Origin of the sequence: Acinetobacter sp. YH18001 (assembly GCF_013416975.1) — a bacterium.
Lineage (GTDB): Bacteria > Pseudomonadota > Gammaproteobacteria > Pseudomonadales > Moraxellaceae > Acinetobacter > Acinetobacter pseudolwoffii.
In genome coordinates, this window is the sequence record NZ_VPEU01000015.1 from 1 (window position 1) to 56,922 (window position 56,922).

Here is a 56,922-nt window from a genome sequence, read left to right on the forward strand (position 1 = left end):
CCCGAACTCAGAAGTGAAACCTCTTTGCGCTGATGGTAGTGTGGGGTTACCCATGTGAGAGTAAGTCATCGCCAGCTCATTATTCGAAACACCCCCCTGCATAAGCAGGGGGGTGTTTTTTTGTGTGCGGGATTTTTAAGAACTTTTAATAAGCAATATTGAAACTACTAGAGCTTCTCAAACTTATTGAAGTGCTTAAATATATTTATATTTCAAAGCTGATCAAAACTTTCTTAGGAGGGTTGTTCTTATAGGAGTGATAGGAGATCTTGAATCTTGGGTTTGCTCTAAAATAATTGATAGGCCGATCTTATAAATCTTGGCAAATAAAAAAACCAGCAAAATGCTGGTTTTTGATTGCAGTTCATTTTAACCAAATACGCGCATTACGGCTGCGATTAATACCCAAAGAATTGCAATGGCGATGATGGGTTCAACAATCTTTGCCCATGTTGGGGTTTCTACAAGAACGACGTCTTCAACATCTTGATGCTGATGATTCTGGCTTACCATTTGATTAAACTCCTTCATTGATGCCTCCAATGATAGCTCTTCTTGTACAATTGGTTTAGAGCCTTTGAGTTCTGTTAGGTTGTTTGTTGTCCAAACCCAATCATCTGCTTGACCGGATAAATGTTCAATCTGGCCGGTGAGCAGTTCTTGAATGCTGTTAAGATTATGATTGCCGGTATCATGTAACTGTTTTAATTCAGTGAGCTGTAAATGGAAAATTTCCGAGGTGCTTTGTTCTAGTTGAGTTCGATCCAGAGCTGACTGGTTTTCCGAATGGGTGGCCAGATGACGCACGACTTCCAGTATATATAATTCATCAGGATGATTAATTTCGTTATAAATTTTTTGTGGATTGTTGCGCCACTCGGTAATCAGTTTGCCTAAAGTTAAGGCATTAATTTCAGTTATATATTTTCGTCTTTCTTCTTTCGTATGGTCTTTTAGAAGCTCAGGCTTTTGAGTTTCTATCTGTTCAACAAAATATTGTACTAAATCAAAAGCCATTCACTTGCTCCATTATTTTTTAATCTAATAACCTTAAAGTTGGTTTTTTCTTTGGCTGTTCAGGTTTTTCTTCAGTGCTTGATTTTAAAGCATCTTCATCGGTTTGTGTATGTTCATATTCACTTGGATCAAAGAATAAACCTTGGCCGTTTTCACGTGCGTAAATACCGAGTACGGCTGCCATAGGGACATAGATATCACGAGAGACACCACCAAAGCGAGCAGAGAAGCTAATTGCATCATTACTCATATGTAGCGCATGTACCGCATGAGGCACAATATTCAGCACAATCTGCCCATCTTTAATAAACTGCTCAGGAACCATGGTATTTGGACGTGTCGCATCGACCAGCAAGTAGGGCGTCATATTGTTATCGCAAACCCACTCATAGATTGCGCGTGCCATATAGGGACGAGTAGGGCTAAGGTTGAATTCTTGTTCGGACATGATGTTTCTCTACAGGTTCTTGATTTGTGCTGAATAACGGTTTTTTTCCTGCAATGTCATAGATTTTGCAAAGGCAGGACGGCTGAAAATTCGCTGGCAATATAAATAAAATGGACGGCATTGCTGCTGCGGTAATTCTATGCCCATCTGTTTCAGGCGGATAAAAATTGGCGCCAACATGCAATCCAGAATACTGAATTGTTCAGACATAAAATAGGGAAAATGCTGGAATAGTGGCATCAATGAGGTCAGGATATCTTGTAACTGCTTCTGTGCCTGGTTTTTGGCTTTTTTATCTAGGGTGTCTGGATGACGTAACATGATATCGGCCAGTTGTAGCCAGTCATTTTCAAAGCGCCAGATGTATTGACGTTGCTCCGCACGCGGCATCGGCGCATCGGCATACAGTTTATTCTGAGGATAGCGATCATCTACATATTCAGAAATAATTGAAGTATTGAATAATTTGAGTTCATTTTCGATCAGCATCGGCAACTGATTATAAGGATTGAGACTGGCCAGATCCTCGTCATCTGTATCTACCAGAATCAGGTTGTATTTAATTTGCTTCTCGGCAAGCACATAGCGAATCCAATGGGAACGGAAGTCATCGGCATGACTATATAAGGTAATTCCTTGAAGAGGCGCGCTTTCGACTGACATAAATCCTGATGAAGTTCTAATGAATAGACTAGGATACTAAAATTCAACCTAAAAAGCACCAAGCATCAAAGATCAATCGGCTTGAGCCAAGGTAGATTATAAGAAAAATATCTGGAGAAAAACAGCATGCTTATTAAACCGCTCATCATCCTGCTATTTATTGTTATTGGTGTGGCAAATTATTATCTGAGTAAATCATTTTGGTGCCATGACGGGGGCTGGGGTAAAGATATACATGAACAATAACCGCAAAAATATCCTTCAATATTGATAATGAATACTTATAAAAAAAGCCTTGGAATAATCCAAGGCTTTTTTGTCCGGTTCGGTAAACGAATTAACGTTTAGAGAACTGAGGACGTTTACGAGCTTTACGTAAACCAAGTTTCTTACGTTCAACTTCACGAGCATCACGAGTAACGAAACCAGCTTGACGAAGAGCAGGTTTTAAAGTCTCGTCAGAAGCGATCAATGCACGAGTAATACCGTGACGGATTGCGCCTGCTTGACCACCGATACCACCACCAGCAACAGTGATGTAAAGGTCATATTTCTCAGTTGCTTCAAGCAGCTCAAGAGGTTGGTTAACCACCATACGAGCAGTTTCACGACCGAAATACTGTTCAAGAGTACGGTTGTTAATTACGAGTTTACCAGTACCAGCTGATAGGAAAACACGTGCAGTTGCGGTCTTACGGCGACCTGTACCATAATTAGTAGCCATGTGCTGTTATCCCTTAGATGTCCAAAACTTGTGGCTGTTGAGCAGCGTGTGGATGCTCAGTACCTGCATACACTTTCATTTTCTTGATCATTGCATAACCAAGAGGACCTTTAGGTAACATACCTTTAACAGCTTTTTCTAGAACTGCTTCTGGTTTGTGAGCGATTAACTTTTCAAAGTTAGTCTCACGGATACCACCAGGGAAACCAGTGTGGCGATAGTATTTCTTATCTTGTGACTTTTTACCAGTCACAGTGATTTCTTCAGCATTGATTACAACGATATAATCGCCAGTGTCAACGTGAGGAGTATAAGAAGTCTTGTGCTTACCGCGTAAACGACGAGCGATTTCAGTCGCAAGGCGACCTAAAGTTTTGCCAGAAGCATCAACAACGTACCAGTCGTGTTGAACCTCAGCTGGCTTAGCGCTGAGAGTTTTCATTAAACCACTACCTATTATAGTTGGTTTGGACTATGGAATCTGTCCAAACTAAAGGAGACGCGATTCTAAACGAATACGTGAAGAATCACAAATGAAAATTGAAATTTCAAGCGCTGTATTTTATCTAATCTCCTGAAATAAGGAAAGGCATAAACCTGAATATCTCGCAAAAACGATGACTATATTTGTAACCATCCTTTCAATCGTATCAAAATATTGATTTATAAGGACGCTTTGCAATGATCGCTGCAGCCTGGATATGATCGGGTTATAATATTTCTCAGCTTTGCCAAATTGAGAAGATGATGCTGCCTTTATATGTCACCAGCGGAGAACCTGCCGGAATTGGTCCTGATATTTGCCTGAGTCTGGCAGAACGTGTGGATGAACGTCCGATTATAGTATTGGCCGATCTGAATATGCTGAAAGCCCGTGCAGATCAATTGAAATTGTCTGTGGCGTTGATTGAATATACCGGACAGGACGCATCTTCAAAAAAAGGTCAGCTGTATGTTGAACATGTGCCACTCAATCGGCCTGTGGTATTAGGTGAATTGAACCCGAACAATGCCGCTTATGTATTAGAACAACTGCGACGATCTGCGGACTATGCCATGTCAGCTAAAAGTGTCGGCGTGGCAACTGCACCGGTGCAAAAGTCTGTGATGAATGAAGCTGGCATCCATTTCAGCGGTCATACCGAATATTATCAAGAATTTGCAGGCGTTGAGCGGGTGGTGATGATGCTGGCGACCAAGACTTTACGTGTGGCTTTGGCAACGACGCATCTTCCTTTACGTGCCGTTGCCGATGCGATTAGCAAAGAGCGTTTGCATCAAGTCATCGATATTCTGATTCACGATCTGAAATCCAAATTTAAGATTGAACATCCACATATTTTGGTCTGCGGTCTCAATCCGCATGCAGGCGAGGGTGGCTATTTGGGTATGGAAGAAATTGAAGTGATTAATCCGGTACTTGAAAGCTACCGTGCTCAAGGCATCAATATGAGTTTAAGCTTGCCCGCAGATACTTTATTTACCCCGGAAAACTTAAAAGATGCCGATGCGGTTCTGGCGATGTATCACGATCAGGGCTTACCTGTGTTAAAATCACAGGGCTTTGGTGAAGCCATTAATATTACCCTCGGCTTACCCTTTATTCGTACATCTGTAGATCATGGCACAGCACTCTCCCTTGCGGGTACGGGACTTGCGAAAAGTTCCAGCCTGCACGTTGCTGTCGATTTAGCCCTCGATCTGGCGCGCCACTGATTATTGTTCATCACTCACGTTGGAAATGTTTTTATGTATCAAATTAATGCCTTAAACCCAAAAGAAGAAGGGCATCAGGCTCGAAAACGATTTGGTCAAAACTTCTTACATGACCAACGTGTCATTGCCAAAATTGTGCGCTCAGTCAATCCACGTCCAGGTCAGAACATTCTGGAAATTGGGCCGGGTCTGGCCGCATTGACCTCACCTTTGATTGGTGAATGTGATGCATTGACTGTGGTCGAACTTGACCGTGATTTGGCTGCGGGCCTGCCGGGTCGTGTACCACATCCAGAACGTTTAACCATTATTGAAGCCGATGCACTGCGCTTTGATTATTCAACATTATTTGAAGAAGGCCGTCCGCTGCGCGTGGTTGGTAACTTGCCCTATAATATTTCTACTCCCCTGCTTTTTCATCTTTTGGAATTTGGTGGCAAAGTGCAGGACATGCACTTCATGCTGCAAAAAGAAGTGGTTGATCGGATTACCGCATTACCAAATACTAAGGAATATGGCCGTTTGTCAGTCATGATCCAGTATTTCTGCAAACCGACTTTCCTGTTTGAAGTACCACCGGGATCTTTCAATCCGCCACCAAAAGTAACCTCGGCGGTATTTCGTTTAGAGCCTTATGCAGACAAGCCGATTGTGGCCAAAAATGAAAAAGCGCTGGCACGTCTGGTATCTCATGTCTTTACCCAGCGTCGTAAAACCTTGCGCAATAGCTTAAAAGGCATGCTGGTTGAAGATGGTTTTGAAAAAGCGGGTGTTGACCCGATGGCACGTCCAGAAACTCTGACCCTTGAACAGTTTGTTGCACTTTCAGATCAAATGGTGGCTTAAATAACGATGAACCGCACTGTTCGATATAATTATGTAATTGGCGATGTGCAAGGCTGTTTTGAGGCCTTGAAAGCTCTGCTCAAAGAAATCCGCTTCGATGCAGATCAGGACTTTATCTGGTTTGCTGGAGACTTGGTGGCACGAGGTGAAAACTCAATTGCTGCACTGCGGTTTATCAAGAAGCTGGCCGAACAGGGATCGGCTGCAACAGTCTTGGGTAATCATGATTTGACTTTATTGGCCTATGCCCGCGGCATCAAGCCGATTAAAGAAAAAGACAATGTTCGTGATGTGATTGATGCCATCGACAGCGATGACCTGATTGACTGGCTGCGTAAACAGCCGCTGTGTCTATTTCCAAATGAGCAGACTATTCTGACCCATGCAGGGATTCCGAATATCTGGAATGCAGAAAAAACTGCTCAATTGGCACAAGAAGTTGAAGCCATCATTTCTAATGATGACTTCGATGTGCTGGATGATTTTTTGAAAGAGATGTTTGGGAAAGAACCCGCACTGTGGTCAGACCAGCTAAAGGGCCATGAGCGTATTCGCTGTATCGTGAATTATTTGACCCGAATGCGTCTCACTGATGCAGAGGGGCGTCTGGAATACAGCTTTAAAGATGCGCTGGATGATCCAATGCCGGAAGGATTTAAACCCTGGTTTGAATTTGAGTCATTAGCAGCGCAAAGCCATCAGATTCTGTTTGGTCACTGGGCCGCCTTGAACGGTAAAACCATTTCAAACAAGATTCAAAATGTAGATGGCGGTTGTGTTTGGGGCAATCAACTGATGGCATTCCGCTTGGAAGATCAGCAGATGTTCGCGGTTGATAATCCGGTGATGTAAGCACATTTCATAAAAAAGCCACGTGATTACGTGGCTTTTTTAGTTTTAAAATTTAGTCTGCACGAATCCAGGTCTGGTTACGGCCTAGAACTGAAACACCTACACTGGCGCGCAGGGTTAAACGTTTGCCAGTGTTGTTTAAACGCATTTTTGCATCATAAATTTTACCTGCTAAAGGATCAATCACTTTACCTTTTTCATAGTTATTGGTGCCTTTAACATGTTTTAAGCCCTTGATAATTGTCATGCCTAAAATAGGTTGATTAGTATAAGGTGCCGGGCAATTATTGCATTTCTCACGTGGGGTATAACCTGGGCGAGGAGTAACTTTGTCAATTTTACCTGAGTAAGTACCATTTGCTTCTTTAGTAATAACGATAATGGTCTTGACTGACCCTGATTTGTCGTCAATTTGTTTCCAGGTCCCAGTAATATCGTCTGCCCAAAGATTGGTCATACATCCTGCTGTAAGCGCAGCAAGTAATATTTTTTTAAACATAGAGAGTCATTCCAAAGAATTTTTATCATCGCCCGCTCATGTTAGAAATCTTACTAAAATAGTCAACACTTATCTGAATACTATAGAGTTAATACACTAAAAAAAGCTGCCAAGTTGGCAGCTTTTATTAATATTGAGAATTGGATACTAATCCTGACGAATCCAGGTCTGGCTACGACCTAAGGCGGACACACCGACATAACCACGCAAGGTTAAACGTTTACCATTAGCATTCAGACGCACTCGAGCATCATAAATTTTACCTGCCAATGGATCAATCACTTTACCTTTTTCATAATTGTTGGTGCCTTCCACATGTTTTAAGCCAGTCAATACATCCATGCCCAGAATAGGTTGATTGGTATAGGGAGCAGGACATTTATTACAGGTTTTCTGTGGGGTATAGCCCGGACGTGGCGTAACTTTGATAATTTTTCCGGCAAAGGTACCGTTATCATTTTGGCGAATTTCAATCACTGCTTTTGGTGAACCGGTTTTGTCATCAATTTGTTGCCAGGTGCCTGTTAAGTCCTGTGCATACGCAGTGCCAGTCATCATGGCAGCGATGAATATTAATCCTAATTTAGATTGTTTCATTATATTTATCCTTTTTTTTATAGATGAAATAAAATATCTCCAACACAAATGTGCTGCTTTATTAATCCTGGCGAATCCAGGTTTGTGTACGGCCGATGGCAGATATCCCAATGTATCCACGTAGAGTCAGTCGTTTCCCATTGGCAGAAATCCGCCCTTTTAAATCATAAATTTTGCCAGTTAAAGGGTCGAGTATTTGACCATGTCCATAGTTATTCTTGCTGGTTGGTTTCAGCCCTTTAATGATCTCTAGTCCTAAAATCGGTTTGTCTGTATATGGGGGTGGGCACTTTATACATTTTTCCCGTGGCGTATAGCCTGGTCGCGGTGTAACTTTGTGAATGTTCCCAGTATAAGAACCATCTGCCTGAGTTTTCATTTCAATCAGTGCTTTAGGTGAGCCGGTTTTATCGTCAATCTGTTGCCAGAAACCCGATAACTCCTGCGCAAATGCCATGGAGCAGGTGACTATAGAGGCTGTAAATACACCTAAAATTGCAATTTTCTGCATACGATATCCTTATGACAACGCATCAAATTCCATTTGATACATATTATGTAAATTCTACTTATTATACTTTCATAATCCATGAGAAAAGCATATGTTCAATATTCATACAACTTAATGTATGAAAATGCAAGCTTCTCTCTGCTAAATTTTAAACTCATCACATTTTATTCAATAGAGTATGAATTAATCCTGTTTAATCCAGGTCTGGCTGCGACCCAGGGCCGAAACGCCTACATAGCCGCGTAAAGTCAGACGTTTACCATTACTGCTTAATTTTGCCTTGGTGCTATACACATTCCCGGATAATGGATCGAGTAGTTTGCCTTGAGCAAAGTTATTATTGCCGGTGTGCTTCAGGCCTGTCAGTACATCCAGTCCAAGAATCGGTTTATTGGTATAAGGTGCAGGACAAGAGACACAATTTTCTTTTGGGGTATAGCCCGGGCGCGGCGTGATTTTGGTAATTTTGGCCGTATAAGTGCCTGTAGCTGTTTCGCGAATTTCCAGGAATGCTTTAGGTGAACCGGTTTTATCATCGATATTGCGCCATGTCCCTGACAGATCCGAAGCTAAGGCCAGATGGCTGAAAGAGGTTAAAAGTAAAGCCGAGAATAATTGAACCTTTTTCATATTTCTGTTCCTTGAATAAAATTGTTTTATGTTTGTATATTAGGAACGATTAAAGCACAAAACAAACAATTAAAATGATTCACTAGTCACATTTTTTGCAAATAAAGTATAAACGTAGGCAGCCAGATGGCAGTAAACACCGCATTGACTGCCATACCGAAAGCGGCATAACGTCCCGCAACACTGCCACGCTGCCAGGCCTGAGCTGTACCAATCGCATGTGCTGCCAATCCTAAGGCCAGTCCGGAAGCACGTTCATCATTGATATGCCGCAGGATAAACGGTGAAAATGCTGCGCCAATCACTCCGGAAAGAATCACAATCAGAATCACCATACTGATTGGAGCATCCAGCAAGGTGGCGATATTAATCGCAATGGGTGTCGTCACCGCCCGAGTCGCGAAAGCCATAATATCTGCGGAAGACATATGCAGCAGATATGCAAGTCCCATTGGTAGGGCGACAGCACTGATACTGGCAAAAACCAAGATACCGATAATCGCTTTTAGTGGTAAGTCATCATAGCGCATTGCAGCCAGTGGAATGGCCAGGGCGACGGTCACATAGCCAAGTAAATGATTGAAGAGCGGATTCACTTGATCCATGTAATTTTGATAAGGAATCCCGAGCACAAATAAAATTGCAAGCACAAAGAACATGCTAAATACGATGACAGGAATTTGCGGGATGATCCGGTTACAGGGTTTGGCAATCAGATAGGCCATCAGCGTGACCGCAAAGCCATATAAAATAGATAACATGCGGTACTCCTATAACCAGCGCTTGGCCATTTTGGCGTAAATCCATAAAGGAATCAGGGTGCTGAAAAACATGATGAACAAAAATGCCGGAATTTTCTGGCCCATATGGACCAGCATCATCAGTGCACCTGCACTGACAGGCAGGAAAGCAAAGGCGCTTTCCTTCATCAGCTTGTTATTGGTGTCTACGAGACGAGCGGGAAGTTTACCGAAATAGCGCCAGGTAAAAAGGGCAATCAATAAGCTGAGTAACCCTACCAGATTGCCCAATTCAGGATGATCCAGCTGGGTCATGAGCCAGACGGATGCTTCCCGAAAGACAATAATAAGTAACAGGGTGCCGATCCATGCTGGCCAGTCTATTCGTTTTATCCAGTTCATTCGTATGATCAATTATTAAGTTTACTTATCAAGTTTTACTCGATCTTTGACCGGATTTCAAACGCTTCCAGTGGACGTTGAAACTGCTGCGCCTGTTTTCCCAAAATTTCATCTAAAGGTAAATGCGCCTGTTTAATCAGCTGCTCCAGTTTTTGTGCTGCAATCCGAATATGTAAATGCAGCTGACCTTCATCATCATAATGTTCTGACTGGATTACATTTAAACCATAAAGCTGGTTGCGCAGCTTGCCGTAGGCGGGTTTCAGAATCAGGTCAAAGGATTGCAATTGTCCCATCAGGGCTTCATGTACCGCTTTACGCAGCAGGTCGATACCTTCGCCACTATGTGCTGAAACATAGACACGTTCTGGCTCGCCCGGGCGTCGATAAATAATTTTGGCCTCATCGCCGCTACAGTCAATTTTATTGTAAACCTGCAGGATCGGAACATCGGCACCAATTTCTTTCAGGACTTTTTCAACTGCTTCAATCTGCTCCAGCATTTCTGGACTACTTGAATCGATGACATGCAGCAACAGGGTAGCTTCTACGGTTTCTTCCAGGGTCGCCTTAAAGGATTCAACCAGCGAGTGGGAAAGATTGCGAACAAAACCCACCGTATCTGCCAGTACCAGATTACCGATGCCATCCCATTCCAGACGTCTTAAAGTCGGGTCCAAGGTGGCAAAAAGCTGATCGGCTGCATAGACATCACTCTTGGCCAGCAGGTTAAACAGGGTCGATTTGCCGGCATTGGTATAACCGACCAAAGACACAGTGGGGACAGCTGCTTTTTGACGGGCAATACGACCTTGCATTCGGGTCTGGCGGACTTTATCAATTTTGGCTTTCAGTTGTCCCATGCGAATACGCAGTAAACGACGGTCAGTTTCAAGCAGGGTTTCACCCGGGCCACGCAAGCCAATGCCGCCTTTTTGGCTGTCGAGATTGCCACGGCTGCGAATTAAGCGGGATGATAAATGTTGCAGTTGTGCCAGTTCGACTTGCAGCTTGCCTTCATAGGTACGGGCACGCTGGGCGAAAATATCTAAAATCAGTTCGGTACGATCGACCACACGGCACTTGATGACCTGTTCCAGATTGCGGGCCTGAGCCGGTGTCAGGGCATGATCAACAATGACCAGATTGGCGTCCAGTTCTTCTACGCGTTCGGCGATTTCTTCTGCTTTGCCTGACCCGATAAAAAATTTGGCATCCGGTTTGACGCGTTGAGCATGAATATGTTCCAGAATTTCGGCATCTGCAGATTGCGCCAGCAGATTAAACTCTTCAGCATCAAGGTCATCCAGCATTTGTACGCTGACACTCACCAGAATGACGCGTTCTTTCCCCCGATGTTGTTCTAAATATTCCACTCAGGCCAATCTCCACTTGAAAGCTTTAGTGTAGTTGAAAAAGAGCGAGGCAGATACTGAATTAGCGCGGCTTTGGTTTAAAGTGCGGTGACAAACAGTTGTGCAAGTGTTACCAGTACAGCGGCATAGATACAGGTACCACCCAAAATATATTTGAGCACTTGTAAAGGCTGAAGCTTTTCATTCGCAGGCTGGGTTTGATCTGGCATGGCAGCGATCCTTTTTGATCCAATATTCCGATGTTTTTATTCTAAATGATTCATTAATCCAATTAAAATTGAAGATATAGATCTTATTGGTCGGTTTTTATTATCAATGCATGTTGCGAATGAACAGTATAGAATGAGTTTAATTCGTGGATATTCCCTGTATCTAGCTTAGGATTTAGTGACGTTTTTATGAACCCAACTGTACAAGATCAAACATCTCACCGACATGGCTTGGCAAAATTCTGGCTTTATATGCGAAAAGTAACAGCTTCACTGGCTGTTATCAGTGAAGGGTTCTATTTGGTTTTCCGTCACGGTTTATACAAAAATCCGAACAATCCAACCAATACCCGTTATGTGCAACATTTTTGTCGACAGTTGTGCAAAGTATTCAATATAGAAGTCCAGGTGCACGGTGAAATTCCGCGCGAACCCGCTTTATGGGTGAGTAACCATGTGTCCTGGCTCGATATTGCAGTTTTAGGTTCAGGGGCACGCGTATTTTTTCTGGCCAAAGCAGAAATTGAAAACTGGCCAATTCTGGGTAAATTGGCCAAAGGTGGCGGCACTTTATTTATCAAACGTGGTTCTGGTGATTCGGTGCGTATCCGCGAACAGATTACCGGATTTTTAAAACAGAATATTCCCGTATTATTTTTTCCTGAAGCCACCACTTCAGATGGGCGAGCCATTAAAAAAGTACACGGCCGGATTTTGGGTGCTGCGATTGAGGCACAGCGTCCTGTGCAAATTTGCCTGATTTGTTATGTGAATCAGCAGGGCGACCTCGATGTGGTTGCGCCGTTTATCAATGACATCAGTTTTGCAGCCCATGTCAAAAAAGTACTGGAAATGCCACAAGTGATTGCACATTTAGTGGCTTTACCTGCAATCGCGACTGAGGGGCACACTGTTGAAAGCCTGACCCGTGTGGTACAGCAAACCATGCAGGCTGGCTTGGTGGAGTTGCAATCGCGTGTACTAGAAAAGACTTAATAAAAAACAACTGGATGAGAAATTTAGGCATTTGATATCTATTCTTGGGAATAGACGTGTATAGCCTCATCTTTGCTTTAAACATTTAAATGGCTTTGTGTTGGCAAAACTCTACTTTTGACAGACCCAAAGTAGGTAAAAGTCTTTATTAGCCATACACGACGTCCTGTCGTGATAGATAATATGTGACATCCTTGCCACACTCGTATCTTTGAAACTTGGGTAAATCCACTAGAAGCAGGCAGCGTTAAAGAAGAGGCTATTTTAAATAGTTCAACTCAAGCTGTTTGTCACTTACATAAACCCTTCGATTGGTAACCATGACACCAGTTTGAGTCCAGCTTTTTGGTACCATTTTATTCCGGGTTCTTTGGTGAAGGTTTTAACCTCTCCATTGGCTTTCTTGATTTTCCAGTTAATATTCTGGTTGGCATCCAGCACCAGTTTATAGGCATATTTACTTAAGTTCTGATCCATGGTTTGGTGCACTGCCTGTGCTAAAGAGGGACTATTCAGTAAGACACCAATTTCAGTGTTGAGATAGGCAGAACGTGGATCAAAGTTAAAAGAACCAATAAACACCTGTTTTTGATCGATTGCCATTAGCTTGGCATGCAGGCTGGAGCGGCTTAAACCTTTCAGGCTGACTTTGGCTTTTTTGGAAATTTCCGCTGTATTGGCATTGAGATGATCGGCATCTGGCGCTGCAAGAAACTCATACAGCTGCACATCATTTTCTAATAAATCCTGACGATATTTGGCATAAAAGGCATGTACCACGGCAACATCATTGGCTTTAAACGAATTGGTCAAGACACGGACCTCGATATTTTCATCCGCCAGTTTTTTTAAACGATCTGCGCCAATTTTTTCCGGAACAAAATAGGCAGAGACAATATCAACACTTTGTTCAGGTTTTTCCAGATGTTGTAATAACTGGAAGTTGAGATGTTCTTCGGCTTTGGCCTTGGCCTTGATTTTGCTTGGAGGATCTTTGACCACTTCGGCTTCGACCCAATCCAGTTGAATGTTTTGTTCCAGCCATTGATCAAATGCTCTGGAACGATTGGCCAGATCCAGATAATTCTGTGTGGCCTGATCCTGACTGTGCTTTTCCAGTTGTTGCTTCAGGCTTGGAAAGCGTAAGCCATGATGGCGCGGATTGACAATCTGTTGCACCGGATAGGCATAATCATCATTCCAGTATTCATCGAAGGAATGGATAATCTCATCTGAGGCGGCACCGACCAGCATCACATCGACATCGGAAAACTGATAAATTTCACTGACATTATAATACTGGTTACTCATATTGCGTCCACCAATCAGGGCAATCTGGTTGTCGGCAATAAAACTTTTATTATGCATGCGGCGATTAATACGCTTTAAATCCAGCACCATGTCCATGGCACGATATTTTCGAAAACGGTAGGGATTATACAGTTTGACATCGATATTCTGATGCTGGTTTAAGGCCAGATAAATGCCTTCCATTTTCTTGGCATTATTGTCATCCATTAGCAGCCGCACTTTTACGCCACGATCTGCCGCCTGAATAATCGCATGCAGGGCAAGGGTGCCAATCCGGTCATTGTCCCAAATATAATATTGTAGATCCAGACTACGCTCGGCCTTGTTAATCAGCTGGATACGCGCACCCAGTGCTTCGAGTGGGTCATAGAGCACACGATAACCGGTCAGGCCGATGTTCTGTTCACGTAAAGGTTCAACAATTTGCGCCAAACTGGTTTGTGAGGTATCTGTTTCAAATGCCATTTGGCTAGGCTGCTCAGTTTGCTTGGGCAAAGTACTGCATGCAGGAAGACCCAAGATCATGCTACAGCTCAGTAAAATCCCAGCTTTATAGCGATAAATTGATGAAAAGCTGGGAGATTTTGAATGAGCTTGAACGTGGGGAGCAGTGGCCATATAAGTCGAAGAATGAAAAATTAGAATTGAGTATAATTGCCAGCTATGAAAAGATAAATATAAAGCCAGTAATCAGCTTCTCGACTCGACAAGGCAAATCTATGTGGGATACCAGTTCCGTACTTTTTTATTTTTATTTAGGCATGGCCATTCTGGCCATCTGGGCTGTGTACCAGGCATGGTCTAGTCAATCTCGTACCGAGACTATTCATCCATTTAAAGCATTTTGTCATTTGTTGGCTTTTTACCTGTCCTATTTACTGGTTCCACTGGTGTTCTTCAGTATTTATGCCGGATGGAGCGGTTATTATTCCTTGCATGAAGCTGTTTTTGTATTTTTGATCAGCGCCGTCTTGAGTTATGCACGCTTTATCGAGCCGCATTTAATTCAAGTGAAAACGACACAATATCAGATCAATGCGGATAAACGCTTAAAGCAACCCGTCCGGATTGCCCTGATTGCAGATTTACATATCGGTCTGTTTTCTGGTCATGAACGGCAGTTGCGACAAATTGTGCATAAGTTAAATCATGTTCAACCCGATTTGGTGGTGGTGGCCGGAGACTGGACTTATGAGCCGGAAAATAAACTGGCACAAGAACTGGCAGTTTTAAAAGAAATTCATGCCCCAGTCTATTCCGTCAATGGCAATCATGACGAGCAATATCCGGGACCACCGATTCAGGAACTGTTGCATTATGCACTGCAAGTCAATCAGGTCATGGATATTGAAGGGCAAATTGTCGAATTTGATGAATTTCGGCTCTTGGGTGTGGGCGATCTCTGGGCGGGTAAAGCCGATATGCGCAGTCTGCCAGATTTACCTCAGGACAAGCCTTGGGTCATTTTGTCGCATAATCCCGATACGGTGGATATGATTCCCAAATTGCCGACACGTCCTCTCATGCTGGCTGGACATACCCATGGCGGACAGGTGGAATTGCCTTGGCTGACCGATTATGTCATGAAAAAAGTATCAATTTTGGGGCACAAGAAGGGCATGTACCGTCATGAACATGCAGATGTGTTTGTCACGGTTGGCACCGGTTTGGTCGGCGTACCTTTTCGTTTTCGAGTACCACCCACCATTGATATTATTGAACTGATCTAAATGGAGATATTGTCCTGTTCAGCTTTAACTGATGATCCAGATCAGGATCAATAACAGCACTGCAATGGCTGCCAGAATCCAGATTTTATTTTCAATTTTTCGGGTTGGGACGTCTTCGCGTAATTGTCGTGCGGTGATTTCAGCTTCTGTGGGGGTATTCAGGCTCGGATGGGTCGGAATTTCAAGGGGAGGCGTTACCAGGTCAATCTCACCCGCATCATCACTAAAGCGCGGTCCTGTGCTTTCAGTTTTCATGACCACATCGTGCTCACGGACAATTTCCTCAATCACTTGCAGCGCCTGGATTTCATCCAAGGTCGTGTGCTCGGTGATATAGCGAACAGCCTCTATTTTTTTATCATCTTCCAGCAAAATAATAATATTGACCAACTGTTCCTGGGTTAGGGATTCAATAAGTTCCTGCATTGCCTTGCCTCATTGTCTGGTTGAGTCCATTTGATTGTTGAGCAAATTTAATGAGATAAGTAGCAGAGTTTTGTTGTGAAATCATAAAAAAGCCAGCATCGAATGCTGGCTTTTAAATCAAACTAAGACTTTAAATTTGATTATTTACATCATCATTCTTGGTTTCACGAATCAACAGAAATGCAATCAGTGACAGGATTGATGCTGCGGTCAGGTAATAACCGACTGCAGACAGACCATAAGTTGTTGCCAGTTTGGTGGCAATCAGCGGAGCAAAGGATGCACCAAAGATGCCTGCCAGGTTAAAGGTCAATGCAGAACCGGTATAACGTACTGAAGTCGGGAATATTTCAGACAATACAGTGCCGATTGGCCCATAGGTTAAGCCCATGATCGCCAGACCAATACACAAGAACAGGAATACCACCAGCGTGCTGCCAGATTCCAGCATATCTGCAAAGAAAATCCCGAAGATGGCAGAGATAACACAGACTGCAATCGAGGTGGTTTTACGGCCAAATTTCTCGGCCAATACTGCAGAAAGTGGGATAAAGGCAGCAAAACATAGGGTTGCAACCAACTGCAATTGCAGGAATTCTTCACGAGAATAACCTAGCTGTTTAGTACCCCATTGCAATGCAAATACTGTGGTGAGGTAGAACACCACGAAGGTACAGATTGCAGCGATGGTGCCGAGTACCAGCATGCGAGAATGTTTTTTGAAGACTTGAACAAATGGAATGTTCACTTCTTTTTGTTTATCTAGCACCTTTTGGAATGCCGGGGTTTCATGCAGTTTTAAACGAATCCATAAACCGACAATCACCAGCAAGGCACTTGAGATAAATGGAATACGCCAGCCCCAAGCCATAAAGTCAGCCTCAGACATGAAAGCGCCCAACGTCAGGAAAGAACCTGTTGCCAGAATAAAGCCGATTGGAGCACCCAGTTGCGGGAACATGCCATACCAGGCACGTTTACCTTCAGGTGCATTCTCGGTGGCAAGAAGTACTGCACCTGACCATTCACCACCCAGCCCCAAGCCCTGACCTAAACGACAGAGTGCAAGCAAGAGTGGTGCAGCAATCCCGATTTGCGCATAAGTGGGCAAGAGGCCAATCGCAACGGTGGAAATACCCATGGTCAGCAAGGCAGCGACCAATGTGGCTTTTCGCCCGATCCGGTCACCCAAATGACCAAAGAGTGCCGCACCAATCGGGCGGGCAATAAAGGCAATGGCGAAAGTGGCAAGCGACTGAATGGTGGCAGTCATCGGATCTGTACTTGCAGGGAAGAACAGATATGGAAAAATAATGACAGCAGCAGTGGCATAGATATAAAAATCGAAGAACTCGATTGTAGTACCGACCAAGCTCGCGGTTAAAACGCGAAATTTTGAATTTTGTGCTGGCTGAGCAGCAGAATTAGACGACGCCATGAAGAACCTTACACTTACTAAAAATAAAAAAGCTTAGTTTTAAAAGCGTAATCTTTTTAAAAAAGGCGTAATTTTTTAAAAAAACAACTGCAATCTTCTCGCTTTAACTCGCTCAGGGTCACTGAAATGAAAAAGAAGATGATTAAATCACGTAAAGATAGATAGACAGAAAATGTGATCCTGCGCCTATCAATACAAATATGTGCCAGATAGCGTGGGTATATCTTACTCTTTTTAAAGCGTAAAACAATGCACCTACGGTATAAGCCAATCCGCCAATGATCAGAAAGGTCAAAGATTGAGCACTGAGATATTGTTGCATATCATCCATCACCAGTAGCGCCAGCCAGCCCATGGCCAGATAAGCCGCCAAAGAAATTTTCTGGAAACGATGAATGAAAACGAACTTGAACAGTGTACCAATGAGGGCGATCACCCAGAGTGCAATCAATAAATACTGGGCTTTGGCTGTTGGAATGGCAATTGACAGGAAAGGCGTATAGGTTCCGGCGATTAAATAATAAATTGCAGTATGATCAACTTTTTTATAAAAATAACGACGGTCTGCTGAGGTGGCCATGTGATAGAGCATCGACGCAGAGAACAGCAAGATCATGCTCAGCGCATAGACCCAAAGTCCAATCCATTGTCCAGTACTGAGATAAGACCCTTTAATAATCAAAAGAATACCAGCAATTACCGATAGTCCAGCACCCACAGCATGACTGATATAATTAATTCGTTCCTCAGTGTGATCATAATCTGGAACCAGCGGCGCATTCTGCATGATTGTCATTCTTCTTTAAAATATACATTTGTATAGTAATTCAATTTTGCTTTTAGGTTAAGAAGATTTAAACTTGAGGGGCAATTCATTTCAGGTTTTATCTATGTCAACGTTGGCAACTCTCTCAGACCAAGAACAGCAGTTTTTAGATGTATTTCAGCAAGCTGTTGAAAGTGATCAATTTGATCGTCTGATCTTAAGCCAGTATAAAGGTGAACTGCAGGATTTAGAGAAAATGACCTTGCGAGTCATTTCATTAAATGGGCAAAAAGTACTGAGCTGTTTGTATCGCCATAAAACTCAGGATGTCACCAAAAACTATCCTTTAGCGGATGCACTGGCACAGGTGACAGTATTATTAGCATGTTGCAAGCAAGCCAATTTAATGACGCTAGATGAAGAATTACAGCTGAAAAAAAACAAGAAAAAAGCCATGTTGACCCGTACTAAAAACAAAAACTCGACGCTTCAGGTCAAGTCCGCTGAACAGGGTCATGACCGGATTAAACAACGTTATGTTGATCAGGACAGCATCTTTTTACAGCATCTCGGCATCAGCGATCATAACGCGCAGATCATTCCGAGCATGGCGCGTAAATGGAAACAGATTAATAAATTTGTCGAGATTTTTTCGGGTGCATTGGCGCAACTCAAGCCACAAGTCGAAGGTCTGCGTGTGGTGGATTTTGGCTCCGGTAAAGGCTATCTGACCTGTGCTTTATATGACTATATGCAAAAACATGGTGAGACGCCGTGGGTTACAGGGGTGGAACTGAATCCGAAAATGGTCGAGTTCTGCCAAAAGGTCGCGCAACAATCTGGCTTTGATCAGCTCGACTTTTTTCAGGGCGATGTGCGTACTTATGCACCGAAACGTCTGGATGTAATGATTGCTTTGCATGCCTGTGATGTGGCAACGGATTTTGCGATTCACAGCGGTATTCGCCTGAATGCACAGATGATCATGTGTGCGCCATGTTGCCATAAGGAATTGCGCCCACAGTTACAGGCGCCAAAAGTGCTGAGTCCGATGCTGCAATTTGGTATTCATGCCGGTCAACAGGCAGAAATGCTGACCGATACCATTCGTGCGTTATTGCTGAAAGCCTATGGTTATGAAACCAAAGTTTTTGAGTTTGTGGCACTGGAACATACCAGTAAAAATAAAATGATTCTGGCGACGAAACGCAAAGATTACCAACAACCCGATCAGGAGGTCTTGAAACAGATTCAGGACTTGAAAGAAATGTACGCTATCCAAAAACATTCACTGGAATTGTTATTGAATAATCAGTGGGATCAGCAGGGGATTGGTTCTAAATGCTAAAGGATTCAGAGCTTAAAATTGTTTCGGGTGGTTGGGAGGATTTAGCGAAGCATGCCAAAACCATTCGCGAAGCCGTGTTTATTCAAGAACAGAATATCGCTGCTGAAGAAGAATGGGATGAGCAAGATGCCATTTCCATCCATTTTGTGGTCTATGAAAAGGGGCATGCGATAGCCACTGCAAGATTGCTGGCGAATAACAGTGTAGGTCGTGTTGCAGTGTTAAAGCCACATCGTGGCTTGAAGATCGGGCAGCAATTGATGCAGGCGATTATCGATTATGCCAAAGCAGATCATCGAAAAGATTTAAAACTGTCTTCGCAAGTACATGCCATCGGTTTTTATCAGGCATTGGGTTTTAAGGTTCAGGGCGAAGACTATCTGGATTGCGGCATCCCGCATATTAATATGTATTTAAACCTTTAATTTTTTAGTTATTGAGATACAAAAAAGCGAGGCATTGACCTCGCTTTTTTACGCCCTTACTGAATCAAGATCAGTGGCCATGCGCTGAGCTATGCTCGGCACTCTCCATATTGGCATGTTCTTCAGTTGACATATTATGTTCATTCGCTGTTGTATCGGAATGAGCCGTATTGGCAGTCGCACGTGCCTCACGATCTGCTTGAGCCTTCGCAATTGCTTCAGGAGACATGGTCGGTGCATTTTTAAAAGCATGCTGCTGGGTGGTTTGTTTATTTTGCTGGCTTGGCATGTAATCCGGTTCATTCGTCACCGCAAGCCAAAAAATAAACATGAATAATCCACCTAAAATACAGAAGATAATAAGTGCTTTCCAACCCCAAGGGGATTTTTCAGGTGAACTGTGATCAGTCATAGGTCTTACCCACGTGGATATCAAACTTATGTAACTTTATAACATAAATTGATCAAAAAGCAGATCGAAATCTGTCATTAGACGAGTGTATCCAGTGATTCAGCCAAATCCGGAAAATAAAAAGAGCAACTCAGTTCCTCTTTTTATTTAGAGCTCAAAATTATTGAATCGGCTGGCCTTCTGCTGCCCGGTCTTTCAGGAGTTGCGGTGCTTTGAAGCGTTCACCATACTTGTTTTCGAGTACCTTGGCACGGGTCAGCGCCTTGGCCAGACCATACTGATTTAAGAATTGCACCGCGCCACCCGTCCAGGCTGCAAAGCCAATGCCAAAAATGGAACCGACATTGGCATCGACCACAGACTCCAGCACGCCTTCTTCCAGACAGCGCACGGTATCCAGTGCCTGCACAAACAGGAAACGATCCATCATTTCCTGTTCAGAAAGATCAACCTCTTTTTTCCAGTGGTTGAGACCCGTCCAGAGCTGCTTTTTACCATTTTCTGGATAATCATAAAAACCTGCACCGGCAGCCTTACCTTTACGGTTAAACTCATGAATCATACTGTGAATGACTTCATCTGCGGGTGATTTGGTGATGGTCTGACCTTGTGCTTCTAAGACTTTGTATCTTTCATTGGCCACATGTTCGGAGAGGGTCAAGGACACTTCATCCTGAATGGCCAATGGCCCGACTGGCATACCGGCTTTGAGTGCAGCCATTTCAATCCGCGCCGGATGCACGCCTTCTGCCAGCAGGCGCAAACCTTCTTGAACGAACGTACCAAAGACACGACTGGTAAAGAAGCCACGGCTGTCATTTACCACAATCGGTAATTTGCCAATCTGCTGGACAAAGTCAAAGGCTTTGGCCAGTGTTTCTGCTGAAGTATTTTGCCCCTTGATGATTTCGACCAGCTGCATTTTATCGACCGGACTAAAGAAATGCAGACCGATAAAGTTCTGATCATTTTTTGAAGCCTGGGCTAACTCTATAATAGGCAGGGTCGAAGTATTCGATGCCATCACGCCATGACTGGCAAGATACTGTTCTGCTTCTTGTGTGACTTGAGCTTTCAGTGCGGGATTTTCAAACACCGCTTCAATGATCAGGTCACAACCGGCCAGATCTTGATTGGATGCAGTCGCTTGAATCAGGCTTAAAACCTGATCTCGTTGATCAGCAGATAAACGTCCTTGAGCTACTTTTTTATCCAGCAGTTTCTGGCTATAAGCTTTACCTTTTTCAGCCGCTTCAATCGAAATGTCTTTTAAAATAACCTGAATGCCTTTGCTGGCAGTCACATAAGCAATGCCTGCACCCATCATGCCTGCGCCCAGAATGCCAACTTTAGTGGCTTTCCATTTCGCAACCTTTTGGGGACGGCTGGCACCGGATTTGATCGCATTCAATCCATGCCAAAAAGTAGCGATCATATTTTTAGAAATCTGACCGGTGGCCAGATAAGTAAAGTAACGCGATTCAATGGTCAGCGCCGTATCGACATCGACCTGAGCACCTTCTACCGCTGCCGACATGATTGCTTCAGGTGCAGGATAGCAACCTTTGGTTTTATCACGCAGCATCGCTGGGGCAATCGCCAGCATCTGTGCAACTGCTGGCGTTGAAGGGCTACCACCCGGAATTTTGTAGCCTTTTACATCAAAAGGCTGTTGTGACTTCGGATTGGCTTTGATCCAGACAATGGCTTTGTCTAAGAGTTCATCGGTATTGTCTGCCACATCGTGAATCAGCCCTAAAGATCGGGCTTTCTCTACACCCAACTGTTTGCCTTCCATCAACAAGGGAAAGGCATTTTGCAGGCCGAGCAGGCGCACGCTACGGACAATACCACCGCCACCGGGTAGTAAACCCAGTGTGACTTCAGGCAGGCCAAACTTGCTTTTAGGGTCATTCAAGGCAATACGATGATGGGCACACAGAGCAATCTCCCAGCCACCGCCCAGTGCTGTGCCATTTAGTGCAGCCACAACCGGAATGCCGCGGGTTTCGATATAACGCATCTGTGCTTTCATCTCTTCAATCATGTTGAAGAATTCAGTCGCATGTTCAGGTGTAGCTTGAATCAGTTCATCCAGATCGCCACCGGCAAAGAAGGTTTTTTTCGCAGACCGGAAAATGATGCCAGTAATATTTTCATCAGCTTTGAGTTTTTCTACGGTTTCAGCCAAAGCGCTACGAAAATCTGCATTCATGGTATTGGCAGACTGGTTTGGAGAATCAAAGGTCAGAATGACGATATTATCTTCAGTTTTTTGATATTGAATTGCGCTCATAAATTTTTATCCAGATCATAATGGGATGAATTTGGCATTAATATCCTGATTAGATTTTAGAAATTTTCCTTATTCCGGAGCCTTTCCAAATTCATCTAAATTCTTGGTTTAAGCTTCAGTTCGACCTGCCTTACGAAATGTATTTCTCATTTAGCAAAAGTAGGCAAAACCATTGTCATACGCAAAATCTATTAATTTTGTAAAACAATGATCTTGCGCTAAAACCAAAGCAGTGCTTTGGTTTTGCTCAGGTTGCATATGACTAAAACGTGAATCAAACACTTTAAATATTTGAGTTAAACCAATTCAATAATGGTGGCGATGCCCATACCGCCACCGACACACAGTGTGGCTAGTCCACGTTTTTTGCCTTGGCGTTCTAACTCATCCAGTAAAGTTCCCAGAATCATCGCGCCTGTTGCGCCCAATGGATGACCCATAGCGATTGCACCACCATTCACATTCACTTTCGCTGGATCAACATTGAGTTCGCTAATAAATCGCATCACCACCGCAGCAAAAGCTTCATTGACTTCAAACAGGTCAATATCATCAATCGTCAAGCCAGCTTTAGCCAAAGCTTTACGTGCTGCCGGGGCAGGGCCGGTCAGCATAATGGTAGGATCAGCCCCGACCAGCGCCGTGGCCAGTACTTTGGCACGCGGTTTTAAACCTTGTTCTTTGATCGCTTGTTCCGATGCGATGAGAACCACGGCTGCACCATCGACGATTCCGGAAGAATTCCCGGCATGATGCACATGATTCACCGTGCCAACTTCAGGATATTTTTGTAGGGCGATGGCATCAAAGCCCATCTGTCCCATGGTCGCGAAACTAGGATTGAGTTTGCCTAAGCCTTCAGCAGTTGTGGTCGGTTTGATAAATTCGTCTTTGTCCAGAATCACCACACCGGCCTTGTCTTTGACCGGGATAACAGAAGCGTTGAAATAACCATTGGCTTGTGCGGCAGCGGCTTTCTTCTGGGATTGCTCGGCAAACTGGTCTACGTCGGTGCGGCTATAACCGTCAATCGTGGCAATCAAGTCCGCGCCAATACCTTGCGGAATAAAATCACAGGCCATATTGGTTTCAGGATCTAGTGCCCAAGGACCGCCATCGGAACCCATCGCTACGCGGGACATGGATTCGACGCCGCCTGCAACGACCAGATCTTCCCAGCCAGAACGGACTTTTTGTGCAGCCAGATTGACAGCTTCCAGACCGGAAGCACAGAAACGGTTGATTTGTACACCGGCGACATCATTGTCCCAACCCGCTGCGATCGCCGCGGTTTTGGCAATATCGGCGCCTTGATCACCAATCGGTGTGACACAACCCAGCACAATATCATCGACTTTTGATGTATCAAATTGATGACGTGCCTGAAGTTCGTTAAGTAAGCCAGTCAGTAATGAAATGGGTTTGACTTGATGTAAAGATCCATCTTTTTTACCTTTTCCGCGTGGCGTGCGAATGGCGTCGATAATATATGCCTCGCTCATAGCATGTCCCTTTTATTAATTTGCTGAAAATTATTCTAATGACTCGAGTGTAATACTTAAATTTTGAAGTGCAATGACGAGAACGGACCAGATCATTTGACGATTTTTGCCAATAAAAAAAGCCCAGGTCTGGAAGCCTGGGCTGGAGAAGAGGATATCGAGAATTTTAATTAATGATAACCATGCAACTGGCGATATAGACCTGGGGTTACACCGGTCCATTTCTTGAAGGCACGATGGAAGGTACTGGTTTCACTGAAACCGACCTGCTGCGCGACATCTTCGAGGGTTAGATCTGGATTCAATAACAGATGAATCGCGGCATCACGGCGCAAGGCATCTTTCACACCTTGATAGCTTTTACCTTCGGCTGCCAGACGGCGGCGCAAGGTTTGAGGAGATAAATACAGCATTGACGCGACATCATTCAATGTCGGCATTTCTTCGCCAATCTGGCTCTTCAATACATCACGGATTCTTGAGGTCAGCGAGTTGGTATTTTTAAACTTCACCAGGAGCTGAGCAGGCGCAGCTTTTAAGAATTCCTCTAAGGTTTCTTCATTCTGACGGATCGGCAGGTCCAGATAGTCCGCAGCAAAGGTGATTTCGGTACGTGGCATGTCGAACTGCATTACCGGCGCAAAGAACAGGGCATCATATTCATCGGCATGGACTGGACGTGGATAGCTAAAATGCACACGTTCCAGCGGTAAACGACGTTCAATCAGCCAAGATGCCAGACCATGCCAGATCATCAGCATGCTTTCGGTAATAAAATGATCCGGATCCATCGCATTTGGAATGAGGGGCACCAGACGTGCTTCGTGTTTGTCACGTTCCAGGGTCACCGACCAGTCATCACCGAAGAGTTTATAGAACTGCGAGGAAAGTTCCAGTGCATCACCTAAGGTTTTGGCATGAATGATGAGCTGACACATGATGGCAAAAGTGCCTAACCGGCGTTGCTGTTTGTCAAAGCCGACATGCTCGTCCTGGGTCACCATCCATAACATTTTAATAAAGCGGGTATATTGTTCAGGTGAAATACGGGCTTTGGGTTGATGCAGCAGTTCTGCTTCAATTCCGACGTGAGACAATAAAGTATCGACATCCATGCCTAAGCGCTTGACGCCAGATAAGGCTGCATTGACGAAATGGATACTGATCGTATCACGACTCATGTTTAATCCTTCAGTCTCTTTAATGTTCACTAATATTTGACCTAAATGACGAAAAATAATAAAGCAATGGCAATTTACAAGAACACCTTTGCCATTTTCTTACATATTAGATTGCCGAAACTATCAAGGTAAATGGCTGAACATGACATTGTTTTTATGCATTTATGTTTCTATGATGCTGAAAAAAGCAATATAAGTAGAGTAAATACTCCAATGTCATATACCTTAAAAGGATTGAAAATTCTAGACTTTTCTACATTATTACCAGGCCCATTCGCGACATTATATCTGGCTGATCTCGGCGCCGAGGTTGTGCATATTGAATCACCGACCCGCCCGGACCTGTTGCGATTAATGCCCCCCTTTGCCAATGGACAGGCCACTTCACAGAGTTATCTGAACCGAAACAAGCAATCGGTAGCACTGGATTTGAAAGATCCGACCAATATCGAACTGGTCAAATCCAAGGTTGCAGATTATGACATTGTGATTGAGCAATTCCGTCCCGGCGTGATGCAAAGGCTTGGGCTGGACTACTCAACCTTAAGCGAAATTAACCCCAAATTAATTTACTGTTCCATCACTGGCTATGGCCAAACCGGTACTTACAAAGCGAAAGCAGGACATGATATTAACTATCTGGCCTTGTCCGGTATTGCTGGACACAGTGGCCGGATCGAAAGTGGGCCACCTGCTTTAGGCATTCAGGTTGCCGATGTAGCCGGTGGTTCTATGCATGCCGTGATTGCAATTCTGGCGGCAGTGATCGAACGCCAGCGCAGCGGTAAAGGTCAATATATTGATATTTCCATGACCGATTGTGTGGTCACCATGAATAATCTGGCCGCATCCGCCAGTCTGGCTGGCAATCAGCATCAACGACCTGAGTCTGGCTATCTGAATGGCGGGACTTTCTATGACTATTATGCAACACAGGATGGACGTTATCTGTCGATTGGCAGTCTGGAACCTCAATTTATGCAGGGATTGGCACAGGCTTTAGAACTGCCGATTATTCTAGAAAAAGGCAATTCTTTTGCTCCAGAAGATCGTGCTGCGGTGAAACAGGCAATTCAAAATAGAATAAAGTCAAAACCATTAGCGGAATGGCAAACACTATTCGCAGCGCTGGATGTCTGTGTCGAGCCGGTGCTAAAACTTGAAGAAGCTTTACATTCTGATTTAGCGCAACAGCGAGAATGGCTAGTACAGGTTCCATTAAAACCCGATAGTCAGCAGACCGAAGCACAACTGGCCTGTCCGATTAAATTTTCACGTTCAAAGATACGTTATGATTTTGTCGGTCAGTTTTTGGGTGAGAGTGAAAAATGGTAATATTTTTAATTATTTAAAAGACAAAAAAGGGTAAAAGATTGAAATATCACTATATGAAGATAACTGCTAACGATTGATGAATTAAAGCGTTATTGCTTTAAAACTACACTAAATGCGCTAAACCGTGATATCAGTGAAACTTTGGCAGGCTTATCAATAAAACAGCTATGAAATATGTATAAAAAGCATTTTATTGATAGGTTTAATCTCGCTATCCTTGCGATCGATATAATAGAAACTACTAGCAGCTGTACGCCATGTATTTATATACTGATTTCGATCAGCAACTGATTAATGAACGTGTTGCACAGTTCCGTGACCAAACGGAACGTTATTTAGCCGGCAAACTCACCGAAGATGAGTATCGTCCGCTTCGTCTGCAAAATGGTCTGTATGTGCAGCGTTATGCGCCGATGTTACGTATTGCAGTGCCTTATGGTTTGATGAACTCAAAGCAACTGCGTAAAGTGGCTGATTTGGCTAAAGAATATGACCGTGGTTACGCGCATATTTCGACCCGTCAAAACATCCAGTTTAACTGGCCGGCACTGGAAAACGTGCCAGATATGCTGGCTGAACTGGCGACCGTGCAAATGCATGCGATTCAGACTTCAGGCAACTGTATCCGTAATACCACGACGGATCAGTATGCCGGTGTAGTGGCTGGTGAAATTGCCGATCCACGTCCGACCTGTGAGTTGATCCGTCAATGGTCAACTTTCCATCCGGAATTTGCTTTCTTGCCACGTAAGTTCAAGATTGCAGTCTCTGCGCTTGAAGAAACCGACCGTGCAGCCACTGCATTTCACGATATCGGTGTATATATTGTGCGTAATGAAGCCGGCGAAATGGGCTATAAAATCAAAGTGGGTGGTGGTCTTGGCCGTACTCCAGTGATTGGCAGCTTTATCCGTGAGTTCCTGCCACGTGAAGACTTGATTGCTTATCTTGAAGCAGTGCTTCGTGTGTATAACTTGCATGGTCGTCGCGACAACAAATATAAAGCCCGTATCAAAATTTTGGTCAAAGCTTTAACGCCAGCGGTATTTGCTGAGAAAGTTGAAGCTGAATTTGCGCATACTGTTAAGACTTTGAAAATCGATGCAGACACCTTGGCAAAAATGGATGAAAACTTCACCCCATTTGATTATCAAGATTATGCAGATGAAGATTTTACTGAATTGTTTGCGCAATATCCAAAATTCAAACAGTGGTTCAATATCAATACCAATGCACATAAAGTGAAAGGTTATCGTATTGTGACGATTTCACTGAAACGTGCCGGCATTGCACCGGGTGATGTCAGCACCGAAGAAATGAACCTGATTGCAGACCTTGCCGATCAGTACACTTTCGGTGAATTACGTACCACGCATGAACAAAATATCTCGCTGGTCGATGTGCCGCAAAAAGATTTGTTCGCTGTATGGCAAACTCTTGAACAAAACAACCTGGCACGTGCCCATATCGGTTTCTTGACCGACATCATCTGCTGCCCGGGCGGTGATTTCTGTTCATTGGCCAATGCAAAATCGATTCCGATTTCTGAAGCGATTTCACGCCGTTTTGATGATCTGGATACCATTTACAACTTGGGTAAACTGGACTTGAACATCTCTGGTTGTATGAATGCCTGTGGTCATCACCATGTCGGTAATATCGGGATTTTGGGTGTTGATAAAAAAGGCGCTGAATTCTACCAGATCACGCTTGGCGGTAATGCAGACCATGATGCCTCAATTGGCGACATTCTTGGGCCGTCATTTGCAGCAGATGTAGTGCCGGATATTGTAGAAGAAATTCTTAATACCTATCTTGATCTACGTCAGGATGCTGAAGAGTTTATCGATACTTATCGCCGTGTTGGCATCCAACCATTCAAGGAGCGTGCATATGCTTAATACCGCACTCGCAGTGCTCTCTAAAGATGGCACAGTGACAGAAAATACTTACCAGCTCATCGGTGAAGAGGGTGTTTTACCACAAGGTGATGTGGTTCTGACGGTAGATCAGTTAGATCAGCTTCGCCATGTTTCAGGTAAAAAAGCATTGTACTTAACCGTTGATGCTTCACCTGAAAGCAATGAATTTCCGCTAGCTCAATTAGATGCAATCTTTATTGAATTCGCCGGTTTTAATGATGGCCGTGGCTATTCATTTGCAGCACTTTTACGCCGTCAAGGTTTCCAAGGCGAACTTCGTGCCACTGGTGATGTATTCAAAGATGTGTTGAACTACATGAAGCGTTCTGGTTTCGATACTTTCGTGATTAAAGAAGGTAAAGACATTCAGGAGGCGGCTGCCGGTTTAAATGATTTTAAAAATCCGTACCAAGCATCGACCGCGGTGAATCAGGCAAATTATCAAACAGGTGCCTAACCTGAAAGTTAAAAAGCTTGTCTGTAAATAAGTCTGTTTTTCTTATAAACAAAAAGCCTGCAATGCAGGCTTTTTGTTTGCTTTGGACGATAGATATGATTGTTTCTATACTATCCTGAATGCTTTAAATTGCTGCGAATTGCTGTAGCATAAGTATCTTTATGCTGAGAGTAACGCGAGCAGAGCGCTAATTTTCGAGTATGCAAAATCAATCAAGAGGGCGATTTTAATGGGATCGTCATCTGATTTATTTTTTTTAATTTTTTCATGATGAAGTGACTTGTCTTTATGCAAAATTCTATCCGTATTGGTATTGCTGGTTATGGCAACTTGGGTCGTGGCGTTGAAACCGCCATTCAAAAGAATCCAGATTTACAACTTGTGGGTATTTTTACCCGTCGTGCGCCTGAAACGGTATCTCCTTGCTTCGCAGCAACCCAAGTGTTCCATATGGACTCACTGACAGATTTTCAAGATAAAATTGATGTGCTCATTTTATGTGGCGGTTCAAAAGACGACTTACCGCAACAAGGTCCGATCTTGGCCAGCCAGTTTAATATTGTCGATAGTTTTGACACCCACGCACGTATTCCTGAATATTATGCGGCGGTCGATGCACCTGCAACAGCCAGCAAGAAAACTGCGATGATCTCCATTGGTTGGGATCCAGGCATGTTCTCGATCAATCGCTTATTTGGTGAAGCCTTACTGCCAGACGGTGAAACCTATACTTTCTGGGGCAAAGGCTTAAGCCAGGGTCATTCAGATGCCATTCGTCGTGTAGAAGGTGTGAAAGCAGGGGTGCAATATACCATTCCTTCAACAGAAGCAATTGAGAAAGTACGTAGTGGTGTTCGTCCAGTATTAACGACCAAAGAAAAACATACCCGTGAGTGTTATGTGGTGCTTGCAGAGGATGCAGATGCAGAAGCAGTGAAGCAAGCGATTGTGACCATGCCGGATTATTTTGCCGACTATGACACGACTGTGAATTTCATTGATGAAGCAACTTTAGCACAAGATCACCAACGTATGCCGCATGGTGGTTTTGTGATTCGTAGTGGAAACACCAGTGATGCACATAAACAAGTGCTTGAGTTTTCATTAAAACTAGAAAGTAATCCAGAATTTACAGCCAGCGTTTTAGTTGCTTATGCACGTGCAACTTATCGTTTAAATCAAATGCAGCAGTATGGTGCAAAAACAGCATTTGATGTGGCACCGGGCTTGTTGTCAATGAAATCACCTGAGCAACTTCGTAAAGAAATTCTTTAAGTCTTATCATTTAAAGTACAGCTTTGAATATTTGACGATAAAAAGCCTCCAATTGGAGGCTTTTTGATTTCTAAAATTCCCCCTCCTTTATTAAAGGATGAGGAACGATGTTCCGCAAGAGGGGAGGATTTCTAAAATCCCTCTAAATCTCTCTTTTAAAAGGGAGACTTTTAATTAAAGCAACTCAATCGCCACAGCAGTCGCTTCACCGCCACCGATACAAAGTGCAGCAATACCATGTTTACCACCGGTACGTTTCAGCGCATGAATCAAAGTCAGGATAATACGTGAACCGGTTGAACCGACAGGATGACCGAGGGCACAGGCACCGCCGTTAATGTTGACTTTTTCAGGATCAAGCTTGAACTCATCCATTGGACACATGGTCACCATGGCAAAGGCTTCATTGATTTCCCAGAGGTCGACATCTTGAGCATTCCAACCTGCTTTATCGAGAACCTTTTGAATTGCACCCACTGGCGCTATGGTAAATTCAGAAGGATGCTGTGAATTTGAAGCATAGGCAACAATTTTGGCCAAAGGATTTAAACCTTTTGCTGCGGCATGATCCGCTGAGCTAATCACCAGAGCTGATGCACCATCAGAAATTGAGCTGGCATTGGCAGCGGTAATGGTGCCGTCTTTGGCAAAGGCTGGACGCAGGGTTGGAATTTTATCAATATTGGCATTGAAGGGTTGTTCATCTTTATCAACAACCACATCACCTTTACGTGTTTTTACCGTAACTGCTACGATTTCATCAGAAAAATAGCCTTCATTCACAGCAGTTTGTGCACGTTTCAATGAGCGAATGGCGAAATCATCCATCTGTTCGCGAGTATAGCCTTTGGTATTTGCCATATCTTGGGCAAATGAACCCATCAAACGACCTGTCTCAGCATCTTCAAGACCATCTAGGAACATATGATCTTTAATTTCGCCATGTCCCATGCGGAAGCCGCCGCGCGCTTTTGGCAATACATAAGGCGCGTTGGTCATTGATTCCATCCCCCCTGCAACCACAATATTTGCAGAACCGGCTTTAATCATATCGGCTGCTTGCATCACCGCTTTCATGCCAGAACCACAGAGTTTGTTAATGGTCACAGCACCCGTTGAATCCAGAAGGCCGGCTTGACGCATCGCTTGACGGGCAGGACCTTGTTTCAAACCCGCAGGAAGGACACAACCCATAATGACTTCTTCAATATCTGCTGCTTGTAAGCCTGCGCGAGCAATCGCTTCTTTAATTGAAGCCGCACCCAATTCAGGTGCAGTTACACTGGCAAGGCTACCCTGAAAGCCACCCATGGCTGTGCGTGCACCATTGACAATTACGATATCAGTCATTGTTATATCTCCGTATGAGTTTTAATCAATTTTTCAAACATAAGCAGTATATTGAAAAAAACTCAGGATTGAAGCGCTAATCGCAGTCAATCATAAACTGCATAGTTCTGTTAGCAAGAAGGGAGACTTTCTACCCGGATATGCCCCATTTTACTCAGTACAATACGCTGCTGGCTGGAAAGTTGAGCAGAACAATAATAGAAACTACCATTCGAACCAATCGGAAGGGCGGTATGTGCCTGATAAGTGACACTTGGTGAACTTAATGCGCCTCGCCAACTCAGGTTGCCATATTTAAGATTTAGAGCATCAATGTGTAAAATTTGTTCGCCTGCATCGACTTGCCGGTTTTTATTTTTATCAATAAAGACCAGTATATTTTTATTCCATTGATTGGGGTGACAGCTGAGTGAATCCTGACTGGGACAGATCACAATATTCTGGTGAAACACGGCAGCCTGACTACGTGCATAACGGTTAACCGCAGATAATTTGATAGGAATCTGTTTGGCTTCCTGTCTGGACTGATATTCATGAAAGTAAGGCAGGGCAATACTGGCCAAAATTGCAAGCACTGCAACACAGATAATCAATTCAACAATAGTGAACGCTCTTGTTATTTTTCTATACATAGAGTTACCTGATTTATATATTATTTTTATAGGAAACATGTTATTAATTATGCGTTTTTTATGCTTTGTTGAGCGTGTAATTTAGCTGTTACTCAAAATTCAAGAAAGCTATTAAAAAATAATTGGCAATCACAATAGGTCATTCAGAATAAAAAATTGAGTAAAAAATTACTGAATTACAACGGAAATTGTAAGTAATTTTGTCAATAATTTACTTGATTAAATTAATCAAGCACTTGGAAAAATAATAAAGTGTTTGTATGATGCCATGTGAATAGCTTAAGAATAAAACTGGGGTAATAAAAAGCCTATCTCAGGATGGCCTATTACGGGCTTGAGCTTGAACAACAATTGTTATCTCTGGAGGATAAATCCATGAAAATGAGTCGTATTGCTTTAGCTATGCTTGTAGCTGCACCTTTTGCTGCTGCAAATGCAGGCGTAACTGTTACTCCGTTGATGTTAGGTTATACATTCCAAGACACTCAGCACAACAATGGCGGTAATGATGGTGAGTTAACAACTTCTGGTCAAATGGAAGATGATTTATTTGTAGGTGCTGCTATTGGTGTAGAACTTACTCCTTGGTTAGGTTTTGAAGCTGAATATAGCCAAGTAAAAGGCGATATGACAGGTCTACCTGGTGCTGAATATAAAGGTCAGAACATTGCAGGTAACTTCTACGCAACTTCTGATGTATTCACTGGCAACTATGACAGCAAAGTGAAGCCATACATGCTTCTAGGTGCTGGTCACTACAAATATGAATTTGATGGTGCTACTGAAGCTCAATTAGGTCGTGTTGGTCGTGGTTTTGAAGAAGAAGGTACTCTAGGTAACGCAGGTGTCGGTGCATTCTGGCACATCAACGATGCCTTGGCACTACGTACTGAAGCTCGTGGTACTTACCACTTTGACGAAAAATTCTGGAACTATACAGCGCTTGCTGGTCTTAACGTAGTTCTAGGTGGCCGTCTGAAACCAGCTGCTCCAGTAGTAGAAGTTGCTCCAGTTGAGCCTGTAACTCCGGTTGCTCCAGCTCCACAAGAGTTGACTGAAGACCTGAACATGGAACTTCGTGTGTTCTTTGATACCAACAAATCAAACATCAAAGATCAATACAAACCTGAAATCGCGAAAGTTGCTGAGAAGCTAGTTGAATATCCAAACGCTACTGCTCGCATCGAAGGTCACACTGATAACACTGGTCCACGTGCACTAAACGAACGTTTGTCTCTGGCTCGTGCTAACTCTGTTAAATCTTCACTTGTGAATGAATACAACGTAGATGCATCTCGCTTGTCTACTCAAGGTTTCGCTTGGGATCAACCGATTGCTGACAACAACACTAAAGAAGGTCGTGCTATGAACCGTCGTGTATTCGCGACAATCACTGGTAGCCGTACTGTACTAGTTGAAGGTCAACAACAAGCTCAATAATTAATTATTGAATTGTTAAAAAAGCGGCTCCTATGAGCCGCTTTTTTTATATCTGAATTTTGACTACACTACCTAGGCACTGAAAATGTAGTTGAGTAAAAGCGTGAGTATAGAAATTCCGGAAGATTTACAAAATCTGGAAGCTAATAGCGGAATTTTCTCGATCTGGATGATTTTCCATCATTATGGAATTGACCTGCATATTCCGGACTTGGTTCAGCTCTGTCGTCACAATCCGGAAATGGGAACTTCAACTATTGCCCTTGCAGTGGCTTTGCAGACGCTGGGACTGGATGTTGCTTTTTTTAGCGAATATGATGCAGATAAACAGCCAGTCGAGCTTGATTTTTATCAACAAGTACAGACACTTAAAATACCTGTTGAAGAGCGTGTGATCTCTTATACAGAAATCCAGCAGCAGGTGGAAGCAGGCCGTTTCGTGATTGTTTTCTACGATACCTTAGAAGGGGTCGGTAATCATTCATTGATCTATGCAATAGATGAACATGAGATCAGTTTCTTTGACAGTTTTGATGCGATGCCGGCAGATGTATTCGAGCAGCAGCGTCAGGCAGAGGGGATCTGTCAGCAAGTGATTGTGATTGATGACCGTAATTTTGTCATGCGGCATAACTAATCTAAGAAATTAAAAAATCAGCCCGTAGACTGATTTTTTAATTTATGATGGTTTATTCCTGATCAAGTTTCATGGGTTGTACATCCATCTCTTGATAAGACACCAGTTTGGATTTTTTCTTCCATTTGTATCCGAACCAGATTGCCAAGAACAATGGAATACTGATATAGGTCGAGAGAACCCCCATCCATTGACCTGCCAGAACATCCTGATAGTTTTGACCAAGGACGACAATCGCACAGAGAATAAAAGCAAACCAAGGAGCAAAGGGGAAGAACTTGGCGCGATAAGCCAGATCTTCCAGTTTGTAGCCTTGAGCCAAGTAACCTTTGCGGAAGCGATAGTGTGAAATCGCAATCCCGAGCCAGACAATAAAGCCGCACATGCCCGACATATTGAGTAGCCAGTTAAAGACTTCCTGTTCACCGAAGAAGGTGGTCAGGAAACACAGTGCTGCGATCGCAGTGGTGGCATACAGGGCATTCATCGGTACACCACGTGGATCCAGACGGCCAAACAGTTTTGGCGCACTACCTTTACGTGCCATATCAAATAGCATGCGTGTAGATGAATACATGCCTGAGTTACCCGCAGACAGAATGGCTGTCAAAATCACCGCATTCATAATGCTCGCAGCAAAGGCAAAGCCGGCCTTTTCATAGAGCAGGGTAAAAGGAGAAAGCGCAATATTGTCGGTCGCAGCCGCCTGTAATAAGCGTGGGTCATTGTAGGCAATTAATGTGCCGATAATGAAAATACACACGATATAAAATAACAGGATACGCCAGAAAATCTGCTTGATTGCCACCGGAATGGTTTTCTTTGGATCTTTCGATTCGCCCGCAGCCACCCCGACCATTTCGGTTCCTTGAAAGGAGAATCCGGCAATCATCGCCACGCCAATTAAGGCTTGGAAACCACCGACAAAAGGTGCGTCACCAATACTCCAGTTGGCAAATGCTTCTGCGCCTGGGGTCAGCATAATCTTCACGATCATCCAGATACCGATAATGATAAAGGCAATAATCGCGACAACTTTCACCAGAGAGAAGAAGAATTCAGATTCACCAAAGCCTTTAACTGTCAGGGCATTAATCCCAAAAATAATGGCCAGGAAAATTGCACTCCAATAAACACCAGGAATATCGGGAAACCAGAATTTCATGATGAACTGAACGGCAACCAGCTCAAAAGCTACGGTAATGGCCCAGTTGTACCAGTAGTTCCAGCCCAAGGCGAAACCAAAACCGCCCTCGACATATTTAGTGCCATAAGTGAAAAATGCACCCGAGGTGGGATTATGCGTGGCGAGTTCGCCCAAACTGGTCATCAAGAAATAAATCATGACACCAATCAGTGCATAAGCAAGTAGTGCTCCGCCTGGCCCGGCATTGGCAATGGTCGCACCCGAGGCCAGGAATAGACCTGTACCGATGGATCCGCCAATGGCGATCATATTCAGATGACGAGCACCCAGCTTACGCTGCAGCTGCATCGTATTTTGCGTTTCGCTCATCATGATTCCTTAACATTTTTTTGTGTGCTAGCGAACAGCACTTTAAAGCCTTGTTGATCCGCTTTCACTGTGCAGCGACCAAAGTTTTGTTCAATCAGGGTCGGGTAGTTTAAGAAACGGTTGGCCACGATCCAAAGCTCGCCACCTGATTTTAAATGACGACGCGAAGTTTTACACAAGGTTTCGCTGGCCGTGTAATCGGTCTCGATTCCCATATGAAAAGGCGGATTACTGACAATGGCATGCAAGAACAAGGGTGCATCAGCAATGCCAGTGACCGCTTTAATTTCGATCTGTTCAGGGCTAAGCTGGTTTTCATCAAAGGTCATTTGGGTGGAGGCCAGCGCAAAGGCATCCACATCCATGGCAAAAATCCGGTTTTTCGGATTCAACTTTGCCAGATACGCACTAATCACACCTGCGCCACAACCAAAGTCAGCGATTTTACCCGAGGTAACTTGTGACAAATAAGGTAATAAGGTGGCAGTCCCGATATCTAAACGGTTTTGACTAAACACGCCCGGCAGGGCACAAATATTCAGGTCACCATTCGGGGTCGAGACGCTATAACGCTGTGCCCAGTCAGCAAGTGATTTTTTCTCGACCGTGTGGTCTAGAACCAGTTGCCAAAGCTGGCAATGACGTGCGCTATCCAGTTTGAGGGTTTTACCATAAGGCTGCAACTGTTTGGCTGCACGCTCTATCCCGCCTTTCTTTTCACCGACCAGGAAAATACTGCTGCCCGGTTTAAGTTGTGCTGCCACATTATGCAGTAAATAATTGAGCAGTTCTTTAGACTTGGGTACAAAAATAACCGCCTGATCAAACTCAGCTTCAGGCATCTCTGCGCCAAAGTGGACATCTGCTTGTTGCGACTGGAAATATTGAAAATCATTAAAATTCCATGTCCAGACAGCGGGATTGATAGAGGCATCGAATTCAGCGAGTAGATCATCTGTCGGTGCATTAATGAGTAAGATGCGACCCGACAAAAAATCATATTGTCTTAATAAAACTTCGCTTTTAGGATCCATAGGTATCTCTCCAATATAAAGAACACTGCCTAAGTCTGACCTAGACAGTGTTCTTTGGACATGAAATTACTTCTTTGTTTCAGGAAGTACAACATTCAGAATAAGGGCAGCAATACCGCCAGTAGCAACGCCTGAGCTAAAGATATTACGGAATAACTCAGGAAGATGCTCAAGAATTTGTGGAACTTGTGCAACACCTAAACCCAGTGCCAGTGAAATCGCAATAATCAGCAGGGCACGGCGGTCCAGATGTACGCCAGACAGAATATTAATGCCGGAAGCTGCTACTGCACCAAACATCACCATCACTGCACCACCCAGTACCGCTTGCGGAACCGCCTGGATAATCCCGGCAACCGCAGGCAGCAAACCCAGAATGATCAGTAAAGCAGCAATCCAGATGCCGACATAACGGCTCGCTACACCCGTCAACTGAATCACACCGTTATTTTGTGCAAATACCGAACTTGGGAAGGTGTTAAAAATACCGGCAAGGAATGAATTGGCGCCATTGACCAGTACACCGCCTTTAATGCGTTGCATCCATTTTGGACCATCGACCGGCTGGTTAGAAAGCTTCGAGGTCGCCGTGATATCGCCAATCGCTTCTAAAGAGGTCACCAGATAAATGAATGCCATCGGAATAAACAGGCTCCAGGAGAAGCTTAAACCGAAATGCATTGGAGTTGGAATCTGTACCAGTGGGGCATCTTTTAAGCCGGAAAAATCCAGATGGCCCATAAAGCCGGCCAGAATATAACCACAAACCAGGGCGATCAAAATGGCAGAACTTTTTACCCAGGTAATCCGGATACGGTTCAGGATAATGATCAGCGCCAAGACTGTGCAGGACATGATCAGGTTGTCTGCATTGGCAAAAGTTTTATCGCTCATGGCCTGATAACCACCGCCCATACTGATTAGACCTTCTTTAATTAAGGTTAAACCAATCAGAAGGACGACAATCCCGGTTACCAAAGGGGTAATCAGTTTTTTTATCCAAGGCAGAATCTGGGACACGCCCATTTCAATAAATGCACCTGCAATCACCACACCAAAAATTGCTGCCATGACTGACTCAACTGGCGTACCGGCAGCAACCATGGCTGAACCAATACCAATAATTGGGCCGATAAAGTTAAAGCTGGTTCCCTGAACAATCAACAGACCGGCACCAAAAGGTCCGACTTTTTTAGACTGTAAAAAAGTCGCGATACCCGAGATCACCAGGGACATGGACAAAATCATGTTGGTATCTTCTTTGGATACCCCAAGTGCCAGACAAATTAGCAAGCCAGGGGTCACGATCGGGACAATAATTGCCAATAAATGTTGGAATGCAGCTAAAAAAGCAATAAATGGTTTTGGACGATCATCCAGACCATATACCAGGTCGAGTTGATCTTTAGGAGGAGGAGATTGATTAAAATCAGACATGTGTCAATGCAAATTAAGGCAGGGTGGCGCTATTCTAATCGAGTTACACGCCTTTACAAAATCAAAAAAAGCCCATCTCCTTAAAAAAAGTTGAGGAGTGTGGTAACAGTGACTATAAAAGTTTTGTATTTTTCTGTATAATTTGCCCTCAAATTACATACGCATTGAATTTACATGTCAGATATTAAAACTCTCCGTAACATCGCCATTATTGCGCACGTCGATCATGGTAAAACCACTCTTGTAGACAAACTTTTGCAACAATCAGGTGCTCTCGGTGATCGCGCGGGTGAGATTGAGCGTGTCATGGATTCTGGCGCTATCGAAAGTGAACGTGGTATTACCATTCTTGCAAAAAACACTGCAATTAAATGGACGGATGCACGTACCAATACTGAATACCGTATTAACATCGTGGACACCCCGGGACACGCCGACTTCGGTGGTGAAGTTGAACGTGTAATGTCGATGGTTGACTGCGTACTTCTTCTTGTCGATTCACAAGAAGGCCCGATGCCACAAACACGTTTCGTAACGCAAAAAGCGTTCGCACGTGGTTTGAAGCCAATCGTAATTATTAACAAAGTTGATAAGCCAAGCGCACGTCCAGACTGGGTGATTGACCAGGTATTCGATTTGTTCGATAACTTAGGTGGTTCTGACGAACAGTTAGACTTCCCGGTCGTTTATGCATCTGGTCTTCGTGGTGTGGCGGGTCCTTCTCCAGAAGAACTTGCTGACGACATGACACCATTGTTCCAAACAATTGTAGACATCGTTGAACCGCCAGCAGTTGACGTTGATGGTCCATTCCAAATGCAAGTGTCTTCACTTGACTATAACAGCTTCGTAGGCGTTATCGGTGTTGGTCGTATTCAACGTGGTTCAGTTAAATTGAACACGCAAGTGACTGTAATCGACAAAGAAGGCAAAACACGTAACGGTCGTATCTTAAAAATCATGGGTTATCATGGTTTAGATCGTGTGGACATCGAAGAAGCCAATGCAGGTGATATCGTTTGCGTAACAGGTATCGATGCATTGAACATTTCTGACACGATTTGTGATCCGAAAGCTGTTGAAGCGCTTCCACCGCTTTCTGTAGATGAACCTACAGTCACAATGACATTCCAGGTAAACAACTCACCGTTTGCTGGTAAAGAAGGTAAATTCGTAACTTCACGTAACATTCGTGAGCGTCTAGATCGCGAATTGATCCACAACGTCGCATTACGTGTTGAAGACACTGACAGTCCTGACCGTTTCAAAGTGTCTGGCCGTGGTGAACTTCACCTTTCAGTTTTAATTGAGAACATGCGCCGTGAAGGCTTCGAGATGGGTGTATCTCGTCCGCAAGTCATCTTGAAAGAAATTGACGGTCAAATGCAAGAACCGTACGAAAACGTGACTTTTGACGTTGAAGAACAGCACCAAGGTTCTGTAATGGAGCAAATGGGCAGCCGTAAAGGCGAGATGACCAATATGGAAGTTGACGGTAAAGGCCGTATCCGTATTGAAGCAACTGTTCCTTCACGTGGCTTGATCGGTTTCCGTTCTGAATTCATGACGATGACTTCAGGTACGGGTATCATGACATCAAGCTTCTCGCATTATGGTCCAATGAAACAAGGCCAAGTTGCGAAACGTCAAAACGGTGTGTTGATCTCTATGGTTCAAGGTACTTGCCTGGGCTATGCATTGTTCACATTACAAGACCGTGGTCGTCTATTCGCTAAGCCTCAGTTAGAAGTTTACGAAGGTATGATTATTGGTATTAACTCACGTTCTGACGACATGACTGTGAACCCGACTAAGGCAAAACAGTTAACCAACGTACGTGCATCTGGTACTGATGAAGCATTAACACTTGTTCCTGCAGTTGAATATACGCTTGAACAAGCGCTTGAATTCATTGAAGATGACGAACTAGTTGAAGTAACACCGAAGTCAATCCGTATCCGTAAGCGTTATTTGACTGAAAACGAACGTAAACGTAACCGTTCAGGTAAATAATCTGTAAATTATTGATCTAAGATTCCTAAAGCCGCAATCTTTTCAAAGGTTGCGGTTTTTTGTATTAAAATTTTAACTAGAACCATAAAACTTATAAAAAACATCACCTTATATGAAAATGAAATCACTTATAATTAATGTATAATTCATCACAAACTTTAAAATGAATTATTGGAGAAAAAATGAGTATTATTCAAGAATTTAAAGAGTTTGCTGTCAAAGGCAATGTGATGGACCTCGCGGTCGGTGTCATTATTGGTGGAGCATTTGGTAAAATTATTGATTCTTTTGTAAAAGATATCATCATGCCAATCGTTAGCTGGATTTTAGGTGGGGATGTTGACTATTCTAACTGGTTCCTAGTACTGGGTGATAATCCTAATAATGTCACTTCTTTGGCAAATGCACAGGCTGAAGGCCTGAATGTATTTGCTTATGGTAACTTCCTAACGATTCTGATTAATTTCCTGTTGTTGGCATGGGTGGTATTCTTACTGGTGAAAATGATGAATAAACTTCGTCGTAAACAGGCAGAAGAAGCACCTGCACCTGAAGCCACCCCTGAAGATATCGAATTACTGCGTGAAATTCGTGATGAATTGAAAAAACGTCCTGAAGCATAAGCGTTCTGACACAAATAAAAAAACGGCGCCTCTTGCGCCGTTTTTTTAATCCGCCTAAATCCCCCCTTTTGTTAAAGGGAGGTGGGGAGAGATTTATAAGATTAAAAATCCATTCGGAACTTAATTTCTACCAAATGAAAACCAAACTGGCTTTTGACCGGACCATGTAAGACCCGTTCAGCAGCCGTAAACACCAGCTTATCAATGACAGGCACCAGTTGGCCTTTTTTCACTTCGCCCAGTTCTCCGCCACGCTTGGCAGAATTACAGGTTGAATATTGTCTGGCGATTTTATTAAAGTCAGCGCCACTCAAAATCTTCTTTTTAAGCTGCTCGGCAGTTTCTTTATCTTTAACCAGAATATGACGCACAATGGCTGTTTTCATGACTTTTTCCCTCGTACAGTTGCCAGTTTTTTGACAGGGAGTTGCATCTTTTTCAAAGGCTGACATTCTGGACAGAACACAGAAGCACGTTGTCCCAGTTTAATATTTTCAAGCGTGGTCTCACAGTTCACGCACATTTCCCCGGCACGACCATAGGCCAGCAGCGTTTGCTGAAAATAGCCATTTTCCCCCATGGCGTTGGTGTAATCCCGTAATGTCGACCCGCCTAAATCAATGGCCTGTTTTAATATGCGCTTGATTTCCAGCACTAATTTTTCGATCTGTGCCAAGCTTAAAGTCGAGGCGGGTTGTGCTGGATGAATGCCCATATTGAACAGACTTTCGGTTGCATAAATATTGCCGACACCTACCACCACATGGTTATCCATAATCGCAACTTTGGTGCCAACATTTTTATTTTTCAATTTTTCAAATAAATACTGAGAATTAAAATTTTCACTCAGGGGTTCTGGTCCCAGCGTATCAATCAGTTTGCTTTGTGACTGCGCATCCAGCCATAAAATACAGCCAAAACGACGCGGATCATGATAACGCAGTTCAATATCATCAAACTGAATAATCAGATGATCATGTTTGCGTAATTCTTCAGTTGTTTCACACAAACGAAAGCTGCCAGACATGCCTAAATGCCAGAGCATGGTGTCGTGCTCAAACTCAGCCAGAATATATTTGGAACGGCGCGACAGGTTGAGTAATTTCTGCCCGACCAGCTTTTGTATATTTTCGGGAATGGGCCAGCGCAAACTTGACTGACGGATTTCAACCCGTTTTACACGTTGTTCTAACAAGGGTAATAAACTGGTTTTGGTGGTTTCTACTTCTGGTAATTCAGGCATAACACATCAGAGGCGAGGGAGATGCAGCTAATATTGGGCGAATTTACGGAGATTACAAGTCTTAATGGGGATGCAACCATTAGAAAATGACTGGGGATTTCATGTTTACTGGAGGTGTAAGAGCTTAAAGAATAAGCTGTTTTTTTGCATGTTTAGACCAAAAATTAAAGAAATAAAAGGAATGCAAAAATAAATAAATCCTAAGTTTTTGAAAAACATATAAATAATTTAACTATTTTGAAATAAAATTATATTTTTTGTATTAAGGCATAACTAAAAGTTTAATCAATAATAAAAAAAATAATAAGAATTTATAGGAAAAGTTATGTAAATTCATGCACCTAATAGCAATTTTAAAAACCTTGCTTGTTTTTCTCTCCGAATGTTTAGGTTTTACATGAAATATTTAGGTTTCGCTTTATTGCCATTAATGGCTGCCATGACAACCGCGCAGGCAGAATCTGCATTTGATCCGCAAGGTCAATATTTACTAGGGGGTTGGAATGGTCAACGTACAGAACTGGCTCAGCAAGGGATTAAATTTGAAGCCAATCTGCTAACTGATACAGCCTATCTTGCGGATGGTGGCCGGAATGCAGGCGCAGATCCATTAACTTCTGCCCAGTTATGGTTGGGAACTCAACTGGACCTGGAAAAACTGGCAGGATGGAACGGTGTCACGGTACGTGCTGCAATGAGTGCGCGCCAAGGCCAAAGTACGTCTATCCGTGATTTGCAAGATCCATCAGCGCCACAGATGGCCAATGCACAAGGTACGTTTGGGCGTGGCAATCAGGATAGCCGTCTGAGTGAACTTTCGATTGAAAAGAATTATAAAGAACAAGGACTGAGTATTAAGGCTGGCCGTTTGGGGCTGGGCATGGACTTTAATGTGATGGCCTGTGATTTTGCCAGTACAGCATTTTGTGCTGCGCAGATGGGTAAATGGCAAGGCAATATCTGGATGAATACGCCAGTATCACAATGGGGTGCGCGTATAAAGCAGCAGCTAAACCCTGAACTTGCAGTACAAGTCGGTGTTTATGAGTTTAATCCGGACAATGGCAATGGGGCTAAAGAAGATCAAGGCTGGAGTTTGGATACTGAGCATGCCGATGGCGTGACCATTCCAGCAGAAATTGTATGGACACCCAAATCACTCATCAATAACTTGCCGGGTAGCTACCGTGTGGGTGGAATGTACAATACTGCGGATGATCCAATCAATCAAAAAGATATTGTCACTGGTCAAGCTGAAGATCGTACCTTTGCAGGCTGGTTGGCCATTGAACAGCAATTAACTTCAACAGGTCAGGGGCGTCAGGGCCTGCATTCATTTGCCAATTTCACCTGGCATGACCGTGTAACCAATAAAGTCGATCATTCACAACAGCTTGGGGTGAAATATATTGGCCTGCTCGACAGTCAACCGAATGATATTTTGGGTCTGGCAGTTAACCGTGTGCACGTGAATAATCGCTTTGCAGATTCGCGTCCAGCATTCAATGCCGATGCAGAATACAATATCGAACTTAACTATAGCTATAATGCAACAAAGTGGCTGATGCTACGTCCAAACCTGCAATATGTAGTCAATCCAGGGGCAACCAACAACGTAGATAATGCACTGCTACTTGGTTTAACCAGCCGCATCATCTTCTAAAAAGTGATCGTTCACGTTATAACTAAACAGGCTTTTTAAAGCCTGTTTTTTATTGCCCGATCATACTTCACATGAATAAAGAGGGATTGCCACGTGACATTATTATTTCAACCGCTAAAGTTTGGTTCATTATCACTCAGCAATAAAATTATTATTGCACCCATGTGTCAATATTCAGCCACAGATGAGGGTGAAATCACGTATTGGCATGAGCAGCAATGGGCGAATTATGCGCTCTCTGGCGCCGGACTCTGTATTGTCGAGGCGACTGCTGTACAACCAGAAGGTCGTATCAGTTATGCAGACCTGGGATTGTGGAATGATCAGCAAGCTGCCCAGATCAAAGCATTATTGGCCAAAGTTAAATCTATATCGCCAATGCCATTTGCTATCCAGCTTGCACATGCCGGACGTAAAGCCTCTACAGATAAACCATGGGCAGGTAGAGGCCAGTTTAAACCGGATGAGGCACATGGCTGGCAAACTGTTTCTGCCAGTGATCTTCCTTTTCAGGCAGACGAACATCCTCCTAAAGCGCTGAATCAGGCAGAGATTGATCAGGTCATTGCAGACTTTGCAGAAAGTGCCAAACGCGCAGTTGATGCAGGCTTTGACCTGATTGAACTACATGCAGCACATGGTTATCTGTTACATCAGTTTATGTCGCCACTTTCCAATAAGCGTGAGGATAAATATGGTGGTTCACTGGAAAACCGGATTCGCCTGACGCTGGAAGTATTGCAAGCGATGAAGGCAGCAGTTCCGGAAGATTATCCAATCGGAGTGCGTATTTCAGCGAGTGACTGGATGGAGCATGAGGATAGCTGGAATATTGATTCTTCGGTTGAACTCTCTAAAGCCCTCGAAGCGGTGGGCGCAGCTTATATTCATATTTCCAGTGCCGGTTTACATGTCAAACAGAACATTGATGTGAAACCGAACTATCAAGTACCTTTTGCAGATACCATCAAAAAAGCCGTCAATATTCCGGTAATTGCTGTAGGTTTAATTACCGAAGCAGAACAGGCAGAACATATTCTGCAAAAAGGGCAGGCCGATGCCATCGCTATTGCACGCGCGATTCTCTACGATCCACATTGGCCTTGGCATGCAGCTGCGGCACTTGAAGAAAAACTAAAAATTTCACCCCAATATCTTCGCAGTGCTCCGCATGGTCTAAACCATTTGTTTGAGCCTTTTTAACAATCTTTTCTAAGCAGGAAGGTCGTATAATAGTCACTCATTGCAAATGAGGACGCTGCATTATGATTTTTGCGGTCATTGTGCCCATTTTTTTATTGTTGGCACTGGGTTATCTGACTGTAAAAAGTCAAGTGTTAGACAAAGAACAAGTGGGTACAGTCGGTGCTTTTGTCATTAAAGTGGCGTTGCCTCTGCTGTTTTTCCAGTCTCTCGCCTCTAAAGACCTGCATGAAATCTGGTATTTTGAATACTTTGCGGTGTATAGCAGCGTAACTTTACTGCTCTATGGTAGCGGTTTCTGGATGATGCGCCGTTATTTTCAGAATACGCATTCGCAGAGTGCAGTATTGTCGCTGGGCGCCGCGATGTCGAATACCGGACTTATTGGTACGGCCGTGCTTAGTCTGTTAATCGGGCAGCAGGCCATGACTTATACTTCTCTGGTGGTCATCATTGAAAGTATGTTGCTGATTCCTTTGGTACTGGTCATGGCTGCGCTGGGAACACAGCAACAGGCAAATCTTGGCTCCATTTTTAAAAGTGTGGTGCTGACTTTAGTAACAAACCCCTTATTTATGGGGGTCGTACTGGGTATGGCCTGTGCGATTTTCCAGATTAAAATTCCGCTCTATATCGATCAGGTTTTTGCCTTGATCGGGCAGACAGCATCGCCATTGGCCTTGTTTGCAATTGGTGGCGGTATTGTGGGAATGAGCCTGAAATACGTTAATCTGCAAAGTTTCTATCTGGTGTTTTCTAACAACATTATGATGCCGCTGCTGATGTATCTTGGCCTCAGTCAATTGACCAGTTTAAGTCAGGAAATGGTTCATGCGGGTACTTTGATTGCTGCCTTACCGATGCCAACAATCTTCGGTATGTTGGGACAGGCCTATGGTTTAAATGATCGAGCCTTAACACCACTGCTGATGAGCACCATCGCTGGTTTTATCGTGACCAGCGGCCTAATTGCCTTGTGGTGGGGATAGCTCATTCCAGGATTGATTCTCTCCTTATAAAAAGCCCCATATTGGCATTTTCTTTTTTAAATTCATGATTATATTTTACAGGTAGAAAAGTCAGCCGCAACTGTTTGAGGAATGCGGTGTATTGCACCGCAAGATTAAAAATGATTGTTTTTGCGACAAATTTACCAGTGGATGCTGGCTGACGAGTTTTGCGATGAGAGTATGGCTCCGCAAGATGCCTTTCTTGCGAAGCTCCGCTTCTCATTGGGGCGAAACCAAATTAACTCTTTTTGGCAGGTATTTTTTTCTGCTCCGCCATCATTTTGTCTACTGCTGCCAAAGACTCTTTAGCCTGCGGAATATTTTGCTGTGCCAATGCAGCAAAGATTTTTTTCGCTTCAGGCAAGTTTTGCTGCACGATACTGCCATTGGCAAACATATTGCCGACTGCCATCAGGGCAGGGATATAGCCTTTTTTAGCCAGATCCTGAATACTGCTTAAACCTTGCTGAATCGGTTTTTCATCTTTGTTTTTAAAACCAGAGCTGATGTCATATAAGGCTTTGGCGTGAATCGCTTGCATATTACCTTTTGTGATTAATGGTTGCAGCTTTTGTAGTCCGATCTTATTTGAGGCGGGAGTATTTTCAGCAAATAACAGCACAGCCAGATCTACACTGGCATCATCAAAGTTGGCTGCTGAGGCACGTTCCAGATACTGTTTGGCTTTGCTTAAATCCTGCTTTAGTCCTAATGTACCCGCCGCATAATTTTTGCCCAGTACATAATTGGCCACAGGGTAACCTTTGCTGGCTGCCTGTTCATAGAGCTGGATGGCTTTTTTCTCGTCTTTGGCAGTGCCCTGGCCGGTCTGGGTTAAATAGCCTAAGTTATATATGGCTTGGGCATTTCCCTGACTAGCCAATTGATTTAAGGCGTCATAGGCGCCTTTGAAATTATTGGCTTTCACCATGGCTTCAATTTTTACAAACTGGGGGTCAGCCTGATCTTTTACAGTATTTGCCAGAGTGAATTGCGCAGAAACTGCAAGAACAGTAGCGAGTATTAACTTTTTCATGGTTCCTATAACCTTATTATTGCTGGCACCTAAGTCCTTGGTGCGGTTTTAATCATTTTCACTTACATCATAAAAGGATTTTGTGCTTTGTAAATATACAATTTGTCATTAGAGTTCTTTCATAAATCATTTTTTAATTATTATAAATGAAATTCTATCTTCTTGTCGGAGACTTGCGCAGCATGCTCCTCCTCCCGAAGGGAGAAGGAGCGTTCAACCTCTATTTAAATATGAATAAAATTATCATTTCTTGAGTTATGAAAGGGATTTAATCAAAATAAATCATCAAAGCAGGATATACCGATTTAACCAGATCACTGATCTGGATAACTTTCCTATCAATCATTCAGATATTGAAAGGATTACTTTGCTTAAAGGAACTTCTCTGGTTAAATCTCGGTTTAAATCAGCCTCCCAGGATTGAGCCATGTTTGTCAAAACGATTAAACGCCACTATGACAGAATTAACGTAGATGACACGATTGCGGATGAAGACAAGATTGACGCACTGCTGATGAAGCTCGGTGCAGAATTTTTGATTAGTCAGGAAGACCGGGTCTACACCTTTCAAAAAGGTGAATTAACCACAAAATTTGATGCCAAACATGCTCGTGCTTATCACTTCAAAGATTATGTGGTGAAAGACATGAATAAGCTGTTTCATGGTTTCTAAAACAAAAAAGCCAAGAGTTAACTCTTGGCTTTTTTAGGGCCTAAACCGGAATTATTGCGGACGTGCTACATCACCGCTCAAAGCTTCAGGAAGTTCCAGAACCTCTAGACCCAACTCGGCCAATGCTTCAGGTTTGGCTACGACCAAGGCTTTATAGCCATCCTTCAGACTGATGCTATTCACGACTTCAACATTGTTGTTGAGCTGAGTGCCGACTACAGGTGCTTCACCCGTCGCTTGAATCAGATGCAGCCAATGTTTTGGCTTGGCTTTAAACCATAAGCGTGCAATGACTTCCTGACCTAAGTAACAACCTTTGTCATAGTGAATGCTTTCACGTTGATGTAAGCGCAATTCCTGTGGTTGAAACAGGGTCGCAGTGGCCGCCTGAATCCAGGCCTGACCTGATTCAATGGCTTGCTGCTCCCAGGTCGCCACATCGGTTTCAGTTGCAACAAAGTCAGTATGAATATCATTGATCACAGGATAAACCGCACCGACCAGTTCCAGTTTCATTTTTGAAAAGGCACCAAATTTTTTAATATGATTTGCCAGTTCAGTGGCCTGATCGTCAGTACTTACAATTTCAAAGCTTTCCGGACTGAGCTTTTTAAGCCATAAGCCAAATTGAATACGGCCTTTCAAGCTACAGATCGCGGTATAACGTGTCTGGTTTTCAGCCAATTTTTCAGTATTCAAAGTCACCTGACCTTGAAGGAATTTTTGTGCATCAACACCATTCAGACTAAACAATGTAAAAGCAGGAGACGTTGCCATGATAAGCCCCAGTTTGAATACTATAAATCAATGCAGTTATTGTGCAGCAAGCATCAAATAGAGGCAAACAAAAAAGCCAACAATCTAAATCATCGGCTTTTATGGAATGATAATATTTAGTGGTGATGGCTAGCCGGTAATGGCGAATCACACGGGAATTTACCGCCACAAATCCGAACATATTCCATCATGCCCTGATCTTCATGATCGAGAATATGACAATGCTGTACAAAATCACCTTCAAATTTCTTGTAATGGCTGCGGACAATTACCTGATACCCCTGTTTAACAAAGATTGTATCTTTAAACTGTCCTTTTAAGCCGCGGTATTGAATATCTTCCAGATTAGGATTTGGATCTACTGCCAGCGGAATATCGCTGACATCCTTACCCGTTGGATCCAGCACTTTTACAATCTGGAAGGGGTTTACATGGATATGATAAGGATGATTCAGGTTATTACTGCTAAGAATCCATTCATCAATTTGCCCAAATTCCAGTTTCCGTACATATGCACCTTCTACTGCATCCGCGCCGGTAAAGAGGTCACCAAAACTATAGATTCCCTCAATATCACTGTAACGGTAGCCAAACTTACCATTTGGACCAAAGCTGGCATCGAAGGTTGAGCGTTGTGGTGGACGGTTTTTTAAGCGATTTTCAATTTCAGTGGTCATCAGCGATGGATGGTCGATAAAGGCAGAAAGCTTTAACTGTGAGAGCTGGGTCTGAATTTCTTTGTTTAAGCCAATTTTCTGTGCCTGAGTTTGTAAAAACTGGGCTGGCGTTTGCGCTTTTAATTTACTCGCTTTGACATTCACCCATCCCAGTAGTTGGGCATTTAACGTATTACCCGGAGCGAGTTGAGGGGTAATTTGTCCGGATGTAGGGATGGTATTGATTTCATCATCAATGTTCAAGTTGGTGTCAAAAATACAGTATCTATTCGTGCTTGGGAAGGCGACCATCGCATCGTGACGGTAACCGGGTTGAAATATCGAGATTCTACGTGTCTGCACATGATCCATGGTTAAACCATCCTGAGCAATGGTATAGACCGGCAAGCTGGTGAGCTGATCAAAATCTGCTTTTTTGTCTTCTTCCTGAAATTCAGAACAAGCTTTAATGGTTTGTTCAGCGGTAAATTTTTGTGATTTTGGCAGTTCCTTAATAATAAGACCAAGGGTGTCGCGAACACCACCATGAATCATACGCCAGCGCTTAAACTGGTTTTGCTCAACTTGAATCTCGCCATGTACTTTACCATTAATCGAGGTGTAATAATGATTTGCTCCCCATGAATTAAAGGCATTCAGGCCTTGATAATCTTCCAGCATACCGACTTCACCAGCATCACAATTATTGAGATTGGTTGTACCTGTCGGGTGAGTGCATCGATACTGAATTTGCTGAAACAGGAGGATATTTTCATTAGAATAGCTGTTCTTGCCTTTATCTTTCCACAGAATATCCATGTCTCCCGTCGATGTGATTTTGCCATTCCTGACTTGAGGAATACGGCTGCCTTCTACGATTAATGGGCCAGCCATGCCGCTAGAGACCTGAATAGCCGTTGAACCATGTAGATGAGCGTGATACCAGTAAGTACCCGCAGGATGATTTGGTTCCATTTTGAATTGATAGTCAAATTTTTCCTGTGGTTTGAACTTCAGGAAAACATTGTCGCTATTGCCTTGCGGGCTGACCCAGAGGCCATGAGTGTGCAGATTGGTGGTATTAAAACAATGTGGGTCATTCGCATCGAGAATATGTTCTGGGCAGGTTGCTGTGGACTCCGTGGGCAGTTGGTTATTCAAATGCACAGAAAAGGTTTCTCCCTGTTTGACCCGAATCTGGGGCCCGACCAGCCGGTCTTCGACATATTCACCTGCTTTTTTCTTATTAAATAAACTGGGCTTGGTCACATAGCCACGGAGCACCAGTTGATCCCATGTTCCTTTTCTGGGGTTATACAACTTATCCGTTTTATACGCGATGATCAGTTCGTATTTGCCTTTGGCATTTTTCTGTAGCAATGGCGGATTACTGATCAGAGAATCCGGTGCAGTTGGAGCAGGTGGTGGCTGAGTCGGGTTGTTTGGGTTACTTGGATTTGACGGATTATTTGGATTTGAAGGGTTATAGGGGTTAGGAGGATTTTTAGCTCCATTCCAGTTTGATGCCAGTACGGCTATGACCGCTGCTATGACACCGATAATCGCAAGCTGTAACATCGTAATCACCTTTATCTACTTTTGTGATGAGTATTGTTGTTGTGAAGTAATTACTGTTTAGATTTACTTAATTGAGAGAAAAACTGTTATCACCAAATTAGGGGGAGGCAGATAAACGGTATGTCTAAAGTATTTTTTCTTTGGTGTTGAATGTGCTAATTTTTATGTAAATCTTTAATTATTCGATAATATTTATACATATTAAAATAGTTGTAAAATTTGTAAGAAAGTCTTACGAAAATTATGGAATTGAATCAGGACACAGCTTTTAAATGGTTCTATCGCTGAAATACGATGATTTTCGGAATTATTGTATAAGGATGTTTTGAAGATATGCTTAATATCCAGTTTTTATCAACAAGCCGCTTGCATATAAAGACCTAAATGTAAGAGAAGAGACTTATTTGGCTTTTAATAGTTGGCTTTTAATCGGTTATAGGGTCTATTCGCTGCTTAAAATACAGCTCATAAAAGTTGCATGAATATGAAATAAAGCCTGTTTATTGCGCCTATATGTTGATTGTTTTTTATGCTGTTGTGAGTGTCTCATACTAAAGAATGAGATGAATTTTCTACGATTTTTCAAAAAAATAGAAGTTTAGAGCCAAAATTCTAAAGGCCAGATAACAAATTTATTAAAATAGACCGATTTCTATAATTAAACTATTGAAAATTATAAGATTTGGGAAATGGACTTTCGGCAGCGTACAATGCCTTGATTAAAAACAAGTCATCAATAAATTTTGATGTGCAAAAAAGAGTAATAAACGAGGGCAGGCAAGCTATGAACAACAACTATCGTAAACCGCTGCAATCCACCCAGCTGGAATATTATGACGTGCGTCAGGCCGTAGAAGATATTCAGCCAGGCGCATATGCCAAACTTCCTTATACCTCCAAAGTGCTTGCTGAGCAGCTGGTTCGTCGTTGTGATCCTGCCATTTTAGAACAGTCTTTGCGACAGCTGATTGAGCGTAAACAGGAACATGATTTTCCATGGTATCCGGCACGTGTGGTCTGTCACGACATCTTGGGACAAACGGCTTTGGTCGATCTTGCCGGCTTACGTGATGCAATTGCAGAACAGGGCGGTGACCCGGCTAAAGTCAATCCAGTGGTACCGACCCAGCTGATTGTCGATCATTCATTGGCAGTGGAATTTGGTGGTTTTGATCCGGATGCTTTTGAGAAAAACCGCGCGATTGAAGACCGTCGTAATGAAGACCGTTTTCATTTTATTGAATGGACCAAAACCGCGTTTGAAAATGTCGATGTGATTCCTGCCGGTAATGGCATCATGCACCAGATCAACCTGGAGAAAATGTCTCCGGTGATTCAAAACCGTGATGGCCTGGCATTCCCGGACACCTGTGTCGGTACAGATTCACATACCCCACATACTGATGCGCTTGGCGTGATCTCGATTGGTGTTGGCGGCTTGGAAGCGGAAAATGTGATGCTGGGCCGTGCGTCTTGGATGCGTCTGCCGGATATTATTGGGGTGGAATTCGTTGGTCAGCGTCAGCCGGGCATTACCGCAACCGATATTGTGTTGGCACTGACAGAATTCCTGCGTAAAGAACGTGTGGTCGGGGCATACTTAGAATTTTTCGGTGAAGGTGCCGACAGCATGTCAGTAGGTGATCGTGCCACGATTTCCAACATGACTCCGGAATACGGTGCAACCGCTGCGATGTTCTATATCGATCAGAACACCATTGATTATCTGACTTTGACTGGTCGTGAAGCAGAGCAAGTCAAACTGGTTGAAACTTATGCCAAAGAGATTGGTCTGTGGGCATCGGATATGACTCAGGCAGAATATCCACGTGTATTACGTTTTGATCTTTCAACAGTAACCCGTAACATTGCTGGCCCATCCAATCCACATGCTCGTGTATCGACATCTGACTTAAAAGAAAAAGGCATTGCAGGCAATCTAGATGCTGCACGTGCGCAAGAAGCTGAAGGTTTAATACCGGATGGGGCTGTGATTATCGCGGCGATTACGTCTTGTACCAATACCTCAAACCCGCGAAATACCGTGGCGGCAGGTTTGCTGGCGCGTAAGGCCAATGAACTCGGTTTAGTCCGTAAGCCTTGGGTGAAATCTTCTTTTGCACCGGGTTCTAAAGCAGCAGCGTTATATCTTGAAGAAGCTGGCGTACTCAAAGATTTAGAAAAACTGGGCTTTGGTATCGTGGCTTATGCCTGCACCACTTGTAACGGCATGTCGGGCGCACTAGATCCAAAAATTCAGCAAGAAATTATTGACCGTGACCTGTATGCCACAGCGGTATTGTCGGGCAACCGTAATTTCGATGGCCGTATCCATCCTTATGCGAAGCAGGCTTTTCTGGCATCTCCACCACTGGTGGTGGCGTATGCGATTGCCGGTACGATTCGTTTTGATATCGAAACGGATTCACTTGGTAATGACAAAGATGGCAACCCGATTTATCTAAAAGACATCTGGCCATCGGATGAAGAAATTGATGCACTGGTGAAAGAAGCAGTGAAGCCGGAACAGTTCCGTCAAATCTATATTCCGATGTTTGATTTGGGTGTGAATGAAAAGGCAGCAAGCCCGCTATATGACTGGCGTCCGCAAAGTACCTATATCCGCCGTCCGCCGTATTGGGAAGGTGCCCTCGCTGCACCACGTACCTTAGCCAATATGCGTCCACTGGCGATCTTGGGTGATAACATCACCACCGATCATTTGTCACCATCCAATGCGATTGTGCTCGACAGTGCTTCAGGCGAATACCTGAAAAAAATGGGCGTGCCTGAGGAAGACTTTAACTCTTATGCAACGCATCGTGGTGATCACCTGACCACACAACGTGCAACATTTGCCAACCCGAAACTGTTTAATGAAATGGTGGTGCGTTCAGACGGCAGCATCAAGCAGGGTTCGAAAGCACGTGTGGAGCCTGAAGGCGAAGTGATGCGGATGTGGGAAGCGATTGAAACCTACATGAACCGTAAGCAACCGCTAATTATTATTGCAGGTAAAGACTATGGTCAGGGTTCGAGTCGTGACTGGGCGGCGAAAGGTGTGCGTCTGGCAGGTGTAGAAGCGATTGTGGCAGAAGGTTTTGAGCGTATTCACCGTACTAATTTAGTCGGTATGGGCGTTTTACCGCTTGAGTTTAAGCCGGGTACAGATCGTAAGACTTTAGGTCTTGATGGTACTGAGCTGTATAGCGTGATTGGTAATATTGCGCCACGTTCGACTTTAACTTTAGTAATTGAGCGTTCAACCGATGATGGTAAGAACCAGATTATTGAAGTACCAGTCACTTGTCGTCTGGATACTGAAGAAGAAGTGCATGTGTATGAAGCGGGTGGGGTATTACAGCGCTTTGCACAGGATTTTTTGGAAGGCCTAGTACATTGATGGTTTAAGTGAAAACTTATTGAAAAGAAAATTGAAGCCCAGTTAGAGAAGCTGAAACAGTTAAAAGCTCAGAAACAGGCTATCGAAGCAAGAGAACGCACCAAGAAAAAAGAACAGGAACGTAAGGACGATACTAGACGTAAAATTCTGCTCGGTTCTTATTTGATTAAAAAGATGAATGCTAATGAAGCAAATAAAGAAAAAATACTTGCTGAACTTAACGAGTATTTAACAGAAGATCGGGATAGACAGCTTTTTGATTTGCCTAATATTGAGATATCCAAATAATGCGAAAAACACTAGTTTTATGGGGTGGAATTTTAGCGACAATTATGAGTACGCAGAATCTTAGTGCTTGTGAGCCACACTCACCAGATGAGGTATTTATAGCAAGGGTTCAATCATTTGAATCAGGTGAAAATCAGACTAAATTTCAATTTTCTAACCATAATTTTATTTTTCGCCCATTAATGGCTTGGTTTAGATATTCTAGCCCAAATGAATGGAATAGCGATTTTAAAATTAAGAATATAAAAAAAGGAAGTTTGATCATTGGTTTAGCATATCCGCCAGATGGTAACCAAGCAAGAAAGTATCAGGTGAGTTCACTGGCATTACTTCAGTGTAAGAATGATGTTATCTCAATAAGTAAGCCATCCGTTCCTTTTTTAGTATGGAATAGAGAAAAAGGACATTGTTTCTATACGGATAAGAGTGGTCTACTGAACGGCTTTCTTGAAAAAGATCAGACTTATTATTTACATAAAATTCAAGCTAAATATCCGACTTGCCGTAAACTGTACTCAGCGTTCCCTATGACGTAATGTATATAAAATCTTAGTCTTTGAAGTCTGTTTCAGTCCGCAATGCTTTAAAAATCCGCTTTGCGGTTTCCTCTCGGACGGATGTAGGGTCACGTAAAATATTGGCAATCCATATTGAAAAGGCTGGGTAATCTTTATTGTCGGCTAAGTCAGAGATGCTATGAACCTTAGATAATACTGAACTGTAGGTCTTAATTTGACTGTCAGATAAGTTGCTGAACATATCTATAGTTTTTTGATCTCGCTGAGATTCTATTTTTTTAGGTGACAATTTTTGCTTAAATTTTAATTCTATGTGTGTGAACTTACGCCCTGTTTTTAACAGTTTATATTTGATTGTAATGGGAGATTTTTCATTAAGTTCATCAATTGCGGTATCTATTACCCATCTTTTTAAGTCTGCCGTTAATGGATACTTATTATTCAGATCAAGCATATTGCGCAAGTCATCAAGCCTTATTTTTCGATAACCTGTACTCTTGAATTGCATCATTAATTCATAAAATCGAACGCTATACCCACTACTTACTCCTGCTATGTCTTGAAGAAAATATTGTGTGAAGTTAGATGATAAGTTACTAATAAAGGGTAATACAGACTTACTAAACCTTATTGCCGCCAAAATATAATCTTCTGCATAAGGATCGCTCCCTGTCACCTCTTGGATAAATTCAGGATTAGCCAAAGCCCAATCACTATTGTATTTCATGATGTCTTGAACCCATCGAGTTTTAAATGTCCCTGCTTCAGTTGTTATTGTGATAACTCTATTAAAAAGTCGATCACATGCTTCTCTAATTTCTCTGCTTGCTGTTTTTGGGTTAACACCTAACTCAATAAATGATTCCCTTGTGACGCAATAACCTGTGTTATCTGTCACTTCTTCGCCTTTGGGTATACAGGCTATAGCCGCCAAAATTAAGCGCTGTTCATTCAAAGACAGTTGATAACTAGCTTCAATAATATTATTTGCTTTGACTACTAAGAGCTTACTCATTTTTGTATTCCTTATTATTAATTATGAGAATAATATATCACCTCATAGTTATGCGTCAATCCCTCATAGTTATGCGTCAATCCCTCATAGTTATGCGTCAATCCCTCATAGTTATGCGTCAATCCCTCATAGTTAAACCGTGCAAAGCCACGCACAGCATGGCTTTGAGTGGGGTCTAAAAATATTTAAAAATATTTAAAATATTAAAAAATAGGGAAATACTTAAAACTGCCCTATGTACTCGCTAAAGCTCGTACTCTATTGAAGCTCGTTCCTCGCTTCGTGGGGCAGTTTTTCGTTAATACTATTTGTGAAATCTAAAAGCAAAAGCATTGGTAATGTATTCGCTTCGCTCATACTTTTTGAAAAGCAAAAGCTCCAAAGTTCGCACCCATTCGGGATGCTCTGTATCTTTCGTTGTGAAGCAAAGGGGAGCTTGTAATCAGAGAAAAGGCGAGGGCGAAATTTTAATGATGCTCAATCACTCGTAGACACTCGTTCGGTTCTTATTATCTAGGTTTTAATTATTCACTGGAGCTAATCAAAACCGTGGAACATTGCTCAAGAAGTAAGCGTGGAACGTGAAAAATGCATAAAAAAGCCCAATCGGCTGTGATAGGGCTTTTCAAACAAACATAAGACACTGAAATTTAAAGATAAATTTAAAGCATTTCGTATAAGGTGTATTATGTTAATTTTAGGGAAACTTAATTCTATAGGTGATACCAATGGACAAAAAGATAGAAGAGAAAACTAAAGATATTAATGAAAAAATTCAAAAATTGGATTTAGCTATCCAAGAACTAATAGAAACTACAGACAATTTTTTTATTAATGATAAGTACTATGGAATTGAATGTGCTTTTATTTTAGACCATGCACTAAATATTAAAATGCACTTTTTCAACAAGTATCCAGCATTTGCACCACCTCACTTACGAGGAGTAGAAAATTATGATCGAATTATACATATTAGAGAAAATAATCCTGAAGATAAGCTAGAACAAATTTCTCCTCTTAAAGACTAAATTTTCTAATCGCGTACTTAGAAGCCCCTATTATTTAACATAATGGTGGTTATACGCAATACACTTGTATATTAATATAAAAATCAATGACTTAAAACT

Annotated in this window: 56 protein-coding genes; 23 read left to right on the top strand and 33 right to left on the bottom strand. The window is 43.1% G+C overall.

Annotated features, from left to right (window positions below; genetic code table 11):
• Positions 1–369: 369 nt before the first annotated feature.
• The 5 genes from FTV48_RS06775 to rplM all read right to left on the bottom strand — a co-directional run bounded on the left by FTV48_RS06775 (position 370) and on the right by rplM (position 3,294).
• Entirely contained in the window at positions 370–1,017 is a 648-nt protein-coding gene (locus FTV48_RS06775; RefSeq protein WP_005169443.1) for a hypothetical protein, read from the bottom strand.
• Between the two features lie 19 nt (positions 1,018–1,036).
• Positions 1,037–1,465: a ClpXP protease specificity-enhancing factor gene (locus FTV48_RS06780; RefSeq protein WP_005098047.1), complete on the bottom strand. Its 429-nt coding sequence runs from the start codon at positions 1,463–1,465 to the stop codon at positions 1,037–1,039.
• Positions 1,466–1,474: 9 nt separating this feature from the next.
• Positions 1,475–2,128: a glutathione S-transferase N-terminal domain-containing protein gene (locus FTV48_RS06785; RefSeq protein WP_179999775.1), complete on the bottom strand. Its 654-nt coding sequence runs from the start codon at positions 2,126–2,128 to the stop codon at positions 1,475–1,477.
• Between the two features lie 337 nt (positions 2,129–2,465).
• Positions 2,466–2,852, bottom strand: a complete 387-nt coding sequence (gene rpsI / locus FTV48_RS06790) for a 30S ribosomal protein S9 (RefSeq protein ID WP_005007735.1) — start codon at positions 2,850–2,852, stop codon at positions 2,466–2,468.
• A gap of 13 nt (positions 2,853–2,865) precedes the next feature.
• Complete coding sequence (rplM, locus tag FTV48_RS06795) at positions 2,866–3,294, bottom strand: 50S ribosomal protein L13 (RefSeq protein WP_004281682.1); 429 nt, start codon at positions 3,292–3,294, stop codon at positions 2,866–2,868.
• Positions 3,295–3,599: 305 nt separating this feature from the next.
• Between rplM and pdxA the strand changes: the two genes are divergently transcribed.
• From pdxA to FTV48_RS06810, 3 genes are read left to right on the top strand one after another with little or no spacing between them, the layout of a single operon-like run.
• Positions 3,600–4,568, top strand: coding sequence for a 4-hydroxythreonine-4-phosphate dehydrogenase PdxA (gene pdxA / locus FTV48_RS06800; protein WP_074383506.1), 969 nt, complete (start codon positions 3,600–3,602; stop codon positions 4,566–4,568).
• A 33-nt stretch (positions 4,569–4,601) separates the two neighbouring features.
• Positions 4,602–5,414, top strand: a complete 813-nt coding sequence (gene rsmA, locus FTV48_RS06805) for a 16S rRNA (adenine(1518)-N(6)/adenine(1519)-N(6))-dimethyltransferase RsmA (RefSeq protein WP_005169455.1) — start codon at positions 4,602–4,604, stop codon at positions 5,412–5,414.
• Between the two features lie 6 nt (positions 5,415–5,420).
• Complete coding sequence (locus tag FTV48_RS06810) at positions 5,421–6,266, top strand: symmetrical bis(5'-nucleosyl)-tetraphosphatase (RefSeq protein WP_179999777.1); 846 nt, start codon at positions 5,421–5,423, stop codon at positions 6,264–6,266.
• A gap of 52 nt (positions 6,267–6,318) precedes the next feature.
• On the opposite strand, the gene FTV48_RS06815 is transcribed toward FTV48_RS06810, so the two are convergent.
• The 8 genes from FTV48_RS06815 to FTV48_RS14915 form a co-directional block, all read right to left on the bottom strand.
• Complete coding sequence (locus FTV48_RS06815; protein ID WP_179999779.1) at positions 6,319–6,765, bottom strand: DUF2147 domain-containing protein; 447 nt, start codon at positions 6,763–6,765, stop codon at positions 6,319–6,321.
• Positions 6,766–6,912: 147 nt separating this feature from the next.
• Positions 6,913–7,362: a DUF2147 domain-containing protein gene (locus tag FTV48_RS06820; RefSeq protein WP_179999781.1), complete on the bottom strand. Its 450-nt coding sequence runs from the start codon at positions 7,360–7,362 to the stop codon at positions 6,913–6,915.
• Positions 7,363–7,423: 61 nt separating this feature from the next.
• Entirely contained in the window at positions 7,424–7,873 is a 450-nt protein-coding gene (locus FTV48_RS06825) for a DUF2147 domain-containing protein (RefSeq protein WP_005098031.1), read from the bottom strand.
• Positions 7,874–8,056: 183 nt separating this feature from the next.
• Positions 8,057–8,503, bottom strand: coding sequence for a DUF2147 domain-containing protein (locus FTV48_RS06830; RefSeq protein ID WP_005098029.1), 447 nt, complete (start codon positions 8,501–8,503; stop codon positions 8,057–8,059).
• Between the two features lie 86 nt (positions 8,504–8,589).
• Complete coding sequence (locus FTV48_RS06835) at positions 8,590–9,264, bottom strand: LrgB family protein (protein WP_005098028.1); 675 nt, start codon at positions 9,262–9,264, stop codon at positions 8,590–8,592.
• A 9-nt stretch (positions 9,265–9,273) separates the two neighbouring features.
• On the bottom strand, positions 9,274–9,645 hold the full coding sequence (locus FTV48_RS06840; protein WP_005098027.1) for a hypothetical protein: 372 nt from the start codon (positions 9,643–9,645) through the stop codon (positions 9,274–9,276).
• Between the two features lie 35 nt (positions 9,646–9,680).
• Entirely contained in the window at positions 9,681–11,021 is a 1,341-nt protein-coding gene (gene hflX / locus FTV48_RS06845) for a ribosome rescue GTPase HflX (RefSeq protein WP_179999783.1), read from the bottom strand.
• A gap of 77 nt (positions 11,022–11,098) precedes the next feature.
• Complete coding sequence (locus FTV48_RS14915; protein ID WP_005098021.1) at positions 11,099–11,230, bottom strand: hypothetical protein; 132 nt, start codon at positions 11,228–11,230, stop codon at positions 11,099–11,101.
• Positions 11,231–11,419: 189 nt separating this feature from the next.
• On the opposite strand from FTV48_RS14915, the gene FTV48_RS06850 reads away from it, so the two are divergent.
• Entirely contained in the window at positions 11,420–12,226 is an 807-nt protein-coding gene (locus FTV48_RS06850; protein ID WP_005169470.1) for a 1-acyl-sn-glycerol-3-phosphate acyltransferase, read from the top strand.
• A 294-nt stretch (positions 12,227–12,520) separates the two neighbouring features.
• Here FTV48_RS06850 and FTV48_RS06855 read toward each other — a convergent pair whose 3' ends face one another.
• Entirely contained in the window at positions 12,521–14,155 is a 1,635-nt protein-coding gene (locus FTV48_RS06855; RefSeq protein WP_179999784.1) for a phospholipase D family protein, read from the bottom strand.
• 101 nt (positions 14,156–14,256) lie between these two features.
• Between FTV48_RS06855 and FTV48_RS06860 the strand changes: the two genes are divergently transcribed.
• Complete coding sequence (locus FTV48_RS06860; RefSeq protein WP_034608396.1) at positions 14,257–15,267, top strand: metallophosphoesterase; 1,011 nt, start codon at positions 14,257–14,259, stop codon at positions 15,265–15,267.
• A 24-nt stretch (positions 15,268–15,291) separates the two neighbouring features.
• Here FTV48_RS06860 and FTV48_RS06865 read toward each other — a convergent pair whose 3' ends face one another.
• The 3 genes from FTV48_RS06865 to FTV48_RS06875 form a co-directional block, all read right to left on the bottom strand.
• A complete protein-coding gene (locus FTV48_RS06865; protein ID WP_100357973.1) occupies positions 15,292–15,693 on the bottom strand; it encodes a hypothetical protein in 402 nt (133 codons plus the stop codon).
• A 130-nt stretch (positions 15,694–15,823) separates the two neighbouring features.
• Entirely contained in the window at positions 15,824–17,131 is a 1,308-nt protein-coding gene (locus tag FTV48_RS06870) for an MFS transporter (protein ID WP_074383499.1), read from the bottom strand.
• Positions 17,132–17,273: 142 nt separating this feature from the next.
• Complete coding sequence (locus FTV48_RS06875; protein WP_005263655.1) at positions 17,274–17,918, bottom strand: hemolysin III family protein; 645 nt, start codon at positions 17,916–17,918, stop codon at positions 17,274–17,276.
• Between the two features lie 103 nt (positions 17,919–18,021).
• Here FTV48_RS06875 and FTV48_RS06880 point away from each other — a divergent pair, with 103 nt between their 5' ends.
• Both FTV48_RS06880 and FTV48_RS06885 read left to right on the top strand, forming a co-directional pair.
• Positions 18,022–19,245: an SAM-dependent methyltransferase gene (locus tag FTV48_RS06880; protein ID WP_005169484.1), complete on the top strand. Its 1,224-nt coding sequence runs from the start codon at positions 18,022–18,024 to the stop codon at positions 19,243–19,245.
• The gene (locus FTV48_RS06885) at positions 19,239–19,670 is read left to right on the top strand and encodes a GNAT family N-acetyltransferase (protein ID WP_005169487.1); all 432 of its coding nucleotides are present in this window, start codon (positions 19,239–19,241) and stop codon (positions 19,668–19,670) included. The genes FTV48_RS06880 and FTV48_RS06885 overlap by 7 nt, the downstream gene beginning before the upstream one ends.
• Before the next feature lie 70 nt (positions 19,671–19,740).
• Here the strand turns inward: FTV48_RS06885 and FTV48_RS06890 are convergent, their stop codons facing one another.
• The 4 genes from FTV48_RS06890 to FTV48_RS06905 form a co-directional block, all read right to left on the bottom strand.
• The gene (locus tag FTV48_RS06890; RefSeq protein WP_034608399.1) at positions 19,741–20,082 is read right to left on the bottom strand and encodes a hypothetical protein; all 342 of its coding nucleotides are present in this window, start codon (positions 20,080–20,082) and stop codon (positions 19,741–19,743) included.
• Positions 20,083–20,242: 160 nt separating this feature from the next.
• Complete coding sequence (locus FTV48_RS06895; RefSeq protein ID WP_074383496.1) at positions 20,243–22,378, bottom strand: 3-hydroxyacyl-CoA dehydrogenase NAD-binding domain-containing protein; 2,136 nt, start codon at positions 22,376–22,378, stop codon at positions 20,243–20,245.
• A gap of 296 nt (positions 22,379–22,674) precedes the next feature.
• Positions 22,675–23,880: an acetyl-CoA C-acetyltransferase gene (locus tag FTV48_RS06900; RefSeq protein WP_100354774.1), complete on the bottom strand. Its 1,206-nt coding sequence runs from the start codon at positions 23,878–23,880 to the stop codon at positions 22,675–22,677.
• 170 nt (positions 23,881–24,050) lie between these two features.
• Positions 24,051–25,061, bottom strand: coding sequence for an AraC family transcriptional regulator (locus FTV48_RS06905; RefSeq protein ID WP_005098008.1), 1,011 nt, complete (start codon positions 25,059–25,061; stop codon positions 24,051–24,053).
• Between the two features lie 213 nt (positions 25,062–25,274).
• Here FTV48_RS06905 and FTV48_RS06910 point away from each other — a divergent pair, with 213 nt between their 5' ends.
• The 4 genes from FTV48_RS06910 (at position 25,275) to FTV48_RS06925 (ending at position 30,050) form a co-directional block, all read left to right on the top strand.
• Positions 25,275–26,396 (top strand): CaiB/BaiF CoA-transferase family protein, encoded by a 1,122-nt coding sequence (locus FTV48_RS06910; protein WP_100354973.1) that lies wholly within the window; start codon positions 25,275–25,277, stop codon positions 26,394–26,396.
• A gap of 257 nt (positions 26,397–26,653) precedes the next feature.
• On the top strand, positions 26,654–28,297 hold the full coding sequence (locus tag FTV48_RS06915) for a nitrite/sulfite reductase (RefSeq protein WP_005098006.1): 1,644 nt from the start codon (positions 26,654–26,656) through the stop codon (positions 28,295–28,297).
• Positions 28,290–28,775, top strand: a complete 486-nt coding sequence (locus FTV48_RS06920; protein ID WP_005098005.1) for a DUF934 domain-containing protein — start codon at positions 28,290–28,292, stop codon at positions 28,773–28,775. Before FTV48_RS06915 ends, FTV48_RS06920 begins: the two co-directional genes overlap by 8 nt.
• A gap of 288 nt (positions 28,776–29,063) precedes the next feature.
• A complete protein-coding gene (locus FTV48_RS06925) occupies positions 29,064–30,050 on the top strand; it encodes a diaminopimelate dehydrogenase (RefSeq protein ID WP_005169500.1) in 987 nt (328 codons plus the stop codon).
• Positions 30,051–30,224: 174 nt separating this feature from the next.
• On the opposite strand, the gene FTV48_RS06930 is transcribed toward FTV48_RS06925, so the two are convergent.
• The gene (locus FTV48_RS06930) at positions 30,225–31,400 is read right to left on the bottom strand and encodes a thiolase family protein (protein WP_179999786.1); all 1,176 of its coding nucleotides are present in this window, start codon (positions 31,398–31,400) and stop codon (positions 30,225–30,227) included.
• A 110-nt stretch (positions 31,401–31,510) separates the two neighbouring features.
• Complete coding sequence (locus tag FTV48_RS06935; protein ID WP_100535382.1) at positions 31,511–32,032, bottom strand: GspH/FimT family pseudopilin; 522 nt, start codon at positions 32,030–32,032, stop codon at positions 31,511–31,513.
• A 375-nt stretch (positions 32,033–32,407) separates the two neighbouring features.
• On the opposite strand from FTV48_RS06935, the gene omp38 reads away from it, so the two are divergent.
• Positions 32,408–33,472, top strand: coding sequence for an outer membrane protein Omp38 (gene omp38 / locus FTV48_RS06940; protein ID WP_179999788.1), 1,065 nt, complete (start codon positions 32,408–32,410; stop codon positions 33,470–33,472).
• Positions 33,473–33,575: 103 nt separating this feature from the next.
• Positions 33,576–34,109 carry a peptidase C39 gene (locus FTV48_RS06945; RefSeq protein ID WP_179999790.1) on the top strand — a complete coding sequence of 178 codons (534 nt, stop codon included), beginning with the start codon at positions 33,576–33,578 and terminating at the stop codon, positions 34,107–34,109.
• Positions 34,110–34,161: 52 nt separating this feature from the next.
• On the opposite strand, the gene FTV48_RS06950 is transcribed toward FTV48_RS06945, so the two are convergent.
• The 3 genes from FTV48_RS06950 to FTV48_RS06960 form a co-directional block, all read right to left on the bottom strand.
• Positions 34,162–35,625, bottom strand: coding sequence for an amino acid permease (locus tag FTV48_RS06950; protein ID WP_005097999.1), 1,464 nt, complete (start codon positions 35,623–35,625; stop codon positions 34,162–34,164).
• Positions 35,625–36,659 (bottom strand): methyltransferase, encoded by a 1,035-nt coding sequence (locus tag FTV48_RS06955; protein ID WP_074383488.1) that lies wholly within the window; start codon positions 36,657–36,659, stop codon positions 35,625–35,627. The genes FTV48_RS06950 and FTV48_RS06955 overlap by 1 nt, the downstream gene beginning before the upstream one ends.
• Positions 36,660–36,725: 66 nt before the next feature.
• Positions 36,726–38,096, bottom strand: coding sequence for a uracil-xanthine permease family protein (locus FTV48_RS06960; RefSeq protein ID WP_005097996.1), 1,371 nt, complete (start codon positions 38,094–38,096; stop codon positions 36,726–36,728).
• 174 nt (positions 38,097–38,270) lie between these two features.
• Between FTV48_RS06960 and typA the strand changes: the two genes are divergently transcribed.
• Both typA and mscL read left to right on the top strand, forming a co-directional pair.
• On the top strand, positions 38,271–40,109 hold the full coding sequence (typA, locus tag FTV48_RS06965; protein WP_005097994.1) for a translational GTPase TypA: 1,839 nt from the start codon (positions 38,271–38,273) through the stop codon (positions 40,107–40,109).
• Positions 40,110–40,291: 182 nt separating this feature from the next.
• Positions 40,292–40,732, top strand: a complete 441-nt coding sequence (gene mscL / locus FTV48_RS06970; RefSeq protein WP_005097993.1) for a large conductance mechanosensitive channel protein MscL — start codon at positions 40,292–40,294, stop codon at positions 40,730–40,732.
• 101 nt (positions 40,733–40,833) lie between these two features.
• On the opposite strand, the gene FTV48_RS06975 is transcribed toward mscL, so the two are convergent.
• Together FTV48_RS06975 and mutM are read right to left on the bottom strand one after the other, a co-directional pair.
• Positions 40,834–41,118 carry a peptidylprolyl isomerase gene (locus FTV48_RS06975; RefSeq protein ID WP_005097992.1) on the bottom strand — a complete coding sequence of 95 codons (285 nt, stop codon included), beginning with the start codon at positions 41,116–41,118 and terminating at the stop codon, positions 40,834–40,836.
• The gene (gene mutM, locus FTV48_RS06980; RefSeq protein WP_005097991.1) at positions 41,115–41,975 is read right to left on the bottom strand and encodes a bifunctional DNA-formamidopyrimidine glycosylase/DNA-(apurinic or apyrimidinic site) lyase; all 861 of its coding nucleotides are present in this window, start codon (positions 41,973–41,975) and stop codon (positions 41,115–41,117) included. The genes FTV48_RS06975 and mutM overlap by 4 nt, the downstream gene beginning before the upstream one ends.
• A 397-nt stretch (positions 41,976–42,372) precedes the next feature.
• On the opposite strand from mutM, the gene FTV48_RS06985 reads away from it, so the two are divergent.
• From FTV48_RS06985 to FTV48_RS06995, 3 genes are all read left to right on the top strand, one after another.
• Complete coding sequence (locus tag FTV48_RS06985) at positions 42,373–43,638, top strand: carbohydrate porin (RefSeq protein ID WP_179999792.1); 1,266 nt, start codon at positions 42,373–42,375, stop codon at positions 43,636–43,638.
• 93 nt (positions 43,639–43,731) lie between these two features.
• Complete coding sequence (locus FTV48_RS06990; RefSeq protein WP_100329168.1) at positions 43,732–44,841, top strand: NADH:flavin oxidoreductase/NADH oxidase; 1,110 nt, start codon at positions 43,732–43,734, stop codon at positions 44,839–44,841.
• A 62-nt stretch (positions 44,842–44,903) separates the two neighbouring features.
• Positions 44,904–45,830: an AEC family transporter gene (locus tag FTV48_RS06995; protein WP_179999794.1), complete on the top strand. Its 927-nt coding sequence runs from the start codon at positions 44,904–44,906 to the stop codon at positions 45,828–45,830.
• Between the two features lies 1 nt (position 45,831).
• On the opposite strand, the gene FTV48_RS07000 is transcribed toward FTV48_RS06995, so the two are convergent.
• Together FTV48_RS07000 and FTV48_RS07005 are read right to left on the bottom strand one after the other, a co-directional pair.
• Positions 45,832–46,074 carry a hypothetical protein gene (locus tag FTV48_RS07000; RefSeq protein WP_100535377.1) on the bottom strand — a complete coding sequence of 81 codons (243 nt, stop codon included), beginning with the start codon at positions 46,072–46,074 and terminating at the stop codon, positions 45,832–45,834.
• A gap of 15 nt (positions 46,075–46,089) precedes the next feature.
• Complete coding sequence (locus tag FTV48_RS07005) at positions 46,090–46,887, bottom strand: tetratricopeptide repeat protein (protein ID WP_005097985.1); 798 nt, start codon at positions 46,885–46,887, stop codon at positions 46,090–46,092.
• Between the two features lie 427 nt (positions 46,888–47,314).
• Between FTV48_RS07005 and FTV48_RS07010 the strand changes: the two genes are divergently transcribed.
• The gene (locus tag FTV48_RS07010; protein WP_074383483.1) at positions 47,315–47,560 is read left to right on the top strand and encodes a hypothetical protein; all 246 of its coding nucleotides are present in this window, start codon (positions 47,315–47,317) and stop codon (positions 47,558–47,560) included.
• A 51-nt stretch (positions 47,561–47,611) separates the two neighbouring features.
• Here the strand turns inward: FTV48_RS07010 and FTV48_RS07015 are convergent, their stop codons facing one another.
• Both FTV48_RS07015 and FTV48_RS07020 read right to left on the bottom strand, forming a co-directional pair.
• Complete coding sequence (locus FTV48_RS07015; RefSeq protein WP_179999796.1) at positions 47,612–48,337, bottom strand: folate-binding protein YgfZ; 726 nt, start codon at positions 48,335–48,337, stop codon at positions 47,612–47,614.
• 116 nt (positions 48,338–48,453) lie between these two features.
• Positions 48,454–50,571 (bottom strand): multicopper oxidase family protein, encoded by a 2,118-nt coding sequence (locus FTV48_RS07020; protein ID WP_179999798.1) that lies wholly within the window; start codon positions 50,569–50,571, stop codon positions 48,454–48,456.
• A 784-nt stretch (positions 50,572–51,355) separates the two neighbouring features.
• Between FTV48_RS07020 and acnD the strand changes: the two genes are divergently transcribed.
• The 3 genes from acnD to FTV48_RS07035 are packed head-to-tail and all read left to right on the top strand — an operon-like array spanning position 51,356 to position 54,798.
• A complete protein-coding gene (gene acnD / locus FTV48_RS07025) occupies positions 51,356–53,974 on the top strand; it encodes a Fe/S-dependent 2-methylisocitrate dehydratase AcnD (protein WP_179999800.1) in 2,619 nt (872 codons plus the stop codon).
• Positions 53,975–53,992: 18 nt separating this feature from the next.
• Positions 53,993–54,262 (top strand): mobilization protein, encoded by a 270-nt coding sequence (locus tag FTV48_RS07030; RefSeq protein ID WP_179999802.1) that lies wholly within the window; start codon positions 53,993–53,995, stop codon positions 54,260–54,262.
• A complete protein-coding gene (locus tag FTV48_RS07035) occupies positions 54,262–54,798 on the top strand; it encodes a hypothetical protein (RefSeq protein ID WP_228271298.1) in 537 nt (178 codons plus the stop codon). The genes FTV48_RS07030 and FTV48_RS07035 overlap by 1 nt, the downstream gene beginning before the upstream one ends.
• Before the next feature lie 13 nt (positions 54,799–54,811).
• On the opposite strand, the gene FTV48_RS07040 is transcribed toward FTV48_RS07035, so the two are convergent.
• Entirely contained in the window at positions 54,812–55,795 is a 984-nt protein-coding gene (locus FTV48_RS07040) for a RepB family plasmid replication initiator protein (RefSeq protein WP_151710986.1), read from the bottom strand.
• A 728-nt stretch (positions 55,796–56,523) separates the two neighbouring features.
• Here FTV48_RS07040 and FTV48_RS07045 point away from each other — a divergent pair.
• On the top strand, positions 56,524–56,823 hold the full coding sequence (locus FTV48_RS07045) for a hypothetical protein (RefSeq protein ID WP_000358348.1): 300 nt from the start codon (positions 56,524–56,526) through the stop codon (positions 56,821–56,823).
• Positions 56,824–56,922 lie beyond the last annotated feature (99 nt).

Excerpts from the sequence above, each read along its gene's own strand:
- pdxA (WP_074383506.1), top strand. The coding sequence starts at position 3,600 with ATGCTGCCTTTATATGTCACCAGCGGAGAACCTGCCGGAATTGGTCCT.
- FTV48_RS06875 (WP_005263655.1), bottom strand. The coding sequence starts at position 17,918 with ATGCAGAATGCGCCGCTGGTTCCAGATTATGATCACACTGAGGAACGA.
- FTV48_RS06885 (WP_005169487.1), top strand. The coding sequence starts at position 19,239 with ATGCTAAAGGATTCAGAGCTTAAAATTGTTTCGGGTGGTTGGGAGGAT.
- FTV48_RS06855 (WP_179999784.1), bottom strand. The coding sequence starts at position 14,155 with ATGGCCACTGCTCCCCACGTTCAAGCTCATTCAAAATCTCCCAGCTTT.
- typA (WP_005097994.1), top strand. The coding sequence starts at position 38,271 with ATGTCAGATATTAAAACTCTCCGTAACATCGCCATTATTGCGCACGTC.
- FTV48_RS06920 (WP_005098005.1), top strand. The coding sequence starts at position 28,290 with ATGCTTAATACCGCACTCGCAGTGCTCTCTAAAGATGGCACAGTGACA.
- acnD (WP_179999800.1), top strand. The coding sequence starts at position 51,356 with ATGAACAACAACTATCGTAAACCGCTGCAATCCACCCAGCTGGAATAT.
- FTV48_RS06865 (WP_100357973.1), bottom strand. The coding sequence starts at position 15,693 with ATGCAGGAACTTATTGAATCCCTAACCCAGGAACAGTTGGTCAATATT.
- FTV48_RS06785 (WP_179999775.1), bottom strand. The coding sequence starts at position 2,128 with ATGTCAGTCGAAAGCGCGCCTCTTCAAGGAATTACCTTATATAGTCAT.
- FTV48_RS06950 (WP_005097999.1), bottom strand. The coding sequence starts at position 35,625 with ATGAGCGAAACGCAAAATACGATGCAGCTGCAGCGTAAGCTGGGTGCT.
- rpsI (WP_005007735.1), bottom strand. The coding sequence starts at position 2,852 with ATGGCTACTAATTATGGTACAGGTCGCCGTAAGACCGCAACTGCACGT.
- FTV48_RS06995 (WP_179999794.1), top strand. The coding sequence starts at position 44,904 with ATGATTTTTGCGGTCATTGTGCCCATTTTTTTATTGTTGGCACTGGGT.
- rsmA (WP_005169455.1), top strand. The coding sequence starts at position 4,602 with ATGTATCAAATTAATGCCTTAAACCCAAAAGAAGAAGGGCATCAGGCT.
- FTV48_RS06905 (WP_005098008.1), bottom strand. The coding sequence starts at position 25,061 with ATGAGTCGTGATACGATCAGTATCCATTTCGTCAATGCAGCCTTATCT.
- mutM (WP_005097991.1), bottom strand. The coding sequence starts at position 41,975 with ATGCCTGAATTACCAGAAGTAGAAACCACCAAAACCAGTTTATTACCC.
- mscL (WP_005097993.1), top strand. The coding sequence starts at position 40,292 with ATGAGTATTATTCAAGAATTTAAAGAGTTTGCTGTCAAAGGCAATGTG.
- FTV48_RS07020 (WP_179999798.1), bottom strand. The coding sequence starts at position 50,571 with ATGTTACAGCTTGCGATTATCGGTGTCATAGCAGCGGTCATAGCCGTA.
- FTV48_RS06910 (WP_100354973.1), top strand. The coding sequence starts at position 25,275 with ATGTCATATACCTTAAAAGGATTGAAAATTCTAGACTTTTCTACATTA.
- FTV48_RS06890 (WP_034608399.1), bottom strand. The coding sequence starts at position 20,082 with ATGACTGATCACAGTTCACCTGAAAAATCCCCTTGGGGTTGGAAAGCA.
- FTV48_RS06820 (WP_179999781.1), bottom strand. The coding sequence starts at position 7,362 with ATGAAACAATCTAAATTAGGATTAATATTCATCGCTGCCATGATGACT.
- FTV48_RS07035 (WP_228271298.1), top strand. The coding sequence starts at position 54,262 with ATGCGAAAAACACTAGTTTTATGGGGTGGAATTTTAGCGACAATTATG.
- FTV48_RS06850 (WP_005169470.1), top strand. The coding sequence starts at position 11,420 with ATGAACCCAACTGTACAAGATCAAACATCTCACCGACATGGCTTGGCA.
- FTV48_RS06915 (WP_005098006.1), top strand. The coding sequence starts at position 26,654 with ATGTATTTATATACTGATTTCGATCAGCAACTGATTAATGAACGTGTT.
- FTV48_RS06900 (WP_100354774.1), bottom strand. The coding sequence starts at position 23,880 with ATGAGCGAGGCATATATTATCGACGCCATTCGCACGCCACGCGGAAAA.
- FTV48_RS14915 (WP_005098021.1), bottom strand. The coding sequence starts at position 11,230 with ATGCCAGATCAAACCCAGCCTGCGAATGAAAAGCTTCAGCCTTTACAA.
- FTV48_RS07015 (WP_179999796.1), bottom strand. The coding sequence starts at position 48,337 with ATGGCAACGTCTCCTGCTTTTACATTGTTTAGTCTGAATGGTGTTGAT.
- FTV48_RS06895 (WP_074383496.1), bottom strand. The coding sequence starts at position 22,378 with ATGAGCGCAATTCAATATCAAAAAACTGAAGATAATATCGTCATTCTG.
- FTV48_RS06830 (WP_005098029.1), bottom strand. The coding sequence starts at position 8,503 with ATGAAAAAGGTTCAATTATTCTCGGCTTTACTTTTAACCTCTTTCAGC.
- FTV48_RS06775 (WP_005169443.1), bottom strand. The coding sequence starts at position 1,017 with ATGGCTTTTGATTTAGTACAATATTTTGTTGAACAGATAGAAACTCAA.
- FTV48_RS06835 (WP_005098028.1), bottom strand. The coding sequence starts at position 9,264 with ATGTTATCTATTTTATATGGCTTTGCGGTCACGCTGATGGCCTATCTG.
- FTV48_RS06880 (WP_005169484.1), top strand. The coding sequence starts at position 18,022 with ATGTCAACGTTGGCAACTCTCTCAGACCAAGAACAGCAGTTTTTAGAT.
- FTV48_RS06810 (WP_179999777.1), top strand. The coding sequence starts at position 5,421 with ATGAACCGCACTGTTCGATATAATTATGTAATTGGCGATGTGCAAGGC.
- FTV48_RS06935 (WP_100535382.1), bottom strand. The coding sequence starts at position 32,032 with ATGTATAGAAAAATAACAAGAGCGTTCACTATTGTTGAATTGATTATC.
- FTV48_RS07010 (WP_074383483.1), top strand. The coding sequence starts at position 47,315 with ATGTTTGTCAAAACGATTAAACGCCACTATGACAGAATTAACGTAGAT.
- FTV48_RS06815 (WP_179999779.1), bottom strand. The coding sequence starts at position 6,765 with ATGTTTAAAAAAATATTACTTGCTGCGCTTACAGCAGGATGTATGACC.
- FTV48_RS07045 (WP_000358348.1), top strand. The coding sequence starts at position 56,524 with ATGGACAAAAAGATAGAAGAGAAAACTAAAGATATTAATGAAAAAATT.
- FTV48_RS06925 (WP_005169500.1), top strand. The coding sequence starts at position 29,064 with ATGCAAAATTCTATCCGTATTGGTATTGCTGGTTATGGCAACTTGGGT.
- FTV48_RS06780 (WP_005098047.1), bottom strand. The coding sequence starts at position 1,465 with ATGTCCGAACAAGAATTCAACCTTAGCCCTACTCGTCCCTATATGGCA.
- omp38 (WP_179999788.1), top strand. The coding sequence starts at position 32,408 with ATGAAAATGAGTCGTATTGCTTTAGCTATGCTTGTAGCTGCACCTTTT.
- FTV48_RS06870 (WP_074383499.1), bottom strand. The coding sequence starts at position 17,131 with ATGGCGTCGTCTAATTCTGCTGCTCAGCCAGCACAAAATTCAAAATTT.
- FTV48_RS06985 (WP_179999792.1), top strand. The coding sequence starts at position 42,373 with ATGAAATATTTAGGTTTCGCTTTATTGCCATTAATGGCTGCCATGACA.
- FTV48_RS06825 (WP_005098031.1), bottom strand. The coding sequence starts at position 7,873 with ATGCAGAAAATTGCAATTTTAGGTGTATTTACAGCCTCTATAGTCACC.
- FTV48_RS06930 (WP_179999786.1), bottom strand. The coding sequence starts at position 31,400 with ATGACTGATATCGTAATTGTCAATGGTGCACGCACAGCCATGGGTGGC.
- FTV48_RS06860 (WP_034608396.1), top strand. The coding sequence starts at position 14,257 with ATGTGGGATACCAGTTCCGTACTTTTTTATTTTTATTTAGGCATGGCC.
- FTV48_RS07040 (WP_151710986.1), bottom strand. The coding sequence starts at position 55,795 with ATGAGTAAGCTCTTAGTAGTCAAAGCAAATAATATTATTGAAGCTAGT.
- rplM (WP_004281682.1), bottom strand. The coding sequence starts at position 3,294 with ATGAAAACTCTCAGCGCTAAGCCAGCTGAGGTTCAACACGACTGGTAC.
- FTV48_RS06840 (WP_005098027.1), bottom strand. The coding sequence starts at position 9,645 with ATGAACTGGATAAAACGAATAGACTGGCCAGCATGGATCGGCACCCTG.
- FTV48_RS07005 (WP_005097985.1), bottom strand. The coding sequence starts at position 46,887 with ATGAAAAAGTTAATACTCGCTACTGTTCTTGCAGTTTCTGCGCAATTC.
- FTV48_RS06960 (WP_005097996.1), bottom strand. The coding sequence starts at position 38,096 with ATGTCTGATTTTAATCAATCTCCTCCTCCTAAAGATCAACTCGACCTG.
- FTV48_RS06975 (WP_005097992.1), bottom strand. The coding sequence starts at position 41,118 with ATGAAAACAGCCATTGTGCGTCATATTCTGGTTAAAGATAAAGAAACT.
- FTV48_RS07000 (WP_100535377.1), bottom strand. The coding sequence starts at position 46,074 with ATGAGAAGCGGAGCTTCGCAAGAAAGGCATCTTGCGGAGCCATACTCT.
- FTV48_RS06955 (WP_074383488.1), bottom strand. The coding sequence starts at position 36,659 with ATGGATCCTAAAAGCGAAGTTTTATTAAGACAATATGATTTTTTGTCG.